The sequence below is a fragment of the Flavobacterium sp. LC2016-23 genome, from assembly GCF_009674775.1.
GTDB lineage: Bacteria > Bacteroidota > Bacteroidia > Flavobacteriales > Flavobacteriaceae > Flavobacterium.
This window is the reverse complement of sequence record NZ_WKKE01000017.1, coordinates 57,672-115,342: the sequence shown is the minus strand read 5'-3', so window position 1 is coordinate 115,342 and position 57,671 is coordinate 57,672. Positions and strand designations below refer to the sequence as shown.

Below are 57,671 nucleotides of genomic sequence, written 5' to 3'. Positions count from 1 at the left end.
TAATAATCTGAAAATCATTCCGCTTTGCCCTTTCGCGAAAAGTGTTTTTGATAAGACGGGAGAAATTCGTGATGTGCTTTTTTCCTGAAGGGTCAAAGTGGCAGAGTTGCAAAGGGTCAAAGGTTTTTTAGCTCCTGAGGTTCTGAGTTGCTGAGGTTCTAAGGTTTTATTTTAGACGCACTGATGTGCGTCTTTTTTTGTTTTTAGGTGAAGTATTGCTGTACAACTTGGCGAACTTTGCGTTTAAATTTACTCCATGTTAAAAAAAACCTTGCGCTCTTTGCGGTTAAACTCCTGCCAATTTCAATCCGCATTTTCAAATGTCCTCAAAATCCATTACATTTGCATGTAATTTAAATCTAGACTATGACGAGGATAATTACACTTTTCTGTTTTTTTATAGCGCAAATTGGCTTTTCTCAATCAGCTGAACGTTATTTAGAAAAAGTCAGAAACAATGAAGCACTCTCCACTGCTTTTTTTCAACAAATGCCCAAAGGAGGCGATTTACACCATCATTTTTCAGGATCCATTTATGCGGAACCTCTTCTGGAAAGAGCCATTGCAGCAGATTTTTACCTGAATTTAGAAACGATGGAAGTTTCCAAAACAAAACCTGGGAAAGGAAACTGGGAGACATTTTCTTCTCTTAAAAATAACGGAAAACTGGAATTCTACAAACAGCAGGTGATGCAAACCTGGTCTGCTAAAGATTACAACGGTGTGTCTGTTCCTTCTGACGATTTGTTTTTTGATTCCTTTGATAAATTTTTCCCCACCATTGACGGGCATTTTGCAGAAGGCATGCTGGAACTAAAAAAACGTGCTGTTGCTGAAAATGTAAGTTATATCGAAACACAATTATCTATAATTCCCTGTGACATGAATGTTTCCGATTTAACTGATTTTAATACTAAACTTCGTCAGGCCGCGGCACAAAAAGACGAAAAAGCAGTTCTGAAATATTTAGATGAATTGTACAAATCCCTACAGCAAAAAGATGCTAAAAAATACGCCGAAGATTTCAATACCTACTTTATAGCAAAACTGCACAAGGACCTGAAAATTGACGATGACCACTTCACCATGCGTTATCAAAATTTTGTGCTTCGTTTTATGGAACCGGTAGATTTATTTAAAAATCTGGTTATCGCTTTTATTTCTGCTAATGAAAGTAAATTGGTCGCCGGTGTCAATATTGTTTCTCCTGAACATGGCGAAAATTCAATGAAAGATTACTGGCTTCACATGGTGATGTTTAAATATTGCCATTCAAAATTTGCCGATGTAAAATATACGCTGCATGCGGGAGAATTAACGCTGGGATTAGTACAACCGGAGGATTTAACCTGGCATATCAACGATGCGGTTTATGTTGCAGGAGCCAACAGAATCGGGCACGGAGTTGACATTGCTTACGAAGCCAATTCCTATGATTTGTTGCGTTACATGGCAAAAAATACGATTCCGATTGAAATTAACCTGACCAGCAACGAATTCATCTTAAAAGTTAAAGAAAACAGACATCCCTTTTCACTTTACAAGGAATTCAATGTGCCAATCGTAATCAGCACAGACGACGCCGGTATTTTAAGAACAAACATGACCGAACAATATGTATTACTGGCAAAAAGATATCCGGATGTGACGTATGCGACGATCAAACAATATGTTTACAACAGCATAAACTACAGCTTTATTCAGGATGCTTCGGTAAAAAAACAATTACTGAAAGATCTGGACGCAAGATTCAAAACTTTTGAAGAGAAATTTTCTAAAAACTAATAAAAATAAAATCTGCCTGATCTGCTAAATCTGCGAGAAAAAAATAGCTCCCGCAGATTTAGCAGATCAGGCAGATAGAAATAATTTGTAACATGATTCTGGAAGCCGTTTTTCTTTTTATAAAACCCGAATTAGCAAATCAGTTTGAAGCTGATTTTGCCAAGGCAAGTCAGTTTATTTCTTCTATTGATGGCTATTTAGGTCATCGTTTGGAGAAATGTCTTGAAGCCGAAAATAAATATCTTTTATTAGTGGACTGGAACACGCTTGAAGATCATACGGAAGGCTTCAGAAATTCTGAAGCGTATTTAGAATGGAAGAAAATTCTCCATTATTATTATGAGCCGTTTCCGGTTGTAGAGCATTTTGAAACTGTTTTTAAGAATAAAAAGCAGATCGTTAAATAGTACACCGATTTTACAGATGAAACGGATTATTACAGATTCCCTTTTTTAAATTTGTAGTCATTTGTGTAATTCGTGGCAAAATTTTTAATCAATGAACATCAAACTTATCGCCATTGGCAAAACGGACAATAAATCGCTTCAAACCCTGATTGACGATTATACCAAACGTCTGTCTTTTTATATCAAATTTGATCTGGAAATTATTCCGGATATCAAAAACGTAAGGAATTTGTCCGAGAGTCAGCAAAAGGAAAAAGAAGGTGAACTAATTCTGTCCAAATTAACGCCAACCGATCAGTTGATTTTACTGGATGAAAACGGAAAGAACTTTTCCAGCGTTGGTTTTTCGGAAGAATTGCAAAAGAAAATGAACTCCGGAATCAAAACGCTTGTTTTTGTAATCGGCGGTCCTTACGGATTTTCAGATATGGTTTACAGCAAAGCACAGGGTAAAATTTCGCTTTCACTAATGACGTTTTCACATCAGATGGTACGTTTGTTTTTTATCGAGCAGCTGTACCGCGGATTTACAATTTTAAGGAATGAACCTTATCATCATCAATAAAAAGTTTTTGTTTCAGGTTTTCTTTGTTTCAGGTTTAAAAAACGAATTCTTCTTCTTCATTTATAAAAACAAATGGAATCTTTTTATCAATTATAGTTTTTACTAAGATTTTACATTGAATGTAATCCCCGTACGTCATGTTTTTATCGTACGAAAATTTAATTTCAGCTTTCGGATTGATTACTAAACTATCTAAAAATGGCTTTAAATTATTTTTAGGAAAATCATATATCTTTCTACCGCTATATTGTATTAGCCCATTCTTTTTAAAATACAACTGACTTCTATTATTGGCAATTTCCATTTTATAATACACTTTCGTGAATGGCAAAAAGGCTAAATTCTTTCCAACCGAATCAGCGTACGAATAATAGTTTTCGGCTTTTTCGTTTTTATGGGCCTTCTCTGCCCGCTTTTTTTCCTGAAGTTTCATTACTTCCGGAATGACTAGTTTTAAAGGCAGGCGTTTGTCAATATTGAAAATCCAATTGGTAGAAATGATGCTGTTTTTCCGGTTCACATCGGCAATTGTATCTTTGCCATCCGTTTTAAAAAAGATATAAATCGGAGAAAGATCTTCTACGTTTTTAACAATTGAAAGGTTTGCTTTTGGAAGTAAAACGTCTTTTTTTTCTTCACAGGAAAAAAGAATACAAACAATAATCAGACTAAAGTATTTCATAAAAACTACACTTTAAAATTAATGAACTTAAACAGGTTTAAATCGCTCTCTGGATGTGATTTCTCCTTCGTCGAAATGACAAACCAATGAATTTTTCTATCTACAGACTCATTTTATTAAACAACGTAACACATTCCATGGCTTCTTTTACATCATGAACACGAAGGATTTTAGCCCCTTTTGTCAAAGCAATTGTGTTGATCACCGTGGTGCCATTTAAAGCTTCCTGCGCTGTAATATTCAGTGTTTTATAAATCATTGACTTTCTTGATATTCCTGCCAAAACGGGCAATTCTAACACATTAAAAAGCTCCATCTTTTGAAGCACCTCATAATTCTGTTCCGTAGTTTTGGCGAATCCGAACCCCGGATCCAGAATCAGATCATTGATTCCGAGACTTCTGGCTTTTGCTACTTTTTCGGAAAAATAAAACAGCATCTCTTTTACAATATCATCATATTCTGTCATGGTCTGCATCGTCTGTGGGTTTCCACGCATGTGCATCATGATGTACGGAACATTGTATTTTGCAATTACGTCAAACATTTTATCGTCTAAGCCTCCCGCGGCAATATCGTTTATAATCGCAGCGCCGCTTTCAATACTTGCGTTGGCTACTTCTGCCCTGAAAGTATCAATCGAAAGCAGTGTCTCCGGAAAGTGTTTTAGAATTATTTCAATAGCAGGAACAATACGGGCAATTTCCTCCTGTTCGGGAACAAATTCGGCACCAGGTCTCGTAGAATAAGCGCCAATATCTATAAATGTTGCGCCTTCGGTTAAAATTTTGCCCGCGCGCGTGACAATCTCATATTCATTTTTATATTTTCCGCCATCAAAAAAAGAATCCGGCGTGACATTCATAACTCCCATCACTTTAGGGGTCGATAAATCAATCAGTTGGCCTTTGCAGTTAATTAACATTTTGTTTGAAATTTTTATTTGTTTCAGGTTTCAAGTTATCCGATATTGCAAGTTCTATTTTAAAAACTTGAAACAAAGAAAACCTTAAACTTGAAACTCTTTAATTTTATCCTTATTTTTGAAGAAATTTAAGCAAATATACAGCAATAAATGAAGAATACTTCCTTAGAATATGATAATGTAGTCTCGGTTTGCCGTACCTTATTTATCAATAAAATGAAAGATTACGGCAGTGCATGGCGCATTCTGAGACTGCCATCCCTTACGGATCAGATTTTTATAAAAGCACAACGCATCAGAAGTTTACAGGAAAATGAAATCCGTAAAGTCGATGAGGACGAAAAAGGGGAATTTATCGGAATCATTAATTATTCTATCATGGCTTTGATCCAGCTGGAATTAGGTGTTGTGGATCAGCCGGATCTGGATGTAGAAAAAGCAACCGAACTGTACGACGCTAAAATTAAACTGACCAAAGAATTAATGGAAGCCAAAAATCATGATTACGGTGAGGCCTGGCGTGAAATGCGCGTCAGTTCACTTACTGACCTGATCCTGCAAAAACTCCTTCGTGTCAAACAAATTGAAGACAATAAAGGCAAAACATTAGTTTCTGAAGGGATTGATGCCAATTATCAGGACATGATCAATTACTCGGTTTTTGCTTTGATTTTAAATCCAATGAAATAAAAAATTCCAAATCCCAAATTCCAAATCCCGGCCTTAGGGGGAATCTGAAGAAATTGGAATTTAAATTAAACTATACTTATGAAAAACATCATTACCCAATTCTCAAGACTTTTTGTCGGCGTATTATTTATCATTTCGGGATTAATTAAACTCAATGATCCGGTTGGTTTCTCCTATAAACTGGCAGAATACTTTAGTGAACCGGTTTTCAATATGCCTTTTTTAGAGCCGCTGGCTTTAGGATTAGCAATATTTTTAGTGATTTTAGAGGTGGTTCTAGGAGTAATGCTATTAGTAGGCTACAAAGCAAAAGCAACGATTTGGTTTTTATTACTATTGATCGTTTTCTTTACCTTCCTCACCTTCTACTCTGCTTATTTTGACGTAGTGAAGGATTGTGGCTGCTTCGGAGACGCTTTACACCTTACACCGTGGCAATCGTTTACAAAAGATATTGTTTTGCTGTTCTTTATTTTGATTTTATTCTTCAATAAAAAATTGGTTAAACCTTTATTTTCTAAGCTGGTAACCAATAGCATCACTTTAATAAGCGTGGTTTTGTGTGTGTTTATGGCGGTTTGGGTATTAAATCACAATCCAATTAAGGATTTCCGTCCTTTCAAAGTTGGAAACAACATCGAGGAAGGAATGAAAATTCCCGACGGCGCTCCAAAATCGGTGGTTGAAATGATTTTTATCTACAAAGTAAACGGAGTGGATAAAGAATTTACCGAAAAAGAGTTAGCCAATATTCCTGCAGGGGCCACTTTCGTGGACAGAAAAGATAAAGTAATCACGGAAGGTTATGTACCGCCTATTCATGATTTTACAATGGTAAAAGACGATTCTGATTATAAAGAAGAATTGCTGAAAGAACCGAAATTAGTGATTTTTGTGACCTACGATTTAAATTTATCAAATCCAGAAGGAATGAAAAAACTGGAAAAAGTAAATCAGGAAGCCAAAGCAAAAGGCTATAAAGTAATTGCAATGACGGCTTCGGGGCCTGATGAAATTGCCAAAGCCAAAAAACAATACGGTTTAAATGTTGATTTCTATTTCTGTGATGCAACGGCTTTAAAAACGATCGAAAGAGCTAATCCAAGTATCGTAGTTTTACATAAAGGAACTATAGTGCAGAAAGTACATTACAACGATGTTGATGATTTAAAATTATCGGATGTCGCCTACAGTCTTTAAAAAATAATAAACCTTATAATAAGCGCCAATATTCTAGATTTTTAGATGTATTGGCGCTTTTTTTACATCTGTAATAATAATGACAATTAAAAAAATTACCAACGAAGAACTCAAAACTTATTAATTCTAATCATGAGAAATTACTCCTATCTTCTTTTCCTTTTTCTAATTCTATCTTGTAACAAAAAAGAAGATCAGATTCGGGAGATTAATGCAAATAAATTTCAACTCAATAAAGTTGTTCATGATTCTTTGACTCAAGAACAAATTGAAAAAATAAAAACCATTCACGATGTTTTTGCAGAAGTAGACAAAAGCAGTTTAGAGCAAACTATAACCGATTTCAAGAGAGATTTACATCCTGATAACGAGATAAAAATATGGTTACAAATGGCTAAAGCCTACGAGGGGTATCTTAGTAAAAACAAAAAAAGTATAGAGGAAAAAAGGGAAATTTTTAAATTAATTTTATTACGATCAACCCAGAGTAGTGAAGAAACTATCCATAGTATAGACTTAGAATATTTAAGTAAAAAAGATGCAGAAGAAGTTTTAAGTTTTTATACTAATACTCCAAAACCACTAAAAGTAGCACAATAAATAATGGTGATTTAAAATTTTAAGATATATCCCAATTCAACTTAAACCATCATGAAAAAACCATTTCAATCCATTACTTTTTTACTGATCATCCTTTCCTGCATTTTAGGTTATTCCCAGACAACAACAAAAAACACCGAACAGGCATATATCTTTTTCCTGCACAATAAATTTATTGAAGAGCACGATTTGAGCGAAGCGCATTCGGAATATGGCAGAGCGGAATACAATGAAATCCTTAATTCTTTTAAGGCCGATAATTTTATCGTTTTTAGCGAAAAAAGGAAAAAGAACACCAATGCGGCCGAGTATGCAGAAAAAGTGGTTAAACAAATTCACAAACTACTAAAAAAAGGAATTAAGCCCAATAAAATTACCATCATCGGAACTTCAAAAGGGGGGTACATTGCACAATATGTTTCGACTTATCTGGCAAATCCTGATGTGAATTTTGTTTTTATAGGCTGCTTTCGGGATATCGATATTCAGGAAATTCCGGATATCAATTTCTGTGGAAACATTCTGACTATTTATGAAAAATCAGATGTTTTGGGCGTCTCGGCCGTTAAGCGAAAAGAAACTTCAAAACTAAAAGTGAATCATTTCAGGGAAATCGAATTAAATACCAATTTAAAACACGGCTTTTTATACAAAGCTTTAGAGGAATGGATTGTTCCCTGTAAAAAATGGGCCAACGGAAATTATGATCTGAATTGATAACCGGGCATTAAAAAAAGGAAATCAGCGGCTTTTTTTTTAAGTTTTTAAATGCTTAAAAAGTAAAGAAACATCATTTTTCTGCCGATGTAAAAATCTTCCGGCTGAATTTTATTTAAAATTTGAATTTTTCTAACGAACTATTACGATTTCAGACTCTTTTTTTTAACCGAAATTTCCTATTTTGTGATAAAATAAGACCGTGTTCAAATTTTGTTAATCTCCATTTGGCATTCAATTTCTTTGTTTAACTTTGTGAATTCAGTATTGAAATAAAATTTTATAATCCTACTATGAAACAAATAGCGCTGCTCTTTATTGCCATTATTACATTTTCATGCTCACAGGCTCAGAAAACAAGTTTTTCCAAAGAAGCCTTATCTGAAAAATTATCAGCGACTGATGGAAGCCAGATTGCTTTTAAAAACATATTAAAAAAATACAAAGGAAAAACTTTGGTTATAGAAGTTTGGGCTTCTTGGTGTGGCGATTGCGTAAAAGCAATGCCAAAAGTAAAAGAACTGCAAGCGAATAATCCTGATGTTTCTTATTTGTTCCTTTCTGCTGACAAAACAGCTGATAAATGGAAAATCGGAATTGAAAAACACGAACTAAAAGGGGATCATTTTATGATGAATGACGGCATGAAAGGTCTTTTCGGAAAAGCAATCGACTTAGACTGGATTCCGAGATATATTATTGTGGACAAAAAAGGCAAAATTGTTTTATACAGAGCTATCGAAACCGACTTTGATAAAATCAACGCTACTTTACAAGGATTAAAATAAGCGCAATAAAAATTGCCATTTCACCTAAACAAAAATTAAAAGAATAATAAAAACTACCAAAATGAGAAAAAAGATTGTTGCAGGAAACTGGAAAATGCATAAAAATGCCGCACAAACTGAGGAATTATTAAACGAATTAATTACCAAAATACCGGCACAAACTACCGCTCAGGTAATTGTTGCACCAACATTCGTAAACTTACAGGCAGCTGTTGCCAAAGTAAAAAACACTACAATTAGTGTTGCTGCACAAAACGTTCACCAGGCTGAAGGCGGTGCTTTTACAGGAGAAATTTCTGCAGACATGTTAACCAGCATTGGTGTAAACACCGTAATTCTGGGTCACTCAGAGCGCAGAGCATTTTTTCATGAAACAGATGCTTTAATCGCGAGTAAAGTAGATACTGCGCTGAAACATGATTTAACTGTTATTTTCTGTTTTGGAGAAGAATTAAAAGACCGTCAGTCTGATAACCATTTCAACATTGTTGAAAACCAATTACGTGACGGATTATTTCATATCGCAAAAGAATCATGGTCTAAAATTGTTTTAGCTTACGAGCCGGTTTGGGCAATCGGAACAGGAGAAACTGCTTCTCCGGAGCAGGCACAGGAAATGCACGAATTCATCAGAGAAGTGGTACGTAAAGCTTTTGGAGCAGAAATTGCTGACGAAGTTTCCATTTTATACGGTGGTTCTGTAAAACCGGATAACGCTAAAGAAATCTTTGGAAAACCAGACGTAGACGGTGGTTTAATCGGAGGGGCTGCTTTAAAAGCAGAGGACTTCTTAGCTATTGTAACTGCAATCTAATTTTAGATTTATATAAAAATCAAAAGCGGTACTTCGGTATCGCTTTTTTTTAGGTCTAAAAATTAATAACGTTCTGCCGGATTTGTAAACAACTTCTGCTTTGGATTCTTACCTTTGCAAAAAAAATCAGTTATGTCGAATATATATTTAGGATACCATTTTACCATTGAACCCAAAGAACCGGGTTCAGAAATTTTAATTGCAGAATTAGGCGAGAAAGCGTTTGAGACTTTTACAGAAACAGAAAACGGAATTTCGGCTTTTGTGAAAAAAGATTTGTGGGATGAGAATATCCTGAATGACATTTATATTTTAGAATCAGAAGAATTTAAAATTGAATATACTGTTGAAGAAATCGATCAGGTAAACTGGAATGAAGAATGGGAAAAGAATTTTGAAGCCATTGATGTGGATGGAAAATGCCACGTTCGTGCTCCTTTTCATGAAAAAACCAACGCTGAGTTTGATATTATTATCGAACCAAAGATGAGTTTCGGAACAGGCCATCACGAAACAACGCATATGATGATTCAGCATTTGCTTGAAACGGATGTGAAAGGTTTGAAAACACTGGATATGGGTTGCGGAACAGCGATTCTTGCAATTTTAGCTGAAATGAAAGGCGCACAGCCAATCGATGCTATCGATATCGACAACTGGTGTTACCTGAATTCGATCGAAAATGCAGAACGCAATAATTGTAAACATATTACCGTTTATGAAGGCGATGCTGCGCTATTGGCCGGTAAAAAATACGATTTGATCATAGCGAATATCAACCGTAACATTTTGTTAAACGATATGCAGGCTTATGTAGATTGTTTAAATCCAAAAGGGACTTTATTGTTAAGCGGTTTTTATGAAGAAGACATTCCGTTTATTGATGCTTCCTGCACCGAAAAAGGTTTGACATATGTTAAAAAATTTCAAAGAAACAACTGGGTTTCATTAAAATACGTAAATTAGATAGCTAATTATCTAAAATTTAATTGCCTGCAGATTAAACTGATCATACAGATTAAAGCCGATTTAGCTTTTTAAAAGTGGCTTATCGGTAAATCTTTTGATAAAGAAAAATAGTAATTACAACAGTACAAAAACTTAAAAAAAAATGAGTACTAAAGAAAAAGTAAGAGAAAGAGTCCGGGAAAAAGAAGCTACGGCTTTCAATAACGAAATCATTGTTTACAACGACGATGTAAACACTTTTGATCATGTAATTGATACTTTAATGCGCGTTTGCAGTCATACGCCCGAACAAGCAGAACAGTGTTCCCTAATCGTACATTACAACGGAAAATGCACCGTAAAGACGGGTCCAATGGACAAACTGAAACCGCAGTGCACGCAACTTCTGGAAGCTGGTTTAAGCGCTGAAATTGTTTAAACTGAGAATATTTTAAAAAACATTCAATTTTATCTATATTTGATTAAAATTGAATGTTTTTTTTATGGAAGAATATGGAAAAATATTAATTATTGCCACACCTGTTTTTTTAGTATTAATCATAATCGAAAAAATATATGGCATTTACAAAAAGAACGATACCGCACCTTTAATAGACAGCGTATCGAGCATTAGTTCAGGAATTACCAATTCGGTAAAAGATGTTTTAGGACTGAGCCTTACTTTTATTTCCTATGAATGGCTCGTTTCTAAAATTGCCCTTTATCATCTGGAAGCTAACGTCCTCTCTTACTGCATTGCCTTTTTTGTGATCGATTTTTATGGCTACTGGAGTCACCGGTTAGCGCATCAGATTAATTTCCTCTGGAACAAACATGCAATACATCACAGCAGCGAGGAATTTAATTTAGCCTGTGCACTGCGACAGCCTATTGCAAGCTTAGTCAATTTATTTACTTTTTTACTGATTCCTGCGGCTTTGCTGGGCGTTCCTGCTACCGTCATTGCGATTACCCTTCCGCTTCATTTATTTTTACAATTTTGGTATCATACCAAGCACATCAAAAAAATGGGTTTTATTGAACACATTTTGGTAACTCCCTCCCATCATCGGGTACATCATGCCATAAATCCCGAATATTTAGACAAAAATCATTCGCAGATCTTTATTTTCTGGGATAAGCTTTTTGGTACTTTCCAGGAAGAATTAGATAATGTTCCCCCTGTGTTCGGAATAACGAGACCAGCCAATACCTGGAACCCCATCCGGATCAACTTTCAACATTTGACTTTACTGATTAAAGACGCCTGGCGTGCTCCAAAATGGAAAGACAAACTTACCATCTGGTTTAAACCAACAGGCTGGCGTCCGGAAAATTTCGAAGAATTATTTCCTGTAAACAAAATCGAAAATGTTTTTGAGTTTGAAAAATACGGAACACAAAATTCCCAAAAATTGATTTATTGGTCGGTTGCACAGGTCTTACTGACACTTTTGTTTGTCACTTATTTATTTGATAATATTGCCAAAATTGGTTTGCCGAATATCTTTCTTTACGGCTTTTTTATTCTGGTGACGATTTACAGTTACAGTGAGCTTATGGACAAAAGTAAGTATGCTGCTTTCTGGGAAGGTTTTCGTTTTGTAACAGCGATTGGAATAATTTCTTATTATGGCGACTGGTTTGGACTGAACACTATTTTTCCTTTTGCCAATTATGTTATTATGGCTTATTTGACTTTCTCCTTTTTTGTTTCGGTATATTTTGTTTCTGTCGATTTTAAAACTGCCCAAAATCAACTTATTCATTCATAATCCCCCAGCCTGCTATGAAAACTACTTTATTTCTTAAAATCTATATTGGTTTCAGTATTGTTTACCTGTTGCTTTTACTTTTAGGATATGAAAACTTTGATCTTTTCTTAAAACCAATCCTGATTCCTTTGTTAGGATTTTCTGTTTATCTTCATAAAAAATTTCCAGCCAAAAATATCGTTCTAAGCGCCCTCCTATTTTCCTGGATCGGTGATGTCATTTTACTTTTTGCAGATATAGACGAGATCTATTTTATTCTTGGATTGGTTGCTTTTCTTATTTCCCATGTTATTTATACTGTTCTTTTTAATAAACAAACCAAAACCCGTTCTAAAAAAAACAAAGCTGCTTTTTTAATTGGGAGCCTTGTAATTGCAGGTTATTTAATCGGCATGTTATCCCTTTTATTACCAACTTTAGGAGATCTGAAAATTCCTGTAATTGTTTATGCAACCGTAATTTCGTTAATGTTATTATTTGCATTCAATGGATTTTTAACCTGGAAAAGACCCGGAAATCAGTACGTTTTTAGCGGTGCGGTCGTCTTTGTGGCCTCCGATAGTATTTTGGCAGTGAATAAATTTTACATTCCAATTGAAAAAAGTTCTTTTTTCATCATGTTAACCTATCTTGTGGCACAATATCTGATTGTAACTGGTATTTTAAAATTGAATTCAAATGGGAATGTGAAAGCCGCGAATCTGAAGATTTAAAATTTAATTTACAGATTTTAGTTCACTCTTTTCTTAATGCAGATTATTTTAAAAACCGTTTTTACAGCTTACATTTGTACTACAAAACACACATTAACATGAAAAAAACAGCTCTGTTTATCGTTTTGCTTCTTTCGGTAACTTCTTGTATCAGTACCAAATCGACTTTGAAAAATGTAGATGACAATGCTCCGGATTTAGTTTTGAAAAAAGACAATACGTTTGTCATTACGTTATTCAGCAATGATAAAAAATACGGTTATGATCCGGATTATCCTGTGAATATTTTTTACCGAAATACCAAAGATGAAGCGTTGAACGAAACCCGTTTTTTAAATGCGCTGGCCGGACCAAACGGAGAAAAGATTACCTACACCCGATTGGAAACCTGTTGTCCTTTCCCTACCAAAAGAAGCGATATGGGGGCCGGATTCCTGAATGTTTATGAACTGAAATGGGACGGACAAAAGAAACCTATAAAACTGTACCTGAACGTTTATGAAAAAGGAATTTTAATGGTTCCGATGGGATTGCGTTTGAAAAAAGAATAATCCTTAAATAGCATGATTAAAACCAAAACTACTTTTTTAATTTGCATCTTTTTATTGGTTCTTTTATTTCCTTATTCCATTTTAGATCTGAATTCTGATTTTTTATCTTCAGTCGTACCCGGTTGGCATACCAGGATTTACCCTGTGGCAACGTTGATTAAATTCATTATTTTATTAATTGTAGCTTTTTATTATTGGAAACTTTCAAAAGTCATAAATGAGATAAATTTTAAAAAGTTTGTTATCTATTTTTTATTAACCTTTCCGGGAGTTTTAATTACAAAACTGGATCTTTTTGATCTTTTCAATTTTAGTTCAAACGATCATGAGAACTTTATGAGACAAATCAAAATTATTGTTTTTATTAAAATTTTTACGAATGTTTTATTTTTTACGGGACAAATTTTGTTCTCAATTTACTATAAAAAACAAATCATGAAATTAACTTAAATTCTCATAATTCCACTAAAATTATGTCCTGATAAAAATGGAAATCAGTTTTTTTAAGAAAATCAGTTTTTTCAGGGAAAAATACCGCAATGAACAACACTCCGGATAGCGATCAGTGGTCATAAAAAAAACTTAAATCTTCATCTGCGATTCATAAATCATAACTACCTTTGCACAGTCAAAAAAATCATACTATGAACATACAACATATTCCACAAATTAAGCATACTGACAGCGGAAATTTCTTTTTACTAGCCGGGCCCTGTGCCATTGAAGGAGAAGAAATGGCGCTTAGAATTGCTGAAAAATTAGTTGGTATTACCGACAAACTTCAGATCCCTTATGTTTTTAAAGGATCCTTTAAAAAAGCAAACCGTTCCCGAATTGATAGCTTTTCAGGAATTGGTGATGAAAAAGCATTAAAAATTTTAAGAAAAGTTTCAGAGACTTTTCATATTCCTACCGTAACAGATATTCATACCAATGAAGATGCTGAAATGGCAGCACAATATGTTGATGTTTTGCAAATCCCTGCTTTTCTGGTGCGTCAGACAGATTTAGTCGTGGCGGCTGCCAATACAGGAAAAGTGGTGAACCTGAAAAAAGGACAATTCATGAGTCCGGAAAGCATGAAACATGCCGTTCAGAAGGTATTAGACTGTAATAATGAGAATGTTATAGTTACAGATCGTGGAACGATGTTTGGCTACCAGGATATGATCGTTGATTACAGAGGCATCCCGACGATGCAGCAGTATGCTACTACGGTTCTGGATGTTACACATTCTTTACAGCAGCCAAATCAAACGGCTGGTGTTACGGGAGGAAGACCTGATATGATTGAAACTGTTGCCAAAGCCGGTATCGCAGTTGGAGTTGACGGTATTTTTATCGAAACTCATTTTGATCCTGCTAACGCAAAAAGTGATGGTGCCAACATGTTACATTTAGATTATTTTGAAGGTTTAATGACCAAATTGGTTGCCATTAGAAAAACAGTTAATTCATTCTAATTTTTAATACTATTTCATTGAAAACAAAAATTTTATTTTTCTTTCTGATGTGTTTTTCATTAAACACTTTTGCTCAGGAAGAGATCGCAGTAGAAAGATACACCGCTCACAACAAAGGTAAATTCTTCGTTTCCTGGGGAGGAAACAGAGATAGCTACACCAAATCTGATGTGAACTTCAGAGGTAAAGATTACAACTTTACGGTGGCAGATATGAAGGCGCATGATAAACCAAAAGGATGGCATATTGATTATGTGAATCCGGCGAATATGACAATTCCTCAGACGAACTTTAGAATGGGATATTTCATTAGCGATCATTACAGTGTTTCAATTGGCTGGGACCACATGAAATATGTAATGACTCAGAATCAAACTGCTAATGTTACGGGCTATATTAATTTACCAGCTGATCAGGCTGGATCGTATTATAACGGAGATTATAACAACAGACCTGTAGATATGTCTCTAAATGGTGCTCACGAAGGTGGTACTGATACTCAGGGAAATCCTCCTGCTTTTTTAATGTACGAACATACAGATGGTCTGAATTATGTGAATACTGAGGTTTCCAGACATGATGATATTTCTAAATTGTTCGGGTTACCAAATACTGATAAATTTCAGATTAATCTAACGGAAGGTTTAGGTGCCGGAGTTTTATATCCTAAAACCAATACTACCCTTTTAGGAAAAGAACGTCACGATGATTTTCATGTTTCCGGTTATGGTTTATCTGCAAAAGCGGGTATTAACTTTACTTTCTTCAAGTATTTCTACTTGCAAGGTGAACTAAAAGGTGGTTATATCGATATGCAGGATATCAGAACTACACAAAGTAATGATGATAAGGCTTCCCAGCATTTCTTATTTTTCCAGCGTATTATTGCTTTCGGAGGAATTTTCAGAATCTAAAAACACTTTACTTTATATTTTAAAAAATAGCTGTCCTTTTATTTGGCAGCTATTTTTTTTATTATTTACTTTGTAACTCAAAGTACTTTAATTTACACTTCATGAAATCTAAAAAATATCTATTTCCGGTAATCACATTCCTAATCAGTTTTGGATTAGCACTGTTTATTAGTTTGAAGGTTTTTCCCAACAATCCATTTACGGGAAACAAACCGGAAAAAACAGAATCCGGCAAATACAAAGATGGTGATATAATTTTTCAAACTTCGGAATCTAAACAATGTGAAGCAGTTCGTATAGCTACTCATTCAAAGTTTTCGCATTGTGGAATTATTTACGATATAAATGGAAAATGGTTTGTTTTTGAAGCCGTTCAGCCTGTAAAACTTACACCACTTGAAGATTGGATCAAACACGGAAAAAACAGCAAATATGTGGTGAAACGATTGAAAAACGACAGTGTGCTGAAACCTGAAGTGCTCCAAAAAATGAAACAGTACAGCCAGCAATTTGATGGTAAAGAATATGATGCCTATTTCGAATGGACCGATAAAAGAATTTACTGTTCTGAATTGGTTTGGAAGATTTATAAAAACGCAGCAGGAATCGAATTATCAAAACTTAGAGAATTGAAAGATTTTAATCTAACTGATCCCAGAGTTGGAAAAATATTAAAAGAGCGTTATGGCAATGATATTCCGCTAGAAGAAAAAGTCGTTGCCCCTTCTGATCTTGCCGATTCTAAACTGCTAACAACGATCACAGATAACTATTAAAAATCACAAAAGCTGATTGAAATCTTCATTGGCTTTTTCTTTTACTTATTTACTTTGAAATTCAAAGAACTTTTAAAAAACTAATCAACTTATGAAAGATCAGATTATTGAAAAAATATACGAATACAGCAAGCAGCCTTACCAAAAGTATTTCAAGAAAAATAAACCGTGGGAAATTGACCAAACAGCCTTATTACACTACCCGGAAGGAAGTTTAGGTTTTGGATTAGGAAATTTTCTTTCTAAAAATCATTTTGATATGCAACCCAAACTGGAAGATCATGATATCATACACGTCCTTACCAATACCGGGATTTCTGTCCGTGAAGAAATCGGAATGCAGTATTACCTGTTAGGAAACGGCAAAAAAAGCTTGTATTTATTTCTGGTAATTGCCTCCGGAACGCCCTTTTATCTGAAAGAAATCAATTATTTCATGCAACAATACAAAAGAGGCAAAAAGGCATTACCGTTTCATTATCTGGACTTTTCAAAAATGTTGTTCACACCCATTCATACGATTCAGAAAACTTTTAATATTTAGACTTATGAAAACTATTGACAAAAAAACTTTTGATGAAACAGAATCGATTGACTTAACGATCGGATCGTTTATAATTAGTACACTGCTGTTTGTCCTGTACATTCTTTCGAATGAAAATTCAAATGTTCTGGTGATTGCAAGTCCGTTTGTGGTTTCGGCCATTGTGCTGAATACGATCATGTTATTACACCTCACCGACCTTTTTATACGAATACCGGAACTGCGAAAAGATATCGGAATTAAAATACTGATTTTACTTTCTAATATTCCGATCACCTTCCTGTATTACTGTATTGTCATGAAAATCTGATCCCTTTCGATTACTTCCAAAAAAAAAGCTGCAAGTAGGTCACTTGCAGCTTTTATATTTATTTCTGAAATCTTAATTGGCCTTAGGCGCATCGATTCCGTTTTGGTCCATCAGGTACATCAGAGTCGTCATTGTAGCTGCTCCAAGTTCTAATTCTCTTTTGTTGATCGCATCAAATTTATCATTTGCTGCGTGGTGATAATCAAAATAACGTTGTGAATCCGGCTTTAAACCTGCTTTTACAATTGCTTTAGACGTTAGATGATCAATATCTGATCCTGCGTGTCCAATGGTGAAACTGTGCACTAAATAAGGTTCAAAAAAGTCTTTGTATCCTTGTATTTTTTTAACATTGGCATCATCTGCCTGTATTGAAAATCCTCTTGGGCTAAATCCGCCTGAATCACTTTCTAAAGCAAAAATATGGTTCTCGTTGTTTTTCTTTGAAACTTCTTCGTATTTCGCTCCGCCTTTTCCACCATTCTCTTCGTTCATGAATAACACGACACGAATTGTATTTTTAGGTTTGTAGTTTAAGTTCTTCAGAATTCGGATCACTTCCATACTTTGTACTACTCCTGCCCCGTCATCATGTGAACCGTCTGCTAAGTCCCAGGAATCCAAATGTCCGCCGACCACCATAATGTTTTCCGGGTGCTCTTTTCCGGTAAGCTCACCAATTACGTTATACGATAAAACGTCCGGTAACGTTTCGCAGGATTGTTTGAAATAGAATTTTAAAGCCGGATTATTTTTTAATGTTGCGCTAAGTAATTCAGCTCCGTTGGTACTAATGGCAGCTGTTGGAATGTATTGCTCTTTTGGCAAATCACCGTAGCTTTGCGCTCCTGTATGAGGAAAATCGTCTAAACGTAAATTCATAGAACGAACAATTGTTCCTACTGCTCCTAATTTTGCTGCTTCTTTTGCTCCTGCAAATCTTTGGTCTACACAGGCTCCGTATGATTTAAAGGTTTCGATATTTTCAGGATCCATTGGTCTGTTAAAAAAAACAATTTTCCCTTTTACTTTGTCTGCTCCCAGTTCTCCTAATTCCTTAATTCCCTGTACTTCGATGACTTCAGCTGTCAGGCCTGTTTTTGCCGTCGCTACAGATCCGCCCAAAGCACAAATCGGAACTACCGTTTTGGTTTTATTATCCAGGATATAAGCTGTTTCTTTTTCGCCTCGTACCCAATGCGGCACCATTACTTCCTGAAGGTATACTTTATCAAGTCCTAATCTTTCTAATTGTGTTTTGGTGTATTGAACTGCAGCTTCAGCAGTTGCAGAGCCCGATAAACGGCTTCCGATATCATTCGACAAATATTCAAGCCAGGTATAACATTTGGACTCGGTTAAGGCTTTTTTGTAGAATAATTTAATGTTTTTTTCATCGTTTGATTGCGCAAAAGATGTCAATCCGTTTAAAACTAAAACAGTTAAAAGAATCGTTTTTCTCATGGTTTTTATAGCATTTTGGGTTATTTGCCCGCTTTAATTGCGAACAAGACAAAGGAACAAAATTCTTTACAACCCACCGTATTTTTCCGAAACCTTTTCTCAAAAAAAAACGCTGATTAACAACTTTTTTGTTGCAATCAGCGTTTTAAAAATTCATTCTGTAAAAAATTATTTTACCTCGATAAGCTTACTCTTTTTACCGATTCCGGTTTCATTAAAAGGTTCAATGGTAAAGTAATATTTTGTTCCCTTATCCAAACCTCTGAAATCGTAAGCGCTGTCTGCGTAGACCATTATGCTGTTGTATAATTTATCCGGGGTAATTCCATAGTAAATATTGTAGCCAATCGCGTCTGCCTGTTTTTTCCACGAAATCATCGCATTACGGGAATCGGCTGCATTTCTTTTGACTTTAAAATCAGCAACTGACTTTGGTTTTTCTTCTAATCCGTTTCCAAAAACCCTGAAATCAGAAACCGCAAACATTCCCGAAGCGTTATGAATGTTTACCATCTTAATGTAACGTGCTTTTATGGCTTTTGTCAGCTCCACATAATCGTGGGGTACATCTTTGTCATTGTTTGATTTATCGACGACCAGAGTCCAATTTAGGGCGTCCTCTGACATCACGATTTGATACTGATAATACATGTCCATCGCTTTATTAAACTGCGTCGCTTTATGATCGGCATAATTGATTTGCAGCGCGTTGATTTCCATCTTTCTACCTAAATCCAGCTGCAGCCACTCGCCGGGTTTATCGGATGTGGCTGACCAGTAGGTCTGAATATTTTCATCGGTTAAGTTAGCCGTGTCGTAACAAATTTTCTCATATACTTTTTTGCCGCCGTGATCCATTCGGTGTGTTTCAACCTCTTTGCATTCTTCGGCAGAAGAAACGGTCACCGGTTTTTTATAAGACAATAACATCCAGCCGGAAGAAGCGCCTTTTGTCTGATCTCTTTGGGCTGTTGGCAATACAATAGGGAAATCGCCATAAGCCGTAATGGAATACATCACATCGTCCTTATCAAATCCTGCGGGAAACATATCGATACGGCGTTCAAAACGGTCTTTTATCGAAATTTTACAGGTTCCCGTATTCCAGTAGTTCCCATAATTGTCGGCAAACGTATTTCCGTGTCCCGCGCCAATTACAAATCCGCCGGGTTTATACGACATCGGATTGTGTTTTTGGTAAACGAATGGCCCTAAAGGATTATCGCCCACGTGAACACCATTGGCATAGCCTTTAAACTCGGTAGCCGGAGCTCCGTATTGCATGTAATATTTTCCGTTGTGTTTGGTCATCCAGGCTCCTTCGATAAAATTGCCCCAGGGTGCCGGTTCCATATCATTGTTGGGTCCGAAACGTTCCCAGCCGTGTGCTGCAGGGTCTAAACCCACCACAGCTTTTGCCTGTCCGTACGGTTTCTGAATGTCCTCTACTTCTTTTGCGGCGTATAATTTTGCATAATCGGCCTGATTGCCTTTTGGAAGCCAGGTATTGTAATCTACTTCTACGCCTACAAGTGGTAATTTTCCGCTTGAACCGTAATACATGTAAACCTTTTTGTCATCATCCTGAAAAATCGCAGGATCCCAGGTAGGCAGCATGGCGGTGTTAACATGCCTTGTCCATCTTCCTGATTTCGGATCGGCTGTTTTCCAGACCGGATGATCTTTTTTCCAGGTCGACCCTACGTAAAATAAAGTATCATTTACGACCCAGGCTGCCGGTGCGCACTGATCATCATCGCCCGGGTTTCTCTGGAAACTTCCATAAACGAATTTCCAGTCGGACATGTCCTTGCTCCAGAAGAATCCTGCCTGATTCGTGGCAAACAGATAATAGTCCCCTTTGTACGTAATAATTACAGGATCTGCGCTCGACCTTCGGGATTCGGGAATGCCATTGTGATTCTGAGTGGTGTAATTGTATCCTATGTTTATGGGATTACAATAGGTCGTAGCTGGCTTCGCAGGATCAAACCATGCTGTTTTTCCGGGGACATTCTGAGCTGAAACATTGCTTACCAGTCCCATAAGAAAAAGCCAAACCGGTATGGAACACCATTTATATGTTTTCATTTTGATTTTATTTTGTTGTAAATACTTTAGATTTTTGGCTAAAAAAAGCCCTTCGGTTAACCAAATCCGAAGGGCTAATTACTAATTAACAAACCAACTATTTAGTTAACTCAAAACTAACTTTCTTATCGGCATTTGAATTTGTTCCAACGAAAACATCAAACTGCCCCGGTTCTGCTACAAATTGTAAATCAGAATTATAAAATTTTAAATCTTCAACAGTGATCTCAAAAGTCACCGTTTGTTTTTCTCCCTTTTTCAGGGCTATTTTCTGGAATCCTTTTAGTTCTCTTACAGGTCTTGTCACTGATCCTACCAAATCCCTGATGTATAACTGAACGGTTTCTTTTCCGTCGAAATTTCCTGTATTGGCAACGTCAACGGTCACCTTTACTTTTCCGCTGAAGTTCATTTTATCGGATGAAATTTTCAAATTTGAATACTCAAAAGTCGTATAACTTAAACCAAAACCGAATGGGAATAAAGGCTCGTTTCTTTCATCGATATAATTGGATCTGAATTTTTCAAATTTTCCTTCTGTGTTGGAAAGCGGTCTTCCTGTATTTTTGTGTGCATAATAAATCGGCACCTGCCCTACGCTTCTTGGAAAAGTAGCGGTCAGTTTTCCGGATGGATTCACATCTCCAAACAAAACATCTGCGATTGCGTATCCGGCTTCACTTCCGGCGAACCAGACATTTAAAATAGCCGGAACGGTTGCATTTTCTTCATTTAGTACCAACGGACGGCCATCAAATAAAACTAATACTACCGGTTTTCCTGTTTTAATCAGGGCCTGCAATAAATCTTTTTGCGCCTGTGGAATTTCCAAATTGGTACGGCTGCTGGATTCTCCGCTCATTTCGGCAGATTCTCCCAGTGCTGCTACAATTACATCAGACTGATTCGCAATTTTAAGCGCCTCTGCTACTAATTCTTCTTTTGAACGGCCGTCACGGTGTAAGGTTTTACCAAACATCGTTGCATTCGTTTCAAAAGTTTCATCGTAATCTAAATTACTTCCTTTTGCATATAACACCTTAACCGAAGGTCCTGCTACTTCTTTAATTCCTCTTAACAGAGAGACTGCATTTTCCATTTTTGTAGCGACGCTCCAGGTTCCCGGCATGTTTTCTTTCGCATCTGCCAATGGTCCGATCAGCGCAATAGTTCCTGATTTTTTAAGCGGCAATGCCTGATTTTGATTTTTTAATAAAACCAGTGATTGTGCCGAAATCTCACGTGCTTCTTTTCTGCTGGCTGCCGTAAAAATTTCGGTTTTTGCTCTTTTCTCGTCGCAATATCTATAAGGATCTTCAAACAATCCTAAGTCATATTTTGCGTTCAGGATAAGTGTAACCGCATTATCTATTTGTTCGATCGTTACTCTTTTCTCGTCTAAAGATTTTTTCAAAGTACTTAGGAAACCTTCTCCAACCATATCCATTTCAACTCCGGCATTTAAGGCCAAAGCAGATACATCCTGAAGATTCCCCATTCCGTGCTCGATCATTTCCGGAATTCCGGTAAAATCAGTCACTACGAAACCTTTAAAACCCCATTTTTTTCTTAAAACATCGGTCATTAACCATTTGCTTCCGGTTGCAGGGATTCCGTCTACTTCATTAAAAGAAGCCATCACAGAACCTACACCTGCATCAACAGCGGCTTTGTAAGGCGGAAAATAGTCATTGAACATTTTGATATGACTCATATCAACTGTATTGTAATCACGTCCTGCTTCCGGCGCTCCGTATAATGCAAAGTGTTTTACACAGGCCAGAATGGTATTGTTTTTTGATAAGTCTTTTTGCTGGTATCCGTTAACCATCGCCTTTGCGATCTGGCTTCCTAAGTACGGGTCTTCCCCTGAACCTTCAGAAACTCTTCCCCAACGCGGGTCACGTGAAATATCTACCATTGGAGAGAAGGTCCAGTTGATTCCGTCGGCACTCGCTTCCTGAGCGGCAATCTGCGCACTTCTTTCGATTAGATTCATATCCCAGGTACAGGATAATCCTAACGGAATCGGGAATGTTGTTTCGTAACCGTGAATAACATCCATACCAAAAAGCAACGGAATTTTTAAACGGCTTTGTTCAACGGCAATCTTTTGGACTTCCCTGATTTTCTGAACCGATTTTATATTGAACAAACCACCTACTTTTCCTTCAGCAATATTTTTTGCAACATTAGAACTATTAGCTTGTCCTGTAGTAATATCACCGGATGTTGGCAAATTTAACTGTCCCAGTTTTTCGTCTAAAGTCATTTTTGAAATTAACTCGGCTACAAACTCAGATTTCGGTTTAATTTTTACTGTATTTTTAGCGTTCTTTTTTTGGGCATACCCCAAAACAGCACATCCTAAAAACAGTAAGACTAATTTCTTTTTCATTCTATTGTTTTTATTTATTTGTATTTATTTTAATCTGTTTAAACATCCAGCTATAAATTTCAGGATTATCGTATACACGTGTCCAGCTGTCGTGACCGGCATCATCAAAAATGGTCAGTTGTACATCTTTGGCTTGGCACTTTTTTAGTTCTTTATAAATGGTGACAGCGTAATCTACGTTTACGACATCATCCAATAAGCCGTGGTAAATTCGGGTTGGAATATTTGCAATTTTACAAGCGCTTTCTAACTCAATCAAATCGACAAAACCTGAAATCGGCACAATTGCCGCAAACAGATCGGGATGCGAAAGCGCTAAATTCCAGGTGGCCCAGCCTCCTGAACTCAAACCGGTTACATAAATCCGATCCGGATCGATATTATGCTCTTTTTGAACTTTTAAAATCAGCTGATAAATGGATTCAATGTCCCAGTTTTCATCTTCTTTGCATTGCGGAGCCAGAACATAGGCATCCAATGCATGCGATTTCAGATATTTTAAAGGACCATTAATTTTGACTTTTTCAAGGTCTGTCCCTTTTTCCCCGTCACCGGATATAAAAACGATTAAGGGCTTTTTATCCTTGGTATTGGCAGGTTTGTGCAATACATAACCCAGCTCATATTTGGTAACCACAACCGTTTTAAAATTTCCGGTGGTCTCGGTTTGCGCCAAAACTATTGCAGAAAAGAGCAGAAATAGGAATGTTATTTTAAATTTCATTTACTGAATATTAGAATCCATATTTAGTTGAACTAAATCCAAGTTTTACTAAACCTTGTTTGGTGTCTGATGCATTCATAAACAACTTCCACAACAAACCACTTCTGTAGTTTTCGATCATAGGAGCAATGGTTCCCTGATCAATTGCCAGATAACGGGCCGTTACCCAACTGTATTGTGGCGAAAAAGCGTCGTAAGGACCTGCAATTCCAACATATTTTGCTTTATTATCATCGTATAAATAATGCAAAAATTTCATAGACTCTATTGGCGTATATGGAAAAGAAGATAAGGCAGCGGTAGGCGAAATAACCCCGTTATCATTGTTAGGCTGATGCGCCGTGTAGCCTGTTGTGCCATCCGGATTACGAGTGTAACTTGCTGTTAATCCCCAGCATTTATCAGAGTAATCTTTAAATCCTTTTGGATTAGCAACACTATACTGAACCATTATTTTTGCATGGTTTTGTGTTAATGCCCAATAATCCGCATATTTATCTTTCAGATTAGTTGGATCCAAACCTAAATATGAATAATGTGACCAAAACATTGGCCCTACATTTCCTGTCGCGCCGTTGTAATTTAAAACAACCGGAATACCATACTGAGCGCCACCATTTACAATTGCTCCGCTTCTCGCCCATGCTTTATGATAAGCTTCAGCAGAAATTGGGTGTGTCGGTGAAGAAGCTGCCATTACGTAGGTAATAAGACATTCGTTATATCCTTCTAATTTAAAGTTCATTTCCCAGCCATAGTTTGGTGACCAGTGCCAGTACAATGCATCCTGTCCCTGGGTGTACCAGTCCCATTCTACGCCTTTCCAAAGTAAATCGGCTTTGGCAGCCAGTTCTTTTTCGGCTGTACTTCCATTTTTAAAATATTCTCTGATAGTAATTAAAGCCTGACAAACAAAAGAAGTTTCTACTAAATCCCCTCCGTTATCTTTTGTTCCGAACGGAATCACTTTTCCTGCTTTATTATCCATCCAGTGTGGCCATGCGCCGTGAAAACGGTCCGCTTTTTCAAGGAAACTCAAAGCTGTGGCAAGTCTAGAAACAGCTTCGGCCCTTGGCAAAAAACCTCTTTCTACTCCTACTACAATACTCATCAATCCGAAACCGGAACCACCTGTGGTAATAATATTCGATTCAAAATTCGGATCTTCGGTAAGATATCTTTCGCGGGCCAGTTTTGAATTAGGATCAGCATAATCCCAAAAATATTTAATGGCATCTTTTTGCACCTGATCCATCGCTTCAGCATCTGTCAGAGGCTTGGTTGGTAGTGTCGGATTGGTTGGTAATGGTGTTCCTCCGCTATTTCCTCCTTCTGGTGAAGAAGAGGAGCATGACATAAAAACACTTAACAAAAGGGGGATATAAAAACTGCTTTTCATTTTTTTAATTGTGATATTAATAGTAAAAAAAAATACACCCGGAATTTTTTCATCCGGGTGTATTGTAAGGATTTCTATCTTTTATCTTTTTCAAGTTTGTATAAAGCTGAAACCTCATTACTTGCAAGAGCCGAATCATAAATTCTGAATTCATCCATTAAGCCTGCGTAACTTGTAGCCCAGTCTTGTTGCGAACCATTGTTTAACGGAGGTGTTGTTTCGAACTGATGGTTTCCGAAAACCACTTTACCATTTGTACCTACCATTTGAAATACACCATATTTTGGAGCATTTTTAACGTTAGCGTAAGTACCCGGATCGTCAGCATACCATATTGCAGTACCTACAACTCCTTCTGCAGGAGCAAACGGGAAACCACCAACATTTGCACTTGGTGCTCCGTTCGTATAACAATTGATAGTACTGGTTTTAGAATCATAGGCCAAAACAACATGTACCCATGTATTTAAACTATTATCAAGGTTTACGATAACACTTTGTCCTTTCCACATTACTCCGGTTCTTCCATTCTCCACTCCAAGTTTTAATCGTAGTCTGTTTGGATTAGCACTATCCGGATTTTCCAAAAACAAATTAATGCCTCCCCAAAATTCGGTTGGTCTAACGATTGAAAAAATACCCTGTGCTCCTTTTCCCTGTCCCGGGCTTCCACCGTCCGGAACGGTATTGGCTGTATTCATCCAGAATGAAATGGTGTAATCATTCAGAGCCGTAATTTTTGCAGTTGCATTTCCTACAGCGTAGCGGGCAACAGCGCTGGAACCCTGATACGCATTTCCTTTCACTCCTTCAGCGTAAGCAACATTCATCCCTTCAAGACCTGTAATATTGCTTTTGCTATCGTTTAAATTCCCATCAAAACTAAATTTGGAAATCAGGTGAGTTGCAGCAACTTCATCAGAATTCTCATAACCTCCAATTGATTCATACGGAATTGGGGCATTGTCCTTATCGATACTATCTTCGCAGCCCACAAATACTGTTGCAGCCAAAACAAAAGAAAGCAAGAAAATAGATTTATTTTTTTTCATTTTTATGGTCTTAAAAATTAATAATTAGGATTTTGAGCTGATAAACCATCTGCTTGTTTGATAAAGGAAGCCGGAATCGGAAACACTTCGTTTTTACCTTCCGTAAACACTTTTCCATCAATTGCAAAAGCTGCTTTGGCCTGACCCGTGCGAACCAAATCAAAGAATCTGTCGTGCTCAAAAGCCATTTCTACTCTTCTTTCTCTCCAGATTGCCGTTCTAATATCACCCTGAGATGAATAAGTTGTATTCGCTAAACCGGCTCTGTTTCTGATTTGGTTTAATAATGGAATAGCATCCGGTGTCTGACCTAATTCGTTAAGAGCTTCTGCTTTCATTAATAAAACTTCAGCATATCTTAAATATTTAATATCAACATCTGTTTCCCAGGCATCTGTATAGGCAGACGAATAGGCCTTGTAGTTATATCGTTCGTTTTCAACTGTAGTCGGAATTACTCTTCCATCATACAACGTTGTTCCTCTAAAGATAATAGTTGCATTTTTTCTTACGTCACCCGGCTCATACGCATTTACTAAACTTTGAGATGGCGTATTGAAACCCCAACCCCATCCACCGGCACCACGCGCACCTTGTGTGTTTGAATAGCCTTCGATTCCTTTAGCCGGTACTGCACCCTGAGCATAAATTTCGAAAATACTTTCTGAATCGAATTTACCTGCTACTCTGAACATACTGGCATAGTCACTAACAATCGAGTAGCCCGTAACTTTATTACAATTGTCTACTACTTTCTGCCAGTTTTTCTGATATAAATTTACTTTGGCCAGTAAAGCATAAGCAGCTCCTTTTGATACTCTTGATCTTTCATTTGCAGCATACGCCCCTTTTTCAGGTAATGCGGCAATAGCGTCATTTAAATCACTTTCGATAAAAGCATACACCTCTGCACTTGTTTTGCGGGTTAACTGCATAATACGATCAGAATCTGAACCCGGAACCGGTAAGTGATCTACAATTGGTACTCCTCCGTAACATTTCACTAAAGTAAAATACATAAATGCTCTTAAAAACTTCGCTTCACCAGCTAATCTGGCTCTCAGGGCCGGACTTGCTTTATCCAGTTTCGGAAGAATATTCAAAGCCTGATTACATCTGTTTATTCCATCGTAATTGGCGGTAAAAGTACTTTCGGCAGAAGGGTTCGAAGCATTGTACGTTAAAGCATCCAGAACGTCTTTATCGGTTCCGGTATCACCAGGAGATGATCCTTTATCGGCATCATCAGATGTAATACTTGACAGACCGATCCAGCCGAATGAGGTCATATCCCAGTTTAGGAATTTGTTATAAATTGAAGTCACAAATTGTGTTGCTCCCGCGTCATTATTGTATAATTCAATATCATCTGTAGAAACCGATTCTGTTTGATCTACATCTAAATAATCGTCTGCACAGCCTGTAAAAAAGAATGCTGATACTACAAACGCTGCTATATATATCTTTTTCATAATTTTAAAATTTTAAGTTAACTCCCATTACAAATGATCTCAAAGTTGGATAAGCATCCAATTCCACTCCCTGAGTTCCGTAAGGATTTCCATCTCCGTTTAATTCCGGAGAGAATCCTGAGAATTTTTGTGTGATAAACGGATTTATTGCATTTACATAAATTCTGCAGGAAGTGATAAAACTCTCGCTTTGCAATGGCAATTTGTATCCTACTGTAATGTTGTTGATTCTAAAGAAATCACCTGATTCCAAATAATAAGTAGAAGCAACTGGTACCTGGTTGAATGGTGCAGGATTTGAAGCTGTTACATTGTTAAGTGTCCAAAAATTACCGGCAAGAGAATCTTCGATATTTTCTCCTGAAAAACGCTGTGCTTTTTTACCATTGTACACTTTTGCACCGTTCGTTCCGTAACCGTCTACAGAGACATCAAAGTTTTTGTAATTAAATCCTAAAGACACTCCATAATTAGATTTTGGCATGCTTGATCCTACATATTTTTTGTCTGTAGTGGCATTTAGTGCATCCTGAGTTACTTTATTACCTGCAGCATTGTAATACAACATTTTTCCAGTTGCAGCGTCAAAACCTGCATAATCGTAGATATAGAAACTTCCTAACGGCTGACCAATAGTAGTGTTATCCAGTAATTTAGTATCTTGTCCGTTGCCTAATCCTCCTCCGATAAGCGGAGATAAAATAACATTTTTCAGACCTGTAAGTTCATTTTTATTATTCGAAAAGTTTCCACCGATGAAATAGCTGAAATCTTCACCAATTTTGTCATCCCAGCGTAAAGAAATTTCATAACCTTTGTTCGAAACCTCTCCTACGTGTGCCGGAGATACATTTGTTATTCCTGATGTAACATACGGTTTTGTATTTAAAATGATGTTATTTGTATTTCTGTCATACACATCAAGAGTTCCTTTTAATTTGCTGTTCAGTAATTCGAAATCCAAACCAACAGAAGTCTCTTCCGTAACTTCCCAGGATAAACTTGGATCAATTTGCGAGTTAATAGTGCTTCCTTCATTCAAAATAGAACCTCCTAAATACGCAGTTTGACCCGATGTATAGCTTGCTCTGTTTAGTGGTACATTCTGGTTTCCTAATTTACCCCAGCCTCCTCTTAATTTTAATAAACTAATTGTTTCTGAATTTGCTAAGAAAGACTCTTTAGAAAGAACCCATCCCAGACCAAAAGCAGGAAACGTACCCCAACGGTAATCTTTTCCAAAATTTGAAGATCCGTCACGTCTTACCGTTCCGGTAACCAAATATTTATCCATCAATTTATATTGGAAACGGCCTAAATAAGATGCCAGTTTTACTTCATTGAAAACTTCGTCCTTATAGCTCGTTATATTTGCAGCATATTCTACATCTTTCAGAGCCCAGTAGTTCGCATCCGAATTTACATTTTTTCTTTTGATGGTAAGTTTTTCCCTGTTACCTTTCACACTTGTTTCAATACCGGCTACTACTTCAATATCGTGAATATCGTTAAACACCTTGTTATAGGTCAGGTAGTTTGCTAAATTCCAATTGTAATAGTCTTCTCTTCCTTTGGTTAATAAATTAATATTAGCATTTGGAAATTCTTTTTCGTAATCACTTGCTACTTTATTAGGATTGGCCGCAAGCCATACATTTTTGGTGTCTTCAAAATTATATTGTTTCCAGGTGTAGTATTCTCCATTAAACTGAGAAGTAAATTTTAAGGATTTTAAAATTTCATAGTCTAATTTCAGACCTCCCTGCAAGGTTATACTTTTTTGTTGCTCATCAAAAAAATCAAGTTGTGCCACCGGATTTCCAACATTGTTAAATGCTGATCCTGTTTCGTTTGCAAAACCATCTGCACCAACTCTTGGTACTCCGTATTTTCCGTCAGGAAAAAAAACAGGCACTATTGGTGATTGTTTGTACGCATTTGTAAAAGCTCCCAACGGTTTAGGAGTCGATTTTGTAGACGTAAAACTGAAGTTTTGATTTAGCGTCAATTTTTTAGAAATTTTATATTCATTATTATTTCTAAAAGTGGTACGGCCATAACTTAGTCCGTTTAGGATTGCTTTTTCTTCGTAATTTCCTAAACTGAAAAAATACTTAACATTTTCAGAACCGCCGGAAACAGAAATGTTGTTTTGTGTATACGATCCGCTTCTTGTAATTTCATCAAACCAATCTGTATTTACAGGCTGATCTTGTGAAAAAGTAGTGTTTTGCAAAGCGGCATTCGTATAATAAGCAAACTTATTACTGCCCGCCATTTTAACTTTTTTAAGCGGCTCTCTTACACCCGCAAAGCTTTCTATTTCTACAGAAACTTTATTATCACCTTTTCCTTTTTTGGTTGTAATAATAATAACTCCGTTGGCTGCTCTGGTACCGTAAATAGCAAGTGCAGAAGCATCTTTTAAGATATCATAAGAAGTAATATCGTTTGTATTAATATTATTGATATTCTCCGTTTGCATTCCGTCTACTACATACAAGGGAGTTCTTCCTCCTAGTGCGGTTCCCAAACCTCTAATCACAACAGAAGGAGTGCTTCCCGGTAAATCTGATGAGATTACCTGAACCCCGGCCGCTTTACCCTGAATAGCCTGTGAAGCGTTTAACACTTTTGTTTTGGTAATTTCCTCCGATTTGATCGAACTAATTGAGGTAGTATTATCAATTTTCTTTCTGGTACCGTATCCAATAACGACTACTTCTTTTAAAGCAGTATCACCGGATTCCTTTAATGTAATTGTCATTAGTCCTGAAGTTGCAGGCAAAGAAACTGGTTCAAAACCCAACATAGAGATTTTTAACATCTCGCCTTCTTTGGCATTGATCGTAAAGTTACCATCGAAATCAGCATCAGCAGAAGTTCTGGATTGAGGCGCACTGATCACAGCTCCCGGAACTCCCATTCCGCTGCTATCTAATACTTTTCCTTTAATTGTCTGCCCGGACATATAAGCCGGCAGCAATAAGAGTGCTAAAAAACTAAAAATAAAATTTTTCATACAGTTTGTAATCGTTTAAGTTAGTAGAGCCAAATTAAACAATTACAACGTTGTAGTACATCAAACAGTACTACTACACAGCTACATCACTACATCAAAAAACTTAGCTAAAGAACTACCAATAAAGACTTTAACGTATTTTAATTTTTCATTAACATAACGTTATGATGTAGTAATGATGTATTAGAATTACGTAAAAAAAGAATTGAAAAATTAAACTATGTTTAAAAAACATGTAAGAATCTTACACAGTCAATAAAAATTTTGACAGGTTTTCATCCTGACTAAGGTTTAATTTCTTTCTCAGACGATATCTGTGTAATTCTACACCTCTAAAGGAGATGTTCATCATAGGTGCAATTTCCTTTGAAGAAAGGTTCATTTTAAGATAAACACACAGTTTTATATCTTTTGGAGTAAGGTTTGGGAATTTCTTTGTCAAATTAATAATAAACTCATTGTGAATCTGGTTCAGAGTGGTTTCGAAAGTTTCCCATTCGTGTTTGTTCACTTCATTGATTTTAATGGCCTTTTTAATTTCGCTTTTCAGTTTATTAAAATCTTTTTCTGAGTCTAAAATGTTCTGTATATTTTCAATCATTTCACTTTGCTTGGCTATCGACAAGGATTTTCCGGCAACTTCAGATGATTTTGTCTGCAATTCCAGTTCCAAAATATGTTTTTCATATTCCTGAACATTTAATTCATTCTCCGCTTTTAGCTCCATTTCCAGAATTTCTCTCTGATGTTTCAGTTCTTCTGCCTGCAATTTTAACTTTTGAGTGTATCGAAGCTTGTTCCATTTGTAATATAAAAACAGTACAGCGGCAATTACGAACAAATACATCAAAATCATCCAAAGTGAAAAATACCAGGGCTGGGCTACTTTAAAAGAAAACTCTTCTACTTTTTCATAACTGGCGCCATCGTGTTTATAGATCACCACAGAATGATAACCGCTGCTTAAATTATTCAGTAAAATTACGCCATCAGAAATGGGGGTAAAATCTTTGCTTTTATTTAGTTTATAAAATAAATTTGGTTTGCTGGCCCCATATATTCCCGAAATCACATTTATTTTTAACTCTTTATTGAATTTAATTTTAGAATCATCTGCAATTAAGATATTGTCACTAAAGGCTTCGACCCTTAAAGCTTTATGTTGCTTGTTTTCGTACTTTAACTGAAGGGAAATAAAACCGTCATCGAGATTTAACAAATAATGATTTTCATTTTTAAAGATTCTCAAATTTTCATTGATCAGTTTTCCTTTATAATATTTCTCCTGAATAATATTCCAGACAAATTTATTTCCGGTGGCATAAATATGGTATAAAATCCCATTCTGGAGTACCATAAAATGATCTTCATCTATTGCTACAATATCAGATACATTCTTGAAATTAGCATTAAATAATTCATTTTCCTCCAGTTTATTGGTAAGCGAATTATACGTATACCAGGAATTATCAATTAGAAAAAGTATTTCTTTTCTGAATTCAAAAATCTTAATCCCAAAATCATTTTTTATTTTGGCTTGCTGTGTGACATTCTCTACTTTTTTTGTTTTATAATCATCGTCCAGTAAAACACGATATAAACCACGATAATTATCCGCTGCCCAGATTTCATTTTTTTTATTCTGGGCCACATATTTTATGGGTTTGGCCAGATCCTTTATTATTTTGTAGTGTGACAGGTTTGATAAATCATCATACACCAGAATACCGCTGTAAGTCGACTGAAAATACGTATTATTAATACTGCTTTTGGATAAATTCCAGCCACCGCTTACTCCATTAATTTTAGTGAGAGTACCATTATCATATGAAAATGTTCCGTCATTGTGTCCAATAATATATTTGGTGCCAATTTTGGTAATATTCCAGCCCTGGCCCTGTGTATTGGGCAGCATGTTAAACCTGCCGGCTCCAAATTCAAAAATACCATGATTGGAAGCAATCAGATAGCCTTTATTGGTGGTTGCCACCGAATAAACAGATCCTAATATACCGGAATTATCATAGAAAAAGGATATCGGAGAATTGACTTCCACATGAGCAATTCCGTTATCAAGACCCAGCCATAAATCATCTTCCTTATCAAAGCCAATAGTTAAAATCGAATTGTTCATTAAAACATTATTCCGATCAATGTTTTTATACAAATTGGAATCTAAGTCTAAAATTATAACGCCCTTATTTCCGGTACCAATGATCAGTTTATTTCCCTTAATAAATTTGGCAACATTGATAGTGGTTGATTTTAAGGTTTCGTTCAAGGGATTATTCCAGGGCCTGAGGCCATTTTTTTCAACTACAAAAACCCCTTTTTTCTGTGTAAAAATGTAGGTTTGGTTTTTGTATTTTTCTATGGCGTGAACTACCGTGTTTTTCAGAACATTCCATCCTTTTGGATTTGCAATTCTTTTGCCGTTCATCTTAAAAATACCATCCTGAACAGAAGCTACATACAGGTTATTATCGATAAAAAAGCAATACGATATCAGAAATGGAAATTTTATTTTTTTTATGGTTTTTCCATTATAAATAAAAACATCATTGAAGGATTGAAAATAAAGCGAACCATTGAACCGGAATATTTTCCAGATTTCCTCGTTGTCTTTTTCATCAAATAAACGCAGGTTTTTGGTAATCGAAACGTAATGCATTTTACCCTCGTTACGGTACCAGTACCCAAATTCTTTATAAGAACCGGAATATATTTTGTCGCCTTCAATTAAAATAGAACGAATAATCGTTTTATTCGGCAAAGTGTATTTCTCCCATATCACACCGTCGTATCGCAACAAATAATGGTTGTTGGCAAAATACATGGCATTATCTTTTCCCTGTGCCACATTCCAGATCTGATTATCTCCCTGATAATCTGATTTACTGTAATTTTCAACAAAGGGAAGTAATTCTTGTGCCTGAATTTGTGAAGCTATGAAAAAGAAGAAAAGTAATTTTAAAAGTATCGATTTCAAAATATTCGGATTTATATTCAAAGATACTGACAAATATTTAATTTTTGAATGTAAAAAAGCTCCCCTATTGGAGAGCTTTTATCTATAAAATACGTTTCTAATGCTGGAGCAGCTGATAAACCTGATTGGCAATTTCATATTCTTCATCTGTCGGAACAACCAAAACTTTAGCTTTAGAATTGGGGGTATTAATTTCCCTGATTTCTTTTGAACGAACTGCATTTTTTTCATCATCCAGTTCAATTCCGAAATAATCCATATCCGTACAAACCAGTTTACGCATGTACAAAGAGTTTTCACCAATTCCGGCGGTAAAAATAATCGCATCCAAACCATTTAAGGCTGCCGTATAAGAACCAATTGTTTTTTTAATTCGGTACGCATTCATCAGCAAAGCCAGCTGACAGTCTTTATTTCCTTTTTCAGCTTCTGATTCGATATCACGTAAATCACTGTAGCCTGTAAGGCCAAGCATTCCGCTTTGTTTGAGCAAAATTGCATTTACTTCATCAGCCGTATAATTTAGATTCTTGATCAGATAAAAAATTACGGACTGATCGATATCTCCAGCTCGGGTTCCCATTATTAAACCATTTGAAGGAGAAAAACCCATCGTCGTATCGATACATTTTCCGTCTTTAATAGCAGCCATACTGCAGCCATTTCCCAAATGAATGGTAATTATTTTTGAATTGTGCTGTAAAAAATCAATTGCTTTTTCAGAAACATATTTATGGCTTGTTCCGTGAAAACCATAAACACGGACTTTATTCTCTGTTAAAAGATAATTCGGAATGGCGTATTTGAATGCGGTCTCCGGCATTGTCTGATGAAAAGCCGTATCAAAAACAGCAATTTGCTCTGCCGAGTTAAAAATTTCTTCGGCCACATTAATTCCTTCTAAATTGGCTGGATTATGTAAAGGTGCCAATTCAAAAAGCTGTTTAATTTTTAATTTGACTTTCTCATCAATTTTTACGGTATCTGTAAAGTCACTTCCGCCGTGAACGACGCGATGACCAACAGCCGCAATTTCCGAAGTTGATTTTATAACTCCTTTTTCCGGATCCAAAAGCATTTCGGCTACTTTCTGCAGCCCCACTTTATGATTCGGAATCGGAAGTAATTCTTCTAAAGAATCTGATGCCGTTTTAAATGTAATATTTGAAATTTCCAAACCAATTCTGTCAATCATTCCGGAACAAATCACTTCGTTTTCCGGCATTACCATTAATTGATATTTGATGGATGAACTTCCTGAATTTATAATTAGTATTTTCATTTTTTTTAAGGTTCTAAGATGCTAAGTTTCTAAGCTGCTAAGTTTTTTTTAAAAATTTTACTGCCACCCTGAACGAAGTCGAAGGCTGGTCAAACGAAAAGGGGCTTCGACTCCGCTCAGCCTGACATGCTTTTTTTAGGTAATAATCATAACCCAAAACTCATAATTTACAACTCATAATTCATAATTAATTAAAGTCCTTGTGCCTGAATGGCTGTAATTACTACTGTGTTTATGATATCATCTACCGTACAGCCACGGCTTAAATCGTTTACGGGCTTGTTTAAGCCTTGTAACATTGGTCCGATGGCCAAAGCTCCGGTTTCTCTCTGAACGGCCTTATACGTATTATTTCCTGTATTTAAATCCGGAAAAATTAAGACACTCGCCTGGCCTGCCACTTCAGAATCCGGCATTTTACTTTTTCCAACCGTAAGATCAACTGCAGCATCATACTGAATGGGTCCTTCGATTTTTAAATCAGGGCGTTTGGCTTTTACAATTGCAGTGGCTGTTCTTACTTTATCGACTTCATCTCCTTTTCCTGAAGACCCGGAAGAATACGAAAGCATGGCTATTTTGGGTTCAATTCCGAAAGCCAGACTTGACTCTGCTGACGAAATTGCAATTTCTGCCAATTGTTCAGCGGTTGGGTTTGGATTAATGGCACAATCTCCAAAAACAGAAACCCTGTCTTCCAGGCACATGAAGAATACAGAGGAAACTACAGACGAATTAGGTTTTGTTTTGATAAATTGTAATGCCGGTAAAATGGTATGCTGCGTGGTGTGTGCGGCGCCGGAAACCATTCCGTCTGCATGACCTTTATACACCATCATAGTTCCGAAATAAGAAACATCTTCCATTAAATCCCTGGCCATTGTAATACTTACGTTTTTGGCTTTTCTAAGCTCGTAATAGGTATTGGCATAATCTTCATAGAGCTTAGATTCTATCGGATTGATGATATTAACTTTAGAAAAATCAAACGTAATTCCGAGTTCAGCAACTTTACTTTCTATTTGTTTTTTATCTCCAATAATCGAAATATCCACCACATCCATATCCAGTAATCGTGAAGCTGCCATAATGATCCGGTCGTCATTTCCTTCCGGCAGCACAATATGCTTGCGATGCTGTTTGGCTCTTTTCACCATATTGTACTGAAACATCTTTGGTGTCATTCCTTCTGCCACAAAAGTGATTAACCTTTCCGACAAAGCGTCCACTTTTACATATTTTTCGAAAGTACTGATCGATGTTTCTATTTTATGCGTGTTGTTAGCATAAATTTCAGATCTGATGCTGCCAATTTTATTGGTGATGTGATAGGTTCCTCCGTCCACTGCAATGATTGGCACAACTGCCGAAAGTCCTTCGATAAGTTTTAATATACTTTGTTCCGGAATTATATTGCCGGTCAGGATAATTCCGGAAATCGTCGGATAATTGGCTGACTCATTGGCCTGTAATGCCCCTAATATAATATCCGAGCGGTCTCCTGGCGTAATTACCAAAGCGTTATTCTGCAAGTGAACCAGATAATTATGCAATTGCATGGCTCCGACACTGTAGTGTCCTATTTCATTGTTTAAATAGGTTTCTCCAAACAGTACTTTAGCATCCAGTTCGTTGACAATTTCCTGCATGGTCGGATTGTTCAGACTTGAAATCAAAGGAATGGTATTTATCAAAACATTGGCTGGCAGACTTTTTTGCAGGCTTTTGGTAACCAGTTCGATGTTTTCAGGCTGTACTTTATTAGCAAAAACGGACAATACCTCCACTTCTTTTACTTTAAAGGAATCATAAACCAAGTGTAGACTGTCTACCAGTTCATCAAGGGTTTTCCCAATACCGGATCCTATAATTATGGTTGGAATTCCAAGATTTTTTGCAATTAGAACGTTGGTATCCAATTCAATTGAAGTTCCTTCTCCGGTAAAACTGGTGCCTTCGACCAGAACAAAATCAAAGCGTTCTTCAAGACGTTTGTACTTTTCTATAATTAAGTCTAAAACCTCTCCGATTTTCCCTTTATTTTTCTTTTTGATCAGTTTACTTTTCGTAATAGCATAAGCGTCTTCAAACTTAATATCAAGATTAAAATGGGAAAGAACTGTTTCGATATGATTGTCTACCCCGCCATCGACAAAATCTTCAACAATAGGCCTGAAATATCCCACCTTGGCGGTTTTCCCGATCAGAATACTCATCAGACCAAGCGTAATAATTGATTTTCCGCTATTCTGATCACTGGTGGCTATATAGATTGCTTTACTCATAATTTATATTTTGAAACGAAACAAATGTCGTACAATTACTATTTTTTTATAGATAAACTGACGTTAAAACCAACGTCTTTTTTTGAAATAAATTATTAATGCGATAACCAAAAAAAACATGGCAATCATAACGCTGTGATAACCATATTTATATCGAAGTTCCGGCATATTTTCAAAATTCATCCCATAGACTCCAACAATAAAAGTTAAGGGAATAAAGATGGCCGAAATAATCGTCAGGGTTTTCATGATTTCATTCATTTTACGGCTTTGTTCCGAAAAATAGAAATTGGAAGCGCTTTCCAATGAACTCATATCGGACTCAATCTGCTCCAGAAGTTCTAAGCTTTTCTGATGTAATCTGATAAAAAAGTTAAAGGTGTCTTTTTGGATTAAAGTACTCGTATCATCGTCTTTAATTGTCTTTAAATAATACAACGAATCGCGAAGCGGAATGATAGAACGTTTTAAAAAATTAAAATTATCCCTATGATTTTCAATCTTTTCCAAGATTACCGGATCAGCTCCTTTCTTGGTTAAATTAATGAGTTCTTCAATTTTACCTTCTTCATCTTCTATCGTAATGTAAAAATTTTCGATTACGGCATCCAACAATAAGTAAAGCAGATAATCTACTTTTTTCGTTCGTACAATTCCCGCATGCGTACGAATTCGCTCTCGTATGTGGGTAAAGAAATCGCTTCGTTTTTCCTGAAATGAAATAAGAACTCCATCCTTCAGAATAAAACTAAGCTGCTCAACACTAATGTTATCCGAATATTCAGAAGGCAGCAACGATTTTATATTAAAGAATAAAACATCCTGCTGTTCTTCCAGTTTCGTTCTTTTGGTCGTATTTAAAATATCTGCCAGTAAAAAATCATTCAGTTTGAAATGTTCCCCAATAGTTTTAAGCAGACCAATATCATTTAAGCCATGAACGTTGAGCCAGTTATTCTTTGTATAATCAAAACAGGAATTTAACGCTGCTACAGTAAACTTCTCATATTCAACAACATCTGCATCATCGTACACAAAGAGCTGCATCTCTGTTGCATGTTCTTTATGGGTTCCTGTATACTCTAATGTAATGTGTTGCAGCTTGCGGCCCTTCTTATATTTAATCTTTCTCATTCAAAAATATTTACCTAGTAATATTACAAAAAAGAATTTGAAAAGGAAATGACAATTGTCAGTTTGATGGAAAAAGGTTTTATGATTCGTATTTTTATTTTGTAATCTTTTTATTACTTTTACAATTGAATCTGATTAGTTTTGAAAACCCGCCTCCTTTCTAAAATATCTATATGCAAAAAATTGAAAATCTTGAATTTGGCAACTATTATCACATCTATAATCGCGGAATCAACAGTGAAAATATTTTTAAAGAAAATAGAAATCATGAGTATTTTTTAATGCTCTATAGTAAACATATTGATCCAATTGCAGAAACACTGGCTTGGTGTTTATTAAAAAATCATTTCCATCTGTTGGTAAGAATTAAAACTTCTGAGGAAATTTCAGAAAGCCAAAAGAAGGATGAAATCAAAAAAATAATTCCTCCACATCAGTCTTTTGGTAATCTGTTCAATGCTTATACTAAGTCAATCAATAAAGGTTACAGCAGACATGGAGCCTTATTCGAGAGACCTTTTAAAAGGAAATTAATTGATAATGATTTCTATTTGCGTTCCGTTATAAAATATATTCACAATAATCCCGTAAATCACGGATTTTGCGAACATCCAATTGAATATCCCTGGAGTTCTTACCTAACTTGTGTTTCTGAAAAACCAACTAAACTAAAACGTGAAAAAGTAATTTCTCTATTTGAAAATATTGAAAGTTTAAAAGCTTTTCATAGTAAAAAGGAAAACTTCAATTCTTTGGAAGATTTTTTAAATTTATGATGAAGGTTAAAAAAAACAGTACTTAATCGGACTTCGAAACAAAACCCGACAGGTTTTAAAAACCTGTCGGGTTTAACTGCGTCCCCAAAAATAAAACAACACTCCCCCAATCTAACCGCAAAACAAACCCGACAGGTTTTAAAAACCTGTCGGGTTTACTAACGTTACCATAAACAAAAAAACCGGATCATTTCTGACCCGGTTTTTAATTATTGTTAAAGAAGAATTATTTTACTTCTTCGAATTCAACGTCTTCAACATTGTCACCTTGAGACTGCTCTTGTTGAGGAGCCGCTTGTTGACCTTGTTCACCTTGAGCATACATCGCTTCTGTAGCTGTTTTCCAGGCTGCATTGATGTTGTCAAGAGCGGTTTGAATAGCTGGAATGTCCTGAGACTGGTGAGCCATTCTCAATTCAGTTAAAGCGTACTCAACAGCAACTTTGTGGTCGTCAGCTAATTTGCTTCCTAACTCTTTCAATTGACTTTCTGTTTGGAAAATCATGCTGTCAGCTTCGTTTAATTTCTCAGCTCTTTCTTTAGCTATTTTGTCAGCATCAGCATTAGCTTCTGCATCTTTTTTCATTTTTTCGATTTCTTCAGCTGTTAAACCAGAAGAAGCTTCGATACGGATATCGTGAGATTTTCCAGTTCCTTTATCAGTTGCAGAAACTTTGATGATACCGTTAGCATCAATATCAAAAGTAACCTCGATTTGAGGAACTCCTCTTGGTGCTGGTGGAATACCGTCTAAGTGGAAACGACCGATAGTTTTGTTATCAACCGCCATAGCTCTTTCACCTTGCAATACGTGAATTTCAACAGATGGTTGAGAATCAGCAGCAGTTGAGAAAACTTGTGATTTTTTAGTTGGAATAGTTGTGTTAGACTCAATTAATTTAGTCAATACACCACCCATAGTTTCAATACCTAAAGATAAAGGTGTAACGTCAAGTAACAATACATCTTTTACATCTCCGGATAAAACTCCACCTTGAATAGCAGCTCCAATAGCAACAACTTCATCAGGGTTAACACCTTTAGATGCTTTTTTACCAAAGAATTTTTCTACTTCGTCAGCGATTCTTGGCATACGTGTAGAACCTCCAACAAGGATTACTTCGTCAATATCAGATGTAGATAAACCTGCATCTTTTAATGCTTTAGCAACTGGCTCCATAGAACGTTTAACTAAAGAATCTGTCAATTGCTCAAATTTAGCTCTTGATAATTTTTTAACTAAGTGTTTTGGTCCTGAAGCAGTAGCCGTTACGTATGGCAAGTTGATTTCAGTTTCTGAAGAAGATGACAATTCAATTTTTGCTTTCTCTGCAGCTTCTTTCAAACGTTGCAATGACATTGGATCCAAACGTAAATCAATACCTTCTTCAGCTAAGAATTCATTAGCCAACCAGTCAATAATTTCGTGGTCAAAATCATCTCCACCTAAGTGAGTATCACCATTTGTAGACAATACTTCAAATACACCGTCTCCTAATTCAAGAACAGAGATATCAAAAGTACCTCCACCTAAATCGTAAACAGCAATTTTTTGATCCGTTCCTTTTTTATCTAATCCGTAAGCAAGTGCCGCAGCAGTTGGCTCGTTGATGATACGCATTACTTTAAGACCTGCAATTTCTCCAGCTTCTTTAGTAGCCTGACGTTGTGCATCGTTAAAGTAAGCAGGAACAGTAATAACTGCTTCAGTTACAGTCTGACCTAAATAGTCTTCAGCAGTTTTTTTCATTTTTTGAAGAGTCATTGCTGACAATTCCTGTGCAGTGTATAAACGACCGTCAATATCCACACGTGGTGTATTGTTGTCACCTTTTACAACTGAATAAGAAACTCTTTTTGCTTCGCTTGTAGTCTCAGCAAAAGTGTGTCCCATAAAACGTTTAATAGAAGCAATCGTTTTTGTAGGATTCGTTACTGCTTGTCTTTTTGCAGGATCACCCACTTTAATTTCGCCACCTTCAACAAAAGCGATGATAGATGGAGTTGTTCTTTTTCCTTCTGCGTTAGGAATAACAACTGCTTCGTTACCTTCCATTACAGAAACACAAGAGTTCGTCGTACCTAAGTCAATTCCGATTATTTTACCCATTTTTTATATATTTAATTTTTGATATACATTTTTAACTCAGGTGGCATAAGTCAATCTTTGTGCCAATATAAAAAACCAAAGTAAATTGTCAGTTTTAATGTTGTCATAGTAAAAATCAGCTGACAACATGACATTTTTAAAACCTGACAACTGTGGCATATCAGTACTTTAGGTGTCATTTATCAGGAGCATTTTCCTGCTGTCCCTCCAATCTTTTGTGCCGAACCCCGGCACAAAAGGATTTTCCCTCCCATCAGGGCTAAGACATTCGTTTTCAAAAGAAGCTTATCTGAATCTCATCAGATTATGTCTTTCTATATTTTCAATTAAATCCCGAAATACTTACATTAGCAACTTTCTTCAATTCAATAGCAGCATAAATGGAAAACTACAGCATCATTATATTTATCCTGGCAATCGTCATCGGGCTATCCGCTTTTGCTGACACCATAAAATTACCGCAGCCTATTTTACTTGTTATCGTAGGAATAGCAATTGGATTTATTCCAACAATGAACGAAATCGAAATTAATCCCGAAATTATATTCCTGATATTTCTGCCGCCTCTGTTATATGATGCCTCTTTTAATATTTCTCCTAAAGATTTCAAGACTAACCTGAATACAATTGGTACACTCGCTATTTCATTAGTTTTCCTTACTGCTCTGGGAATTGCTGTTTTAGCGCATTTCATAATTCCCGGAATGACCTGGCCGCTGGCTTTTGTACTTGGAGCAATTCTCTCTGCTACAGATGCCGTAGCTGCCATAAGCATTACAAAAGGACTGAAAATAGCTCATAAAACGATAACGATACTTGAAGGTGAAAGCCTGATTAATGATGCATCGGCATTGGTTGCCTATCGTTTTGCGGTCGCTGCCGTAATGGGATCTGCTTTTGTCCTCTGGAAAGCTACGCTCGAATTTCTGCTTTTACTGGGAGGTGGATTTTTAGTAGGTTTTGTTATGGCTAAAATTCTGGGTTTTATACTCACGCGTGTACACAAAAACGTAAATGTAACGATTAGCTTTATGCTGTTAATGCCTTTTGTAACCTATCTTATCGCAGAATATATGCATGTTTCCGGAGTAATTGCAGTAGTCATTTTAGGACTTGCAATTGCCCGTTTCAGTAAAAAAATATTTCCCGAAAGTTTAAAAAATCAATCCCGAAGTCTTTGGGATCTTATTATTTTTCTGCTCAACGGCTTAATATTTATTCTAATCGGACTCAATTTCCGTTACATTCTTAAAGACATAGACAATGATATGATTCTTCCCTATATTGGTTACGCAGCAATCATCACTATCGCAGCATTATTAATTAGGATGGTCCGTATATTTTTGCAGAAAATTAACCTTCAAAAAGCATTTCAAAACACAAAAAGGAAAAGAAAAGTGAGCGAACATGCACTTTTGGATTTTAATAATAGTGTCATCTTAAGCTGGTCCGGAATGCGGGGAATTGTTTCACTAGCCATCGCTATCGGATTGCCAAAATTTCTGGAAGACGGGACACCATTCCCTGAACGAAATGCAATTATTTTTATTTCTGTCGCCGTTGTACTACTCACTCTTATCGGACAGGGCCTTACGTTGCCGTGGATTGTGAAAAAATTTAGTACCAAAGGAGAGGAATAAAAACAGCAACCCAAACATCATATTGCAGTTTTATTATAAAATTTAAAAATGAAGAGTAACAGTCTAAAATATAATCCTATTTTGGCTACTTTAGCCCCGGCTAATCTTAACCAGGATTTATAATGAAACAACTAGTACTTTTTATTCTTTCGGATTAAAAAATTACCTCGAAGGATACATTGGCGGAACAAACATCTATTCAAAAATTTTCAGATTTGGTGTTACTTATCAAATCCTTTAAAATAATCTGGTTAATAAAACAAACTAAAATTTTATCAATAATTATAGAACCTTAAAAAACGTGGAACAAGAATTAGAAAACCAATTTGAAGAATTCGAAAAACCGTCAATCATAAGAAGAAAACTTCTGCCGTGGTGGATTAAAACCTTTTGCTGGATTTTTATGCTTCTGGGCATTTGTGCTGCAGGTTCACTAATAGGTAATTTATTTACACCAAATATTGATTTATCGCTTTACGGTTTTACAAGTAATAGTGCTTATACAGGCACAGGACTTTTCATTATTGCCATTGCTGCATTTAAAGGTTTTGCTGCTTATTCTCTTTGGTTCGAAAAACCGAATGCCATTTTAATTGGTAAAATTGATGCCGTTTGCGGAGTTGTAATTTGTATCGCTTCTATGTTTATACTTCCTTTTACAACTAGAGACGGTCATATCCAGATTCGATTAGAAATTCTTCTTTTAATACCCTATTACATAAAATTAAACAAGATAGAATACGAATGGGACAATCTGGAAACCCTTTAAAATTAAAAAGTTATCATAAAAGCTTAACTTTATAATGCCGCATTTTTGCTTAATTTAAAACTTTTTAGAAATGACTTCAGATATTCTTTCTACAACACCAGAATCGGAAATTGTAACTATCCGAATTTTAAATTTCCCGCAGGAACTTGTTTTCAAAGCCTGGAGCGAACCAGAACACTTAAAAAATTGGTGGGGACCAAAAGGTTTTACAAACACTTTTAATGAATTTAATTTTTGCGAAGGCGGCAGATGGAGCTTTATTATGCATGGCCCTGAAGCTGGTAATTATGCCAACGAATGTGAGTTTATAAAAATAGACAGACCAAATCTTATTGCCTGGAAACGACATTCAAAACCATTATTCCAAATTCTTACCACATTTGAGACCGTTGCAGAAAATCAGACAAAAGTTGTTTTTAAAATGCTTTTTGAAACAGAAGAAGAATGCCAGAAATTAAAACCTTATGTCGTCGGCAAGAATGAGGAAAATTTTGATAAGTTAGAGGCTGAATTATCTAACATGAAATTGTAATTATTTTGGCTCAGGGCCGGGATATAATTCATTAAATAAAGACGGCATTACAATTTCAATAATTGAAGAATCAAAATTAAACTAATTTACAAATGCCCAAATTTATCGTTCTGTTTGCCTTACTTTTTTCAGCAATACTTTGTGCACAAAATAATTTCAATAAAGAAATCACAAAAGTAAAAGGCGATTTAAACAAAGATGGCTTAATTGATTACGTTCAGGTTTTACAAGACACTGAAAGCGAAACTGCACCTTATAAACTCGAAATTTATTTTGCTGAAAACAATGGCAATTTCAAAAAAATCGTTTCTGCAACCAAAGCAATCGACGCTCAATATCCTGAAGGCAGAAATGGTTATTACAACGGAAATTCTTTTTATGAAATCACCATTACAAAGGGAATTTTAAGCATTCACAACGAACTTATTCGCGGAAATTTTGAACACAAATTCAGATATCAAAACGGAAATTTTGAATTGATCGGTTTCTCTGAAGTTTATTCTGACGGACAAGGAACAATGGGAACGATTGACTTTAATCTTTCAACCGGAATTAGAATAAAAACAACAGAACCTTATGGCGAAGATGATTTTCCTAAAACAAATACAAAAAAGAAAATCATGATCAAACCTTTACCAAAAATACAGGATTTTGCGCCTTTCAAAACGGAATACTATTAAGATTTAACCTTTCAAAAAAGTTGCCTTTAATTTTTTATTTGTAATTTCGATTTTCATAAAATTTACAACTATAAAATGGCTTCATTTATTAAAGAATTATCTTTTCGCTGGTCAGATCTTGATCCAAATTTTCACGTTCGTCATAGTGCTTATTACGATTTTGGAGCACAACATCGTATCGAAATATTAGAGCAGTTAGGTTTAACATTACGTGTCATGCAGACGCAGGGTTTTGGCCCGGTATTGTTTAGGGAAGAATGCATCTTTAGAAAAGAATTAAAACTTTCAGATAAGATATTCCTTCATACCAAAACTTCAAAAATGAAAGCCGATGCGTCACGCTGGTCTATCGTTCATGAATTCAGGAAGGAAGACGACACCCTTTGTGCCGTTATCACGGTTGATGGCGCCTGGATGGATACCAAATTGCGTAAATTAGCTTCTCCCACTCCTGAAATTGCTATTGAAGCTTTGAGTATTTTCCCTAAAAGTGATGACTTTGTCGGACTGTAAAAGAAAAACCGACTTGCTATCAAGTACAAAAATCCAAAAAGGGCTTTCTGAAAAATAGTCGCTTTTTGGATTTTTTTAAACTTACAACCCTATGATTGATTATTTAAAAGACTTTAGAATAGGTATTGTTATTGCCATTATAGCCATTGTTACTATAATCCTGGGAGCCATTACCGACAAAATATTACGTTATTTTCTGTATCGCAAACTGAGCAATAAAGAATATGACGCAACTGGTTTCCGGTTTTTAAAGCATTTAATCATCACCGTAATTTATATTTTAGGATTTGCTTTTGCGTTAATCCAGATTCCCGAATTTAAAATTATCGGACATTCTTTTTTGGCCGGTGCCGGAGTAATTTCCCTCGTAGCGGGTCTGGCATCACAACAAGCTCTTAGTAATATTGTAAGCGGTATTTTCCTGGTGATTTTCAAGCCTTTCCGAATCAATGATAAAATTACCATCAATAGCTTCGTCGGTATAGTAGAAGATATTAATCTGAGACAGGTCGTTCTGAAAGATGCCGAAAACAACCGAATCATTATTCCAAATTCGGTTATCAGCAATCAGATTATTGTAAACACCAACATGCACGACACCAAATGCTGTAAAATAATAGAAATTGGTATTGGTTATGAATCAGATGTAGAAAAAGCATTGGAAATCATGAGAGAAGAAGTAGCCAAACATCCTCTTTTTATTGATACCCGAACAGCAGAAAATAAAAAACTAAAAGCTCCTCTTGTCGTAGCGCGCGTTGTAGCACTGGCAGATTCAAGCGTAACGCTGAAAGCCTGGGCGTGGTCTAAAAATTCTACAGATGGTTTTATCATGTATTGTGATTTACTGCAAAGCATCAAAAAGCGTTTTGATGAAGCTGCTATTGATATTCCGTATCCGCAACGTGTTGTTACTTTTAAAAGCAACGAAACAAAACCTTAGAAAAAAATAGAAACTTTTATGGAATCTTCGCAAATTATACCAATCCAAACCGTACAGCTGTTCCCTGTTTTAGACAAATTATTGATTGACTTATTAAAATCACTAACACACGAAGAATGGAACGCACAAACCGTTGCTAAAAAATGGAAGGTAAAAGACATTGCATCTCATTTACTTGATGGAAATTTAAGAGGTTTATCAATATCCCGTGATCATTTTTTTGGAGAAACCCCGGAAAATATTAATTCTTATAGCGATCTGGTTGACTTCTTAAATCAATTGAATATGACCTGGACCAACGCTACAAAACGACTTAGTCCCGAAATTTTGGTCAATTTGCTTGAAAGTACCGGAAAACAATACTCCGAACATTTACAAACATTACCTCCTTTTGAAAATGCTATATTCTCTGTTGCGTGGGCCGGAGAAGAAACGTCATTAAACTGGTTTCATATTGCCCGCGAATATTCGGAGAAATTCCTCCACCAGCAGCAAATTAGAAATGCCGTCGGAAAACAGGCACTCTTGACGAAAGCCTTATTCCATCCTTTCATCAGTACATTTATGTATGCCTTGCCTCATACGTATCAAAATGTACCGGCAGAAAAAGGAACAATCGTTACATTGATTGTTGATACTGAAATTGGTGGCGAATGGAGCATTATTAAAGAAGAAAATCAATGGAAATTTATCGAATCCCCGAAAGTAAAACCAACCGCAACCCTCAAAATTTCCCCGGATGATGCCTGGCTTTTATTTTCAAAAGGAATGACTCCGACCGAAGCTAAAGAAAAAGTAAAAATTACAGGAGACCAAAACTTAGGCGAAATCGCTTTAAACATTGTCGCTGTCATGGCCTAATTTATAATAAATATTTTCTGATAATTTTAAGATTATAATTTTTGCTTTTAAAGCGGTAAGGCTTACTTTTATTATAATTGCAAATAAACACTGTCCGAAAATGAAAAAAATACAAATCATTATATTGCTGCTTCCCTTCCTATGCCTGGCGCAGCAGGAAAATATAAAAGCACTCGACATCAATTTAACGAATTATGAATATCCTTTTCCTGTTCATTTTTTAGAAGTGAACAATCAGCGTCAGCCTTTAAAAATGGCTTACATGGATATCAAACCCGATAATTACAACAACAAAAATATCGTTTTGCTTCATGGGAAAAATTTCAACGGAGCTTATTGGGAAACTACGATTAAAGCCTTGACAAAAGAGGGTTTCAGAGTTATTGTTCCCGATCAGATTGGTTTCGGAAAATCTTCAAAACCGGATCATTTTCAGTATACTTTTCAGCAACTGGCAGAAAATACCAAAAAAGTACTGGACCATTTAGGAATTCAGAAAGCAAATATTCTGGGGCATTCCATGGGAGGAATGTTGGCCACAAGATTTGCGCTGATGTATCCCGAAACAGCAGAAAAACTAGTACTTGAAAATCCGATTGGTTTAGAAGACTGGAAATTAGTCGTTCCCTACAAAACTGTTGAATGGTGGTACGAATCGGAATTGAAACAAAATTACGAAGCCATCAAAAAATACCAAATGGAGAATTATTACGACGGAAAATGGAATCCCGATTTTCAAAAATGGGCCGAACTCGGCGCCGGATGGACGACTGCTCCCGATTATTCAAAAGTGGCCTGGAACTCTGCCTTACTCTACGATATGATTTTTACACAACCTGTTTTATACGAATTTAAAAACATCAAAAGTCCGACACTTCTAATCATCGGAACGAGAGATAAAACCGCCTTAGGAAAACCGCTTGTTCCGGAAGATGTCAGAAAAACAATGGGCAATTATATGGAATTAGGCAAAAAAACACAAAAAGCAATTCCGAATGCAAAATTAGTCGAAGTTCCGAACACCGGACATTTACCACATATTGAATCTTTTGATTCATTTATAAAACCATTAATTGTATTTTTGAAACAATAAATTTTAACCTTAAAAACAAACTATATGTTTACGATAGAACAAATAAAAGAAGCACATGCCAAAGTAAAAAGCGGTGCTGATTTTCCAAATTATATACAGGATTTAATCATTTTAGGCGTAAAAGGGTACGATACGTTTGTGCACGACGGCCATGTTGAATATTACGGAGTAAACAACTATAGCGCTACTGCAGATGAAAAGTACAATGAAATTAAAATCTCAGCTAATGTCAATAAAGAGCTTTTTATTGAATTTCTGGTCAAACATCAGAATGGTGAAACGGATTATCTTACCTTTTGCAATCATGCTGCACAATGTGGTATCGCCAAATGGCGTGTAGATATCATCGAAATGACCTGCACTTATTTTGATCTGGCAGGAAACGAAATATTGATTGAAAAAATCCCAGGTTAACATTTTTAAAAAGAATTTAATTTTTCATTTAAATGTCCAATACATTGTCACCCCTTATACATCCGGAAGAATTAGTAAAACTGCAGGAATCTTCAGAGATTATCTTAATTGATGCACGAGCCGGAATTAATGCCGAAGAAAATTATAAAAAGGAGCACTTAAAAGGCGCCCGCTATGCTGATCTGAATAAGGACCTGGCAACTGTTGAAAGCGATCCTGCACAGGGCGGAAGACATCCGCTGCCGTCTTTTGAAAAGTTCTCAGAAGTACTTTCAAAACTTGGAATTCGGCCTTCAAGTTATGTAGTAATTTATGATGATAAAAACGGATCGAATGCCGCAGCCCGGTTCTGGTGGATGCTACGTGCCATTGGCCATGAAAAAGTACAGGTGGTAAATGGTGGCCTTCAAGCCGCCATAAAAGCCGGTTTTCCGGTAAGTGCAGAAATTGAAATTTTCGAACCTGCTCAAAAGTATCCTGTTTCAGCATGGAATTTAGGCTTAGCCGATATTGAAGTAGTCGAAAAAGCCCGAAATAACAACGAAAACAGAGTAATCGATGTAAGAGATAAAAATCGTTTTGACGGGCTCACAGAACCACTGGATTTAATCGCAGGACATATTCCGGGCGCGATAAATGTTCCTTTTAGTGAAAACTTAGACGAAAATGGCTTTTATCATTCTGCTGAAATATTACATCAGAAATACAGCCAGATTTTAGGCGATGTAAAACCTGAAAACACTATTGTACATTGTGGCTCGGGCGTTACGGCCTGCCATACTTTATTAGCAATGGATTATGCCGGAATTGAAATCCCAAAACTTTATGTAGGATCCTGGAGTGAATGGTCAAGAAACGATCGCGACATGTTTACACAGGAAATAAAATAACGGCGAAGTAAAATTCATTATTAGCCACAGAGTAAAGGATTAAAATGATTTTAAAAATCTGTACTAATCTATTATCCCGATAGCTATCGGGAGTGACAAAAAACAACTATTAATCTCTGTTTTTGTTGGTTAAAAATATACGCAACAGGTAAAAACAATTATTTTAAAATACAGAAATGCAGCATTGGGATATACTTTTATCGAATCAGGTCAATAAAAAAGCCTTTATCGATACTTTACTTTCGGGCAGCGCCAAAGGAGAATTAGCCGTTTTTAACAATCAAAAAGGAATACTGTTTTCAGATATTGCTATTGAGAAATTCATCGAAAAAGAATACCAGTACGACATTGTCGAAGCTTCTCCCGATTCCCACAGGCAATTGCGAACCTTTTCTTCCGGTGAACGCAAAAAAGAGTTTTTAAAATACTGCATCAGCCAAAAACCTGACTTTATCATTTTCGATAATCCGTTTGATCATTTAGATCAGGCCTCTCGTGTAGTTTTAGCAGAATCTTTAAAAGATTTAACACAACAGATCGCCATTATTCAAATTGTAAACCGCGTTACCGATGTACTTCATTTCGTGCCCAATAAAGCGCAGATCAAAGACAATACATTTGAATTACATCCTCTTTCAAAAATTGAAAAACTTTATAAAACCTTAAATACAACTGCAATTCCAAAAGCTTTAGAATCGCATTCCTTTGACGAAAGTGTTTTAATCAAAATGGAAAATATTTCCGTAAGCTATGACGACCGAAAAATTGTAGATCAAATTTCATGGACCATAAAACAAGGTGAATTCTGGCAGTTAATCGGCCCGAACGGTTCCGGAAAAAGCACGATTTTATCTTTAATCACTGGAGACAATCCAAAAGGTTTCGGACAGGATTTATATTTGTTCGGAAGAAAAAAAGGAACCGGAGAAAGCGTCTGGGACATTAAAAAACAAATCGGAATCTTCACGACTTCCATGACCGATCTGTTCCAGAAAGGACATACTTTAGAAGAAATGATTCTTTCGGGGTTTTTCGATTCCATCGGCTTATACACCGAACCCACAACTTTGCAAAAACAAATCGTAGCACAATGGCTGGAAGTAATTGAAATGAATGATTTACGCAAAAAACGTTTTATTGATCTTTCTATTGGCCAGCAAAGAGTCGCGTTAATTGTTCGTGCGGTTTTAAAACATCCGCCTTTATTAATTCTGGATGAACCTGTAGAAGGTTTAGACGACGAAAATGTTGCTTTGGTGATTCAGCTGATCAACACCATTAAAGAGGCAACAAACGTCAGTATTTTATACGTTTCACATCGCATCGAATCCGGCCTCGCTCCTACTTCGGTATTTGAATTGCTTCCGGCTCCCACAGGATCAATCGGAAAAATCAAATACCACTCGGAGTTAAACTAAAAAACAAAATGAAAATTAAATATCCCGTTTTATTAGTCTTATCCCTAATAATCACTTCTTGTTGCGGCACCATTGCAACAACGAAAAAAGAATACAAAATAACTCCTGCGGCTGCCCTAAAATCAGACTGGAACTTAAATCCGGAAGAATGGTTTCTTGAAAAAGACACCTTAAGGGGAACCGGAGGCCCAATGCATTGGGGCGTACTGGAATCTAAAAAGAAACTTCCTGAAAATTATGAAATCGATTTTAACGTCAATATGACCAAAGAATCGCTGTTTGAAATTATGTTAAACATCGATAAAGAACAATATATCAGAACCTATCTCTATCAGATCGACCAGAATATCGTAATCGGGAGAGGTGTTTACAAAAAAGGAACGGATGAATATGAAAAACGCGGAGGCCCGACGTTGTTTAAAAAACCAATGAAGTTAGAAAACAACAAATGGTATTCCGTAAAAATCAAAGTGCTGCACAATCAATTGTTCTTTTCAGTCAATAACGAAACTGCATTAGAATGTTCCCTGGAAAAAAGCCATTTAAGCCGCAAAGGCAAATTAGGTTTCCTAACCAACGGAGAAGCAAAAATCACCGACTTAACCATTAAAAATATCCCATAAAAAAAGCTCCATCGGAGCTTTTCAAATATCAGGAATTATCTAACTTTCTAATTAAAAAATTATCTAATTAATTCTCTTCTTCTTCCATATTATGCGTCTTCCCGTAATTGCGCCATTTCTCGATACAATCCTGAAAATCCTGCGGCAGTTCCGTATCAAAACGCATCATTTCTCCGGTATTCGGATGCACAAAACCAAGAGTTTTGGCATGCAGCGCCTGACGTGGCAAAGCTTTAAAACAATTGTCTATAAACTGTTTGTATTTTGTAAACGTCGTTCCTTTCAGAATCAAATGGCCGCCATAACGTTCGTCATTAAACAACGGATGTCCGATATGCTTCATGTGCGCTCGAATCTGGTGTGTTCTTCCTGTTTCTAATCGGCAGGAAATCAAAGTCACATAACCAAAACGTTCCAAAACTTTATAATGCGTAATGGCAGGTTTCCCGATTTCAGGATCAGCAAAAACAGCCATCTGCATGCGGTCTTTTAAATGTCTGGCAAGGTTTCCTTCAATTGTCCCTTCCTCTTCGGCCACATTTCCCCAAACAAGCGCGATATACTCGCGTTCCGAAGTTTTAGCTTCAAACTGTTTGGCCAGATGTGTCATGGCCGCTTCCGTTTTGGCTACCACCAGAAGTCCGGAGGTATCCTTATCAATACGGTGCACCAAACCAGGGCGTTCGCTGCTGTTCATGGGCAGATTGTCAAAATGATGCGCCAGGGCATTCACCAGAGTTCCGGTATAATTTCCGTGACCAGGGTGCACCACCATTCCGGGTTCTTTGTTAATCAGTAACAAAGCATCATCTTCATAGACAATATTCAACGGAAGATCTTCCGGAAGAATATGGTTTTCAAACGGAGGATGCGTCAGCATTACGGTCACCACATCAAATGGTTTCACTTTATAATTTGATTTTACAGGAATATCATTGACAAAAATGTTTCCTTCAGTGGCTGCGTTCTGAATTTTATTTCGGGTCGCATTCTGAATCAAATTCATTAAATATTTGTCAATACGCAACAGCGCCTGACCTTTAGGGACTTCAAATCTGAAATGTTCGAATAATTCGTCTTCCAGATCTAAATTTTCATTATTATTGTTCATCTTTTGGGGTTTCAGTTGCCGGCGCAGCTAAACTGTCTGTCGCCTGACTGTCGTCTACATACGATGCTTTTCCGTCTCCTAAAACCAAATCAATTTTAGAAGCTTTGAGCACGCGGTCTCCTACTTTTAAGTTTCTGCCTTTATAACGCATCTCCAGAACCATATCTTTTCCAAGATTCGGAATATAAGTGATTGTTCCCTCTTCAAGCCCTAAAGCTTTTAAGGTCGGAACCGCTTCACGGTAGGTTTTCTCGATTAAGTCCGGAATTTTAACCGACGAAAAACCGGATGCATTAATTTTAATATATATTTTTCTTCCCACTTTTACCTTTGTCCCGGGCAATGGGTCCTGCTCTACAACACTGTATTTAGGAAATTCACTTCTGTAATCAACACTATCCAAAAGCACATAGTCGAGGTCTAATTCGTCCAGCTTACTTTCAACTTGTTCTTCTGTCAGTTTAGATAAATTCGGAACTGTTATTTCGTTCCCGTGATCCGTTGTAAAAGTCAGCCAATGCATAAACAAATACCCCAAAACTGCAATAATAGCAGCCGCAGCTAAGACTTGAAGAAAAAACACACGGCTTGTTAAATACTTACGTAAACTCATAAAATTATTTTTAGTTGTGGCAAAGATAAACCTATTTCGTTTCAAAAAAAATGATAATTTTGTTTAAAACAAGAAACTAGTATGATTGTTGTCCTGAGCGAAGCCGATTGTTATCCTGAACGAAGCCGAAGGATAATTTTCAGGAGCCATTTCCTGCTGTCCGCTGTATCTTTTATGCCGAACACCGGCACAAAAGGATGCCGCTCCCATCAGGGCTAGGAGTTCAGATTTCATAACAGTATTTTTGTTTTTTTGTCATTTCGACGAAGGAGAAATCGCATACAGAGAGCACACACTTTGCGGGGCTTCGACTTCGCTCAGCCTGACAACAGTAAGAATCACATGTAAAAACCTGAAACCTGAAACAAAGAAAACCTGAAACAAATAAACAATTAAACGATTAAACAAATAAACATCAAGTCAATGAAAAACATAGCCATCATCATGGGCGGATATTCAAGCGAATATAAAATCTCTCTTATTAGCGGAAACGTCGTACACCAATACCTTGACAAAACAAAATACGCCGGTTTTCGTATTCATATTTTTAAGGAAAAATGGGTCTATGTAGACGAAAACGATGCTGAATTTCCAATTGATAAAAATGATTTCTCAGTAACCGTAAACGGACAAAAAATCACTTTCGACTGTGTTTTCAATGCCATCCACGGAACTCCGGGCGAAGACGGATTAATGCAGGCTTATTTCGAATTACTAAACATCCCGCAATCTTCCTGTGACTACTACCAATCCGCATTGACTTTCAATAAACGTGATTTACTTTCGGTTTTAAAACCATACGGAATCAAAACGGCTATCTCCTATTACCTGAACAAAGGTGATGTGATCAATACAGCCGAAATTGTAAAAAAAGTAGGTCTGCCTTGTTTCGTAAAACCAAACAAAGCAGGTTCAAGCTTCGGAATTTCAAAAGTAAAAACAGAAGCAGAATTGCCAATTGCCATTGAAGTGGCTTATAAAGAAGACAACGAAATCATCATCGAAAGTTTCCTTGACGGAACAGAAGTTTCAGTTGGGGTAATCAATTATAAAGGCGAAATCAAAGTTTTACCGATTACAGAAATTGTATCAGACAATGATTTCTTTGACTACGAAGCCAAATATGAAGGAAAATCACAGGAGATAACCCCTGCCAGAATTTCAGACGAATTAACGCAAAAAGTGGGAGAAACAGCAAAACGCGCCTACGAAGTTTTAAAAATGAAAGGGTTCTCGAGAAGCGAATTCATCATCGTAGATAACGAACCGTACATGCTAGAAATGAACACGATTCCGGGATTAACTACAGAAAGTCTCATTCCGCAGCAAGCCAAAGCAGCCGGAATCTCACTGGAAGATTTGTTCACCAATGCGATTGAGTTGGCGCTTTCTTAAAAAGTTACTAAGATACTAAGGTTCTAAGACGCTAAGTTTTTAGAACCTTATTTTTTTACCCCAATATTTAAGACTAACGAAGCCGAATTGTTAGACTGAGCGAAGTCGAATTGTCAGACTAAGTGAAATCGAAATGTCAGACTGAGCGAAGTCGAAGTCCCTTAATGAATTTACGATGCTTTGTGCCGCTCTCTGAATGCGATTTCTCCTTCGTCGAAATGACACAAAACTATAATTTAAAAAGAATTAAATAAACTTTATGAAGGTGGTAAAATTATAAAAATCACCAGAAAAAATCTAAATTTAAATAATCAGGTCTTAGTACCTTAGCCACTCAGAAACTTAGCCCCTCAAAGAAAAACCTTTGAACCTTTGCCTCTCTGAACCTTTGAACCTAAAAGAAAAAAAATGAAAGAAATCTTCGAATGGAACAGAATATTTTATAATGACTTACCGCAGAATTTTGCCCTGGAAGTGATTTTTCGATCCACAGTCATGTTTACAATTCTGTTACTTACCCTAAAACTGGCGGGAAAACGAGGCGTAAAACAACTTTCTATTTTTGAAACTGTAATCATTATCGCCTTAGGTTCCGCAGCGGGAGATCCTATGTTTTACGAAGATGTTGGCATTGTTCCTGCAGCCATCGTTTTTACGGTAATTATTGCTTTATACCGTGGCGTAACCTGGCTTACGGGAAAAAGCAAGAAATTTGAAGAATTCATTGAAGGCAAAACCGAATGCTTAATTAATAACGGTAAATTTTCGATCGCCACTTTCAAAAAAGAAAGTCTGGCGCAGGATGAGTTTTTCTCGGAACTACGCATAAAGTCCATTGAACATCTCGGACAGGTAAAGCATGCCTTTATAGAAACCAGCGGTGAGATAAGCGTATTTTTTTATGACAATGAGGAAGTAAAATACGGTCTGCCCATTTTACCGGCCGCATTCAATAAAAAAAGTAAAATAATAGAGAACGAAGGCATTCATGCCTGTACTTTTTGTGGCCATACCGAAGAACAAAAACCAGGTACCGCAAAATGCGAAGTGTGCCAAAAAGACGAATGGGTTCCGGCCATCAAAACATTGAGAATAACATAAAATAATTAAATTCCAATCCTGATAGCGATCTGGATAAATTCCAATAAAAATCAATAAAACTTTAACATATTTATTTAAAGTACTTTGAACCTTTGTCACTTTGAACCTCTGAACCTTAAAAAAAAAGCTTTAGATTCTTTGATTAAAAAACTTTGAACCTTTGTAACTTTGGATCTCTGAACCTAAAAAAACCTCTGAACCTAAAAAAAATGAGAAAAGCCATATTCCCGGGATCCTTTGATCCGATCACGCTGGGTCATGAAGATATTATCAAAAGAGGAATTTCCCTGTTTGACGAAATTGTAATTGCGATTGGTGTCAATGCCGAAAAAAAATACATGTTTTCACTGGAAGAAAGAAAACGTTTTATTGAAGAAACCTTTAAAGACGAACCGAAAGTTTCGGTGATCACTTATGAAGGACTGACGATAGATTTAGCTAAAAAACTAAAAGCGAATTTCATATTAAGGGGCTTGCGAAATCCGGCGGATTTCGAATTCGAAAAAGCCATTGCACATACCAACAGACGCCTTTCTAAAATCGAAACGGTATTTCTGTTAACCGCTGCAAAAACATCTTATATCAGCTCCAGTATTGTTCGTGATGTATTGCGAAATGGCGGTGAATATGAATTATTGGTACCTGATGCTGTTAGGGTTAAAAAGTAAGCCCAAGTAAATTTTAACTTAAAAATAAAAATTTGGAGAAGTAAGATATAGCTCTATTTTTGCAGTACCAACCAAAAATTTAAAAATGATATTTTATTACGGAACCAAAGCTACAAATTTAAGAAATGGGAAAATTATTAATGTAGATTGTCCTAATTGCAACACAAACGTGTCAATGATTTACAGCGTCTTTGGAAAATATGGTCACTTGTATCTCATACCTTTTTTTCCAATCAAAAAATTAACTTTCGCGGAATGTAATTCTTGTAAAAAAACATTCGAACAAAAAGAATTACCATCAGCAATCCAGCAAAAACTGGAAAGAGAAAAAGAAAAAAACAAAGTGAAGACCCCCATCTGGATGTTTTCAGGATTGTTTTTAATTGCTGCAATTATTGGTCTTGTTTCGTACAGTTCACATCAGACAGATTTAGACACAGCAACTTTTATAAAAAATCCAAAAGCCGGAGATATTTATTTTTTAAATTCAGCTGAAGGTTATTATACCACTATAAAAATAAATCAGGTTTCAAAAGACAGTTTGACTGTTTTCCTCAATGATATGGAAATTGGCAGTAAAACTGAGACGGATCAGATTGATATTGACAAAAATTACACCAAGAAGTCTACCATATCCAAAAAAGATATGCTGAAACTTTATAATGAAAAGAAAATTTATGAAGTTAAACGTAATTAGAATTTAATCTTCAGGTATAATTTGCGAAACGTAGTATTTAACTATACTTTCGCTAAAAATAAGATAATAAAATGAGCATAGAAAGAGAATTAAACAAACGCAGCGGATCGAAATGTGAACTTTGTGGCGCAACCGAAAACCTAAAAGTATATACTGTGCTGCCCACTCGAAAAGGCGGTATTGACGAAAGCATAATGGCTTGCAGTACCTGTATTGATCAGATTGAAAATCCCGATAATGTAGACTTAAATCACTGGAGATGCTTAAACGACAGCATGTGGAACGAGAATGTTGCCGTGCAGGTTGTAGCCTGGAGAATGTTAAGCCGCATGCGTGCTGCAGGGT

56 protein-coding genes (2 of these 56 cut by a window edge) are annotated in these 57,671 nt (G+C 36.3%); 38 read left to right on the top strand and 18 right to left on the bottom strand.

Going from position 1 to position 57,671, the window contains the following annotated elements:
- The 4 genes from GJU43_RS15590 to rlmH form a co-directional block, all read left to right on the top strand.
- A protein-coding gene (locus GJU43_RS15590; RefSeq protein ID WP_154341708.1) for a GNAT family N-acetyltransferase crosses the window boundary here: on the top strand, positions 1 to 88 show its 3' end. The gene continues 197 nt to the left of window position 1, outside the view; the window shows 88 of its 285 coding nt (coding positions 198-285); the start codon falls outside the window, past its left edge; the stop codon is at positions 86 to 88.
- A gap of 278 nt (positions 89 to 366) precedes the next feature.
- Positions 367 to 1,785 (top strand): adenosine deaminase, encoded by a 1,419-nt coding sequence (locus tag GJU43_RS15585; protein WP_154341706.1) that lies wholly within the window; start codon positions 367 to 369, stop codon positions 1,783 to 1,785.
- Between the two features lie 92 nt (positions 1,786 to 1,877).
- Complete coding sequence (locus tag GJU43_RS15580; protein WP_154341704.1) at positions 1,878 to 2,192, top strand: antibiotic biosynthesis monooxygenase; 315 nt, start codon at positions 1,878 to 1,880, stop codon at positions 2,190 to 2,192.
- A gap of 91 nt (positions 2,193 to 2,283) precedes the next feature.
- The gene (gene rlmH, locus GJU43_RS15575; RefSeq protein ID WP_154341703.1) at positions 2,284 to 2,757 is read left to right on the top strand and encodes a 23S rRNA (pseudouridine(1915)-N(3))-methyltransferase RlmH; all 474 of its coding nucleotides are present in this window, start codon (positions 2,284 to 2,286) and stop codon (positions 2,755 to 2,757) included.
- A 34-nt stretch (positions 2,758 to 2,791) separates the two neighbouring features.
- Here the strand turns inward: rlmH and GJU43_RS15570 are convergent, their stop codons facing one another.
- Both GJU43_RS15570 and folP read right to left on the bottom strand, forming a co-directional pair.
- Complete coding sequence (locus GJU43_RS15570; RefSeq protein WP_154341701.1) at positions 2,792 to 3,439, bottom strand: hypothetical protein; 648 nt, start codon at positions 3,437 to 3,439, stop codon at positions 2,792 to 2,794.
- Between the two features lie 100 nt (positions 3,440 to 3,539).
- Positions 3,540 to 4,364: a dihydropteroate synthase gene (gene folP / locus GJU43_RS15565; RefSeq protein ID WP_154341699.1), complete on the bottom strand. Its 825-nt coding sequence runs from the start codon at positions 4,362 to 4,364 to the stop codon at positions 3,540 to 3,542.
- A 150-nt stretch (positions 4,365 to 4,514) separates the two neighbouring features.
- On the opposite strand from folP, the gene GJU43_RS15560 reads away from it, so the two are divergent.
- The 16 genes from GJU43_RS15560 (at position 4,515) to GJU43_RS15485 (ending at position 17,167) form a co-directional block, all read left to right on the top strand.
- Positions 4,515 to 5,054, top strand: a complete 540-nt coding sequence (locus GJU43_RS15560; protein WP_154341697.1) for a DUF1599 domain-containing protein — start codon at positions 4,515 to 4,517, stop codon at positions 5,052 to 5,054.
- A 78-nt stretch (positions 5,055 to 5,132) separates the two neighbouring features.
- On the top strand, positions 5,133 to 6,254 hold the full coding sequence (locus tag GJU43_RS15555; RefSeq protein WP_154341695.1) for a BT_3928 family protein: 1,122 nt from the start codon (positions 5,133 to 5,135) through the stop codon (positions 6,252 to 6,254).
- 132 nt (positions 6,255 to 6,386) lie between these two features.
- Positions 6,387 to 6,854 (top strand): hypothetical protein, encoded by a 468-nt coding sequence (locus GJU43_RS15550; RefSeq protein WP_154341693.1) that lies wholly within the window; start codon positions 6,387 to 6,389, stop codon positions 6,852 to 6,854.
- A 51-nt stretch (positions 6,855 to 6,905) separates the two neighbouring features.
- On the top strand, positions 6,906 to 7,571 hold the full coding sequence (locus tag GJU43_RS15545; protein ID WP_154341691.1) for a YqiA/YcfP family alpha/beta fold hydrolase: 666 nt from the start codon (positions 6,906 to 6,908) through the stop codon (positions 7,569 to 7,571).
- A 293-nt stretch (positions 7,572 to 7,864) separates the two neighbouring features.
- Entirely contained in the window at positions 7,865 to 8,359 is a 495-nt protein-coding gene (locus tag GJU43_RS15540; RefSeq protein ID WP_154341689.1) for a TlpA disulfide reductase family protein, read from the top strand.
- A gap of 61 nt (positions 8,360 to 8,420) precedes the next feature.
- Positions 8,421 to 9,173 carry a triose-phosphate isomerase gene (gene tpiA, locus GJU43_RS15535; protein ID WP_154341687.1) on the top strand — a complete coding sequence of 251 codons (753 nt, stop codon included), beginning with the start codon at positions 8,421 to 8,423 and terminating at the stop codon, positions 9,171 to 9,173.
- A gap of 132 nt (positions 9,174 to 9,305) precedes the next feature.
- Positions 9,306 to 10,139, top strand: coding sequence for a 50S ribosomal protein L11 methyltransferase (prmA, locus tag GJU43_RS15530; protein ID WP_154341686.1), 834 nt, complete (start codon positions 9,306 to 9,308; stop codon positions 10,137 to 10,139).
- Positions 10,140 to 10,284: 145 nt separating this feature from the next.
- Entirely contained in the window at positions 10,285 to 10,560 is a 276-nt protein-coding gene (locus GJU43_RS15525) for an ATP-dependent Clp protease adaptor ClpS (protein WP_154341684.1), read from the top strand.
- Positions 10,561 to 10,624: 64 nt separating this feature from the next.
- The gene (locus GJU43_RS15520; RefSeq protein ID WP_154341682.1) at positions 10,625 to 11,896 is read left to right on the top strand and encodes a sterol desaturase family protein; all 1,272 of its coding nucleotides are present in this window, start codon (positions 10,625 to 10,627) and stop codon (positions 11,894 to 11,896) included.
- A gap of 14 nt (positions 11,897 to 11,910) precedes the next feature.
- Positions 11,911 to 12,609, top strand: a complete 699-nt coding sequence (locus GJU43_RS15515) for a lysoplasmalogenase (protein WP_154341681.1) — start codon at positions 11,911 to 11,913, stop codon at positions 12,607 to 12,609.
- A 98-nt stretch (positions 12,610 to 12,707) separates the two neighbouring features.
- Entirely contained in the window at positions 12,708 to 13,160 is a 453-nt protein-coding gene (locus GJU43_RS15510; protein ID WP_154341679.1) for a 2-dehydro-3-deoxyphosphooctonate aldolase, read from the top strand.
- Positions 13,161 to 13,804: 644 nt separating this feature from the next.
- Positions 13,805 to 14,623 carry a 3-deoxy-8-phosphooctulonate synthase gene (kdsA, locus tag GJU43_RS15505; protein ID WP_154341677.1) on the top strand — a complete coding sequence of 273 codons (819 nt, stop codon included), beginning with the start codon at positions 13,805 to 13,807 and terminating at the stop codon, positions 14,621 to 14,623.
- A gap of 17 nt (positions 14,624 to 14,640) precedes the next feature.
- On the top strand, positions 14,641 to 15,537 hold the full coding sequence (locus GJU43_RS15500) for a hypothetical protein (protein WP_154341675.1): 897 nt from the start codon (positions 14,641 to 14,643) through the stop codon (positions 15,535 to 15,537).
- A 101-nt stretch (positions 15,538 to 15,638) separates the two neighbouring features.
- Entirely contained in the window at positions 15,639 to 16,313 is a 675-nt protein-coding gene (locus GJU43_RS15495) for a YiiX family permuted papain-like enzyme (protein ID WP_154341673.1), read from the top strand.
- A 91-nt stretch (positions 16,314 to 16,404) separates the two neighbouring features.
- Positions 16,405 to 16,857, top strand: coding sequence for a hypothetical protein (locus GJU43_RS15490; RefSeq protein ID WP_154341671.1), 453 nt, complete (start codon positions 16,405 to 16,407; stop codon positions 16,855 to 16,857).
- Positions 16,858 to 16,861: 4 nt separating this feature from the next.
- Complete coding sequence (locus GJU43_RS15485; protein ID WP_154341669.1) at positions 16,862 to 17,167, top strand: hypothetical protein; 306 nt, start codon at positions 16,862 to 16,864, stop codon at positions 17,165 to 17,167.
- Between the two features lie 72 nt (positions 17,168 to 17,239).
- On the opposite strand, the gene GJU43_RS15480 is transcribed toward GJU43_RS15485, so the two are convergent.
- The 12 genes from GJU43_RS15480 to corA form a co-directional block, all read right to left on the bottom strand.
- Positions 17,240 to 18,631, bottom strand: coding sequence for a M20/M25/M40 family metallo-hydrolase (locus tag GJU43_RS15480; protein ID WP_154341668.1), 1,392 nt, complete (start codon positions 18,629 to 18,631; stop codon positions 17,240 to 17,242).
- 168 nt (positions 18,632 to 18,799) lie between these two features.
- Positions 18,800 to 20,722, bottom strand: coding sequence for a discoidin domain-containing protein (locus tag GJU43_RS15475; RefSeq protein WP_154341666.1), 1,923 nt, complete (start codon positions 20,720 to 20,722; stop codon positions 18,800 to 18,802).
- Between the two features lie 97 nt (positions 20,723 to 20,819).
- The gene (gene bglX / locus GJU43_RS15470; protein WP_154341664.1) at positions 20,820 to 23,120 is read right to left on the bottom strand and encodes a beta-glucosidase BglX; all 2,301 of its coding nucleotides are present in this window, start codon (positions 23,118 to 23,120) and stop codon (positions 20,820 to 20,822) included.
- Positions 23,121 to 23,130: 10 nt separating this feature from the next.
- Positions 23,131 to 23,844, bottom strand: coding sequence for a prolyl oligopeptidase family serine peptidase (locus GJU43_RS15465; RefSeq protein WP_154341662.1), 714 nt, complete (start codon positions 23,842 to 23,844; stop codon positions 23,131 to 23,133).
- A gap of 10 nt (positions 23,845 to 23,854) precedes the next feature.
- Positions 23,855 to 25,243 (bottom strand): glucoamylase family protein, encoded by a 1,389-nt coding sequence (locus GJU43_RS15460; RefSeq protein WP_154341659.1) that lies wholly within the window; start codon positions 25,241 to 25,243, stop codon positions 23,855 to 23,857.
- Positions 25,244 to 25,317: 74 nt separating this feature from the next.
- Positions 25,318 to 26,295 (bottom strand): LamG-like jellyroll fold domain-containing protein, encoded by a 978-nt coding sequence (locus GJU43_RS15455; protein ID WP_154341658.1) that lies wholly within the window; start codon positions 26,293 to 26,295, stop codon positions 25,318 to 25,320.
- 17 nt (positions 26,296 to 26,312) lie between these two features.
- Complete coding sequence (locus tag GJU43_RS15450; protein ID WP_154341656.1) at positions 26,313 to 27,767, bottom strand: RagB/SusD family nutrient uptake outer membrane protein; 1,455 nt, start codon at positions 27,765 to 27,767, stop codon at positions 26,313 to 26,315.
- A 4-nt stretch (positions 27,768 to 27,771) separates the two neighbouring features.
- On the bottom strand, positions 27,772 to 30,789 hold the full coding sequence (locus GJU43_RS15445; protein ID WP_154341654.1) for a SusC/RagA family TonB-linked outer membrane protein: 3,018 nt from the start codon (positions 30,787 to 30,789) through the stop codon (positions 27,772 to 27,774).
- A gap of 244 nt (positions 30,790 to 31,033) precedes the next feature.
- Positions 31,034 to 33,778 carry a histidine kinase gene (locus tag GJU43_RS15440; protein WP_154341652.1) on the bottom strand — a complete coding sequence of 915 codons (2,745 nt, stop codon included), beginning with the start codon at positions 33,776 to 33,778 and terminating at the stop codon, positions 31,034 to 31,036.
- 97 nt (positions 33,779 to 33,875) lie between these two features.
- The gene (locus GJU43_RS15435) at positions 33,876 to 35,060 is read right to left on the bottom strand and encodes an acetate/propionate family kinase (protein ID WP_154341651.1); all 1,185 of its coding nucleotides are present in this window, start codon (positions 35,058 to 35,060) and stop codon (positions 33,876 to 33,878) included.
- Positions 35,061 to 35,251: 191 nt separating this feature from the next.
- Complete coding sequence (gene pta, locus GJU43_RS15430) at positions 35,252 to 37,345, bottom strand: phosphate acetyltransferase (protein ID WP_154341649.1); 2,094 nt, start codon at positions 37,343 to 37,345, stop codon at positions 35,252 to 35,254.
- Positions 37,346 to 37,408: 63 nt separating this feature from the next.
- A complete protein-coding gene (gene corA, locus GJU43_RS15425; RefSeq protein ID WP_154341647.1) occupies positions 37,409 to 38,479 on the bottom strand; it encodes a magnesium/cobalt transporter CorA in 1,071 nt (356 codons plus the stop codon).
- Positions 38,480 to 38,652: 173 nt separating this feature from the next.
- Between corA and GJU43_RS15420 the strand changes: the two genes are divergently transcribed.
- Positions 38,653 to 39,255 (top strand): transposase, encoded by a 603-nt coding sequence (locus GJU43_RS15420; protein ID WP_154341646.1) that lies wholly within the window; start codon positions 38,653 to 38,655, stop codon positions 39,253 to 39,255.
- Between the two features lie 226 nt (positions 39,256 to 39,481).
- On the opposite strand, the gene dnaK is transcribed toward GJU43_RS15420, so the two are convergent.
- Positions 39,482 to 41,365, bottom strand: a complete 1,884-nt coding sequence (gene dnaK, locus GJU43_RS15415) for a molecular chaperone DnaK (RefSeq protein WP_154341644.1) — start codon at positions 41,363 to 41,365, stop codon at positions 39,482 to 39,484.
- Positions 41,366 to 41,745: 380 nt separating this feature from the next.
- Here dnaK and GJU43_RS15410 point away from each other — a divergent pair, with 380 nt between their 5' ends.
- The 12 genes from GJU43_RS15410 (at position 41,746) to GJU43_RS15355 (ending at position 51,741) form a co-directional block, all read left to right on the top strand.
- Positions 41,746 to 43,005 carry a Na+/H+ antiporter gene (locus GJU43_RS15410; RefSeq protein ID WP_154341643.1) on the top strand — a complete coding sequence of 420 codons (1,260 nt, stop codon included), beginning with the start codon at positions 41,746 to 41,748 and terminating at the stop codon, positions 43,003 to 43,005.
- A 301-nt stretch (positions 43,006 to 43,306) separates the two neighbouring features.
- Positions 43,307 to 43,774, top strand: a complete 468-nt coding sequence (locus GJU43_RS15405) for a hypothetical protein (RefSeq protein ID WP_154341642.1) — start codon at positions 43,307 to 43,309, stop codon at positions 43,772 to 43,774.
- Between the two features lie 70 nt (positions 43,775 to 43,844).
- A complete protein-coding gene (locus tag GJU43_RS15400) occupies positions 43,845 to 44,306 on the top strand; it encodes an SRPBCC family protein (protein WP_154341641.1) in 462 nt (153 codons plus the stop codon).
- 92 nt (positions 44,307 to 44,398) lie between these two features.
- Complete coding sequence (locus GJU43_RS15395; protein WP_154341640.1) at positions 44,399 to 44,986, top strand: hypothetical protein; 588 nt, start codon at positions 44,399 to 44,401, stop codon at positions 44,984 to 44,986.
- A 75-nt stretch (positions 44,987 to 45,061) separates the two neighbouring features.
- On the top strand, positions 45,062 to 45,499 hold the full coding sequence (locus tag GJU43_RS15390; protein ID WP_154341639.1) for a thioesterase family protein: 438 nt from the start codon (positions 45,062 to 45,064) through the stop codon (positions 45,497 to 45,499).
- Between the two features lie 91 nt (positions 45,500 to 45,590).
- Positions 45,591 to 46,442 (top strand): mechanosensitive ion channel family protein, encoded by an 852-nt coding sequence (locus tag GJU43_RS15385; protein ID WP_154341638.1) that lies wholly within the window; start codon positions 45,591 to 45,593, stop codon positions 46,440 to 46,442.
- Between the two features lie 18 nt (positions 46,443 to 46,460).
- Positions 46,461 to 47,303: a maleylpyruvate isomerase N-terminal domain-containing protein gene (locus tag GJU43_RS15380; RefSeq protein ID WP_154341637.1), complete on the top strand. Its 843-nt coding sequence runs from the start codon at positions 46,461 to 46,463 to the stop codon at positions 47,301 to 47,303.
- 100 nt (positions 47,304 to 47,403) lie between these two features.
- Positions 47,404 to 48,396 (top strand): alpha/beta fold hydrolase, encoded by a 993-nt coding sequence (locus tag GJU43_RS15375; protein ID WP_154341636.1) that lies wholly within the window; start codon positions 47,404 to 47,406, stop codon positions 48,394 to 48,396.
- A gap of 24 nt (positions 48,397 to 48,420) precedes the next feature.
- Positions 48,421 to 48,810 carry a DUF1398 domain-containing protein gene (locus GJU43_RS15370; RefSeq protein WP_154341635.1) on the top strand — a complete coding sequence of 130 codons (390 nt, stop codon included), beginning with the start codon at positions 48,421 to 48,423 and terminating at the stop codon, positions 48,808 to 48,810.
- Between the two features lie 32 nt (positions 48,811 to 48,842).
- Positions 48,843 to 49,700 (top strand): sulfurtransferase, encoded by an 858-nt coding sequence (locus tag GJU43_RS15365; protein WP_154341634.1) that lies wholly within the window; start codon positions 48,843 to 48,845, stop codon positions 49,698 to 49,700.
- A gap of 176 nt (positions 49,701 to 49,876) precedes the next feature.
- On the top strand, positions 49,877 to 51,118 hold the full coding sequence (locus GJU43_RS15360; RefSeq protein WP_154341633.1) for an ATP-binding cassette domain-containing protein: 1,242 nt from the start codon (positions 49,877 to 49,879) through the stop codon (positions 51,116 to 51,118).
- Between the two features lie 8 nt (positions 51,119 to 51,126).
- The gene (locus tag GJU43_RS15355; protein WP_154341632.1) at positions 51,127 to 51,741 is read left to right on the top strand and encodes a hypothetical protein; all 615 of its coding nucleotides are present in this window, start codon (positions 51,127 to 51,129) and stop codon (positions 51,739 to 51,741) included.
- Positions 51,742 to 51,808: 67 nt separating this feature from the next.
- Here GJU43_RS15355 and GJU43_RS15350 read toward each other — a convergent pair whose 3' ends face one another.
- The 3 genes from GJU43_RS15350 to GJU43_RS15340 form a co-directional block, all read right to left on the bottom strand.
- Entirely contained in the window at positions 51,809 to 52,852 is a 1,044-nt protein-coding gene (locus GJU43_RS15350; protein WP_154341631.1) for an RluA family pseudouridine synthase, read from the bottom strand.
- Complete coding sequence (locus tag GJU43_RS15345) at positions 52,842 to 53,465, bottom strand: PASTA domain-containing protein (protein WP_154341630.1); 624 nt, start codon at positions 53,463 to 53,465, stop codon at positions 52,842 to 52,844. Before GJU43_RS15345 ends, GJU43_RS15350 begins: the two co-directional genes overlap by 11 nt.
- 63 nt (positions 53,466 to 53,528) lie before the next feature.
- Positions 53,529 to 53,699: a hypothetical protein gene (locus GJU43_RS15340; protein WP_154341629.1), complete on the bottom strand. Its 171-nt coding sequence runs from the start codon at positions 53,697 to 53,699 to the stop codon at positions 53,529 to 53,531.
- Positions 53,700 to 53,888: 189 nt separating this feature from the next.
- Between GJU43_RS15340 and GJU43_RS15335 the strand changes: the two genes are divergently transcribed.
- From GJU43_RS15335 to GJU43_RS15315, 5 genes are all read left to right on the top strand, one after another.
- Positions 53,889 to 54,860: a D-alanine--D-alanine ligase gene (locus GJU43_RS15335; RefSeq protein WP_154341628.1), complete on the top strand. Its 972-nt coding sequence runs from the start codon at positions 53,889 to 53,891 to the stop codon at positions 54,858 to 54,860.
- Positions 54,861 to 55,268: 408 nt separating this feature from the next.
- Positions 55,269 to 55,961 (top strand): DUF421 domain-containing protein, encoded by a 693-nt coding sequence (locus GJU43_RS15330; RefSeq protein ID WP_154341627.1) that lies wholly within the window; start codon positions 55,269 to 55,271, stop codon positions 55,959 to 55,961.
- 209 nt (positions 55,962 to 56,170) lie between these two features.
- A complete protein-coding gene (coaD, locus tag GJU43_RS15325; RefSeq protein ID WP_154341626.1) occupies positions 56,171 to 56,629 on the top strand; it encodes a pantetheine-phosphate adenylyltransferase in 459 nt (152 codons plus the stop codon).
- 85 nt (positions 56,630 to 56,714) lie between these two features.
- Positions 56,715 to 57,326: a zinc-ribbon domain-containing protein gene (locus GJU43_RS15320; protein WP_154341625.1), complete on the top strand. Its 612-nt coding sequence runs from the start codon at positions 56,715 to 56,717 to the stop codon at positions 57,324 to 57,326.
- Between the two features lie 71 nt (positions 57,327 to 57,397).
- Positions 57,398 to 57,671: the start of an alkylphosphonate utilization protein gene (locus GJU43_RS15315; protein WP_154341624.1), read on the top strand. 305 nt of this gene lie beyond the right edge of the window; the window shows 274 of its 579 coding nt (coding positions 1-274); its start codon is at positions 57,398 to 57,400; its stop codon lies beyond the right edge, outside the window.

Excerpts from the sequence above, each read along its gene's own strand:
- GJU43_RS15585 (WP_154341706.1), top strand. The coding sequence starts at position 367 with ATGACGAGGATAATTACACTTTTCTGTTTTTTTATAGCGCAAATTGGC.
- GJU43_RS15580 (WP_154341704.1), top strand. The coding sequence starts at position 1,878 with ATGATTCTGGAAGCCGTTTTTCTTTTTATAAAACCCGAATTAGCAAAT.
- rlmH (WP_154341703.1), top strand. The coding sequence starts at position 2,284 with ATGAACATCAAACTTATCGCCATTGGCAAAACGGACAATAAATCGCTT.
- GJU43_RS15570 (WP_154341701.1), bottom strand. The coding sequence starts at position 3,439 with ATGAAATACTTTAGTCTGATTATTGTTTGTATTCTTTTTTCCTGTGAA.
- folP (WP_154341699.1), bottom strand. The coding sequence starts at position 4,364 with ATGTTAATTAACTGCAAAGGCCAACTGATTGATTTATCGACCCCTAAA.
- GJU43_RS15560 (WP_154341697.1), top strand. The coding sequence starts at position 4,515 with ATGAAGAATACTTCCTTAGAATATGATAATGTAGTCTCGGTTTGCCGT.
- GJU43_RS15555 (WP_154341695.1), top strand. The coding sequence starts at position 5,133 with ATGAAAAACATCATTACCCAATTCTCAAGACTTTTTGTCGGCGTATTA.
- GJU43_RS15550 (WP_154341693.1), top strand. The coding sequence starts at position 6,387 with ATGAGAAATTACTCCTATCTTCTTTTCCTTTTTCTAATTCTATCTTGT.
- GJU43_RS15545 (WP_154341691.1), top strand. The coding sequence starts at position 6,906 with ATGAAAAAACCATTTCAATCCATTACTTTTTTACTGATCATCCTTTCC.
- GJU43_RS15540 (WP_154341689.1), top strand. The coding sequence starts at position 7,865 with ATGAAACAAATAGCGCTGCTCTTTATTGCCATTATTACATTTTCATGC.
- tpiA (WP_154341687.1), top strand. The coding sequence starts at position 8,421 with ATGAGAAAAAAGATTGTTGCAGGAAACTGGAAAATGCATAAAAATGCC.
- prmA (WP_154341686.1), top strand. The coding sequence starts at position 9,306 with ATGTCGAATATATATTTAGGATACCATTTTACCATTGAACCCAAAGAA.
- GJU43_RS15525 (WP_154341684.1), top strand. The coding sequence starts at position 10,285 with ATGAGTACTAAAGAAAAAGTAAGAGAAAGAGTCCGGGAAAAAGAAGCT.
- GJU43_RS15520 (WP_154341682.1), top strand. The coding sequence starts at position 10,625 with ATGGAAGAATATGGAAAAATATTAATTATTGCCACACCTGTTTTTTTA.
- GJU43_RS15515 (WP_154341681.1), top strand. The coding sequence starts at position 11,911 with ATGAAAACTACTTTATTTCTTAAAATCTATATTGGTTTCAGTATTGTT.
- GJU43_RS15510 (WP_154341679.1), top strand. The coding sequence starts at position 12,708 with ATGAAAAAAACAGCTCTGTTTATCGTTTTGCTTCTTTCGGTAACTTCT.
- kdsA (WP_154341677.1), top strand. The coding sequence starts at position 13,805 with ATGAACATACAACATATTCCACAAATTAAGCATACTGACAGCGGAAAT.
- GJU43_RS15495 (WP_154341673.1), top strand. The coding sequence starts at position 15,639 with ATGAAATCTAAAAAATATCTATTTCCGGTAATCACATTCCTAATCAGT.
- GJU43_RS15490 (WP_154341671.1), top strand. The coding sequence starts at position 16,405 with ATGAAAGATCAGATTATTGAAAAAATATACGAATACAGCAAGCAGCCT.
- GJU43_RS15485 (WP_154341669.1), top strand. The coding sequence starts at position 16,862 with ATGAAAACTATTGACAAAAAAACTTTTGATGAAACAGAATCGATTGAC.
- GJU43_RS15480 (WP_154341668.1), bottom strand. The coding sequence starts at position 18,631 with ATGAGAAAAACGATTCTTTTAACTGTTTTAGTTTTAAACGGATTGACA.
- GJU43_RS15475 (WP_154341666.1), bottom strand. The coding sequence starts at position 20,722 with ATGAAAACATATAAATGGTGTTCCATACCGGTTTGGCTTTTTCTTATG.
- bglX (WP_154341664.1), bottom strand. The coding sequence starts at position 23,120 with ATGAAAAAGAAATTAGTCTTACTGTTTTTAGGATGTGCTGTTTTGGGG.
- GJU43_RS15465 (WP_154341662.1), bottom strand. The coding sequence starts at position 23,844 with ATGAAATTTAAAATAACATTCCTATTTCTGCTCTTTTCTGCAATAGTT.
- GJU43_RS15460 (WP_154341659.1), bottom strand. The coding sequence starts at position 25,243 with ATGAAAAGCAGTTTTTATATCCCCCTTTTGTTAAGTGTTTTTATGTCA.
- GJU43_RS15455 (WP_154341658.1), bottom strand. The coding sequence starts at position 26,295 with ATGAAAAAAAATAAATCTATTTTCTTGCTTTCTTTTGTTTTGGCTGCA.
- GJU43_RS15450 (WP_154341656.1), bottom strand. The coding sequence starts at position 27,767 with ATGAAAAAGATATATATAGCAGCGTTTGTAGTATCAGCATTCTTTTTT.
- GJU43_RS15445 (WP_154341654.1), bottom strand. The coding sequence starts at position 30,789 with ATGAAAAATTTTATTTTTAGTTTTTTAGCACTCTTATTGCTGCCGGCT.
- GJU43_RS15435 (WP_154341651.1), bottom strand. The coding sequence starts at position 35,060 with ATGAAAATACTAATTATAAATTCAGGAAGTTCATCCATCAAATATCAA.
- pta (WP_154341649.1), bottom strand. The coding sequence starts at position 37,345 with ATGAGTAAAGCAATCTATATAGCCACCAGTGATCAGAATAGCGGAAAA.
- corA (WP_154341647.1), bottom strand. The coding sequence starts at position 38,479 with ATGAGAAAGATTAAATATAAGAAGGGCCGCAAGCTGCAACACATTACA.
- GJU43_RS15420 (WP_154341646.1), top strand. The coding sequence starts at position 38,653 with ATGCAAAAAATTGAAAATCTTGAATTTGGCAACTATTATCACATCTAT.
- dnaK (WP_154341644.1), bottom strand. The coding sequence starts at position 41,365 with ATGGGTAAAATAATCGGAATTGACTTAGGTACGACGAACTCTTGTGTT.
- GJU43_RS15410 (WP_154341643.1), top strand. The coding sequence starts at position 41,746 with ATGGAAAACTACAGCATCATTATATTTATCCTGGCAATCGTCATCGGG.
- GJU43_RS15400 (WP_154341641.1), top strand. The coding sequence starts at position 43,845 with ATGACTTCAGATATTCTTTCTACAACACCAGAATCGGAAATTGTAACT.
- GJU43_RS15395 (WP_154341640.1), top strand. The coding sequence starts at position 44,399 with ATGCCCAAATTTATCGTTCTGTTTGCCTTACTTTTTTCAGCAATACTT.
- GJU43_RS15390 (WP_154341639.1), top strand. The coding sequence starts at position 45,062 with ATGGCTTCATTTATTAAAGAATTATCTTTTCGCTGGTCAGATCTTGAT.
- GJU43_RS15385 (WP_154341638.1), top strand. The coding sequence starts at position 45,591 with ATGATTGATTATTTAAAAGACTTTAGAATAGGTATTGTTATTGCCATT.
- GJU43_RS15380 (WP_154341637.1), top strand. The coding sequence starts at position 46,461 with ATGGAATCTTCGCAAATTATACCAATCCAAACCGTACAGCTGTTCCCT.
- GJU43_RS15375 (WP_154341636.1), top strand. The coding sequence starts at position 47,404 with ATGAAAAAAATACAAATCATTATATTGCTGCTTCCCTTCCTATGCCTG.
- GJU43_RS15370 (WP_154341635.1), top strand. The coding sequence starts at position 48,421 with ATGTTTACGATAGAACAAATAAAAGAAGCACATGCCAAAGTAAAAAGC.
- GJU43_RS15365 (WP_154341634.1), top strand. The coding sequence starts at position 48,843 with ATGTCCAATACATTGTCACCCCTTATACATCCGGAAGAATTAGTAAAA.
- GJU43_RS15360 (WP_154341633.1), top strand. The coding sequence starts at position 49,877 with ATGCAGCATTGGGATATACTTTTATCGAATCAGGTCAATAAAAAAGCC.
- GJU43_RS15355 (WP_154341632.1), top strand. The coding sequence starts at position 51,127 with ATGAAAATTAAATATCCCGTTTTATTAGTCTTATCCCTAATAATCACT.
- GJU43_RS15350 (WP_154341631.1), bottom strand. The coding sequence starts at position 52,852 with ATGAACAATAATAATGAAAATTTAGATCTGGAAGACGAATTATTCGAA.
- GJU43_RS15345 (WP_154341630.1), bottom strand. The coding sequence starts at position 53,465 with ATGAGTTTACGTAAGTATTTAACAAGCCGTGTGTTTTTTCTTCAAGTC.
- GJU43_RS15340 (WP_154341629.1), bottom strand. The coding sequence starts at position 53,699 with ATGAAATCTGAACTCCTAGCCCTGATGGGAGCGGCATCCTTTTGTGCC.
- GJU43_RS15335 (WP_154341628.1), top strand. The coding sequence starts at position 53,889 with ATGAAAAACATAGCCATCATCATGGGCGGATATTCAAGCGAATATAAA.
- GJU43_RS15330 (WP_154341627.1), top strand. The coding sequence starts at position 55,269 with ATGAAAGAAATCTTCGAATGGAACAGAATATTTTATAATGACTTACCG.
- coaD (WP_154341626.1), top strand. The coding sequence starts at position 56,171 with ATGAGAAAAGCCATATTCCCGGGATCCTTTGATCCGATCACGCTGGGT.
- GJU43_RS15320 (WP_154341625.1), top strand. The coding sequence starts at position 56,715 with ATGATATTTTATTACGGAACCAAAGCTACAAATTTAAGAAATGGGAAA.